Source organism: Mesorhizobium sp. ORM8.1 (genome assembly GCF_053005525.2).
This window is the reverse complement of sequence record NZ_CM132600.1, coordinates 7,330,904-7,388,574: the sequence shown is the minus strand read 5'-3', so window position 1 is coordinate 7,388,574 and position 57,671 is coordinate 7,330,904. Positions and strand designations below refer to the sequence as shown.

Below are 57,671 nucleotides of genomic sequence, written 5' to 3'. Positions count from 1 at the left end.
CTCCCTTGTGTAAGGCACTGGCAGAAGGTCATCCATGAATCCCGTGTCATGTGTCGACCAGGCCAGATGCTCGGAAAAGAGAGCGGGTTCATATCGGGTGATGAGCACCTTGAGGCGGGCGAGATGGTCGCGATCTAGCGGACGATCGCCGCCGATCGACAGGCCGACGCCATGAAGCGACAAGGGGTAGCGCTCCCGAATGGCAGTGAGATAGCGGTGTGGCGGGCCACCCGCACCCATGTAGTTTTCAGCATGGACCTCAAAGAAGCCGAGATCAGGAGCTGTCTCCAGGATGATCCTGTAATGCTCCGGCTTCAGGCCGACGCCCGCTCTGGCGGGGATGGTCGCCGCGCAAAGATTTTGAAGAGAGTGCATGGTCATCATCGGGGCCTGTCCAGGGAGTCAGAAGATTTGAGAGAGTGATGGTCGGCCGGAATGCCGCCCATCACCCCTGACGTTCAGGCCTTGAGGGGCTTGAGACTGCCGTGGCCGCTCGGGGTCGAGATCGTGGTGCAGCTACCTTTGGCGACGAGCTTCCAGGCGTTGCCCTGGTAATCGATCATGCTGGTGCCCGCGCAGGTCGTGCCGGCGCCGGCGTAGCAGTCATTGTGGCCCTTCAGCGCCACGCCGTAGCACTTCTCGAACTTGCCGGTTTTCATCTTGGCCTGGTTCTTGGCTTGGTTTTCCTTCATCATCTTTTCCATGTCGGCCTTGCTCATGCTCATGGCGGCATGTGCTGGCGCGAGCGAGACGACAGCGGTTGCGAACGCCGCGGAAACGACGGCTGAAATCATGCGGTTGGACATCTGTTTCTCCACTGAGTGAAACTGGCCTTCGCCAGACGAGATCCGTGACGGCTCGCTCCATACAAGTTCGCTAGGACGGCCATTTAGGTTACATCGAGCCAGTAAAAATGCGGTCGTAGCCTCGATGTGCGCGACCGATACTCCGGGAGGCGATTTGGCTTTCCAAGAAATCGCAGGGCTCGATCTCTAACTTGCAGACTTCGCGGGTGGGCAGTCGAGTCAGCTGTCGAAGATGGCATCGGGCTATTTCTTTATCCCGCATGCAATCAGCGCTCGCGAGCCACTGTGCCGTCCGTGGCTCGCCGGTCGATTATGGCTGCAAGGCTAAGTGCCCGATCTCTGGAACCTCCGCTGCGAACTCAGCCTGGCACGGTTCGCTGATCCGGAACCAGGCGACTGATCGAGCACGTCCTCGGCGATGTGTTCGTCGAGCATTGTGGCGAGTGGCGCGTTGCTTGTGATGGAGCACTCGACAGCACGCCGAGGAAACTATGCATGGTTTAGATGTGGCGTCCTTGACCGTGGTGAAGCCCTGGATGCCGCCACAAAATCAATGCCACGGCCTGATCGAAAGAAATAGGAGACCATGTCATGCTGATCCGAGCGCTTTCTGCCTTGGAATGCACGAGAATCCTGACGGCCAATCGCGTCGGCCACCTGGCATGCGCAAAGGATGGGCAACCCTATGTCGTGCCCTTCTATTACGCCCATTCGGATGCTCATCTATACGCCTTTTCCATGCCGGGCAAAAAGATCGAATGGATGCGGACCAACCCGCTGGTCTATCCAGGTCGACGAACATGGCCAGGGGCGAGGATGGAGAAGCGTCGTTGCCGATGGCCGCTACGAAGAACTGCCTGACCGCATCGGCCACAAGCTTCAGCGGGATCATGCCTGGTCAGTGTTGAGCACGCACGCCGACTGGTGGGAACCTGGCGCACTCAAGCCCGTCATTCCTCCGACTGCTGATAACGCGCCGCATGTTTTCTTTCGGATCCTGATTGAACAGATGTCCGGACGAGAGGCAAGCGAGTAGTCGTCCCCTTCAATTCGTTGCGAGAAAATGAAATGGGCCGGCGCAATATTGAGCCGGCCCATTTTTTCCTGCCGACGAGTTGCTATCGCGCCATAAGGACCGGCAGCGACGGACCCTCGAGCATCGACTTGGTGACCCCGCCGAAAATCCGCTCGCGCAACCGGGAATGACCATAAGCGCCCATCACCATCAGTTCGGCTGCCACGTCGCCGGCATGCCGGCGAAGCACATCGGCGACCGAATGGTTCGAGCTCGGCAGCCGTTCGACCGTAACCTTGACGCCGTGCCGGGCAAGATAGGCCGCGGCATCCGCGCCGGGTTCCTCGCCATGATGGAATTCATTTTCAATTGGATCGACGATGACAAGGCGCACATCTTCGGCGCCTTTCAGCATATCGAGCGACTCGCGGACGGCGCGCGACGACTCAAGGCGAGCGTCCCATGCAACGAGAATGCGTTTCGGCTTCAGCGTCGGATGCGAGCCCTCGGGAACGAGAAGAATGGGCTTTCCTGATGAGAACAGCGTGCCCTCAATGACTTTATCCTTCAGCGTATGGCTTGCCAGCAGATCCGGTCCCAGAATGGTCAGATCGGCGTAGCGGGCACGCCTTCCGATGACGTCGTCCGCCCAGCCTGTGTCAGGATAGTCGTCGCTGAGATCAGCCGATACGGTACTCTGAGAGAGAAAGCCGGCGACGTCCGAAATTCGTTTCTCAAGCCTTTTCAACTCGGCCTGACGTTCCTCCAGCCAGGCCGGTGAAACGACGGCGGCGTATTCGCCGCCCGAGGGCGGTGCGGCCACTTCGAGCACGAGCACCGAGAGATGGGCGCCGACCTGTTCGCACAAATTGGCGGCGAGCTTCAGATCGCCCTCGCCCTGGTTCGGTCCGGTAACCGTAAGCAGTGTCCTGAAAGTCACGGCGGCAACTCCTGATTTCGATTGAAGGTCAGTCGTGGTTTCAACCATTAGCGAGGGCGGCCGGCGCGTTCATTGCGCTGAATCAAACACCATGACCGCGGGGCATTTGATCCGCATCAACGCACCGCCAAACCAGGGCTGTAGGTTTCAGCCGATCAATCGGGCAAACACACATGAGATTCCTGATCACGGTGGCTCTGGCAGGATTGACCTTCAACGCGGCCGGCGCCCAGGAACTCGGCGACGGCAAGGCCGAATACATGAACTCATGCGCCGTCTGCCATGGTCCCGAAGGCAAAGGAGATGGCCCCCTGGGCGACGAGCTGTTGAAGCGGCCGAGCGACCTGACAGGCCTATCCAGGCGCAATGGCGGCGAATTCCCTTACTGGCGCGTTTATGCCGTGATCGACGGCCGCGCCATGGTGCCGGCGCATGGCGAGCGCGACATGCCTGTATGGGGCAGCCAATTCCTGCCCGCCGACGTGAAGAAATATGGCCCGAACGCCGGCGAAGTCGTCACCAGGGAACGCATCCATGAGTTGGCAGGTTATGTCCAGACATTGCAGCAATGAGCGCAGATCGCGGAAACGAATTTCGCAGGACACACCGGGAAGGCCGGCTATGATCGTCGACGACCAGCAAGGCGCCGTTGCATTTCTACTGGATCCTGCCTGCTATGGCGCGAACGGACCGGTCGAGGCGATCGAGACCCACATTTCACGCATCTTCCTCGTTGGCCAGCGCGCATACAAGATGAAGCGGGCGGCCAAGCTGCCCTATGTCGATTTCTCGACGCCAACCCTGAGGCTGGCCGCTTGCGAGAAAGAGGTGGAACTCAACTCGAAGACCGCACCCGGCCTTTACCTTGGGGTGCGTCACATCACACGCGAAGCCGACGGAAAAATGGTTTTTGACGGCGCGGGGCAAGTGGTCGACGCGGCGATCGAGATGATCCGCTTCGATCAGTCCAAGCTTCTCGACCAAATGGCAACCGCGGGAGAATTGACGCCAACGCTGATGACTGCCGTAGCACGCATGATCGTAGGATATCATCGCGCCGCGCCGGAGGTCCACAATGGCACCGGCTCATTCAATTTGATGGCGTGCTCGACATCAACGAGGCCGGCTTTGGCGCCAGTCATGTTTTTACAAAACAGGAGATCGAGAGGTTCGCCGGAGCCTTCCGCACCGCGCTTGCCCGGCATTCCGGATTGTTGGACCGCCGGGAGGCCGCGGGCAAGATCCGCCGCTGCCATGGCGATCTGCACCTGCGCAACATCTGCCTCTTCGATGGCGAGCCTCGCCTCTTCGATTGCATCGAATTCAATGACCAGATCGCCAGCATCGATGTTCTCTACGACCTTGCCTTCTTGTTGATGGACCTCCGGCATTGCGGCCTCCCCCGGCTCGCCAATCTGGTGATGAACCGTTATCTCGACGAGGCCGACGATGAAGACGGTTTCATCCTGCTGCCCTTCTTCATGGCGGTGCGAGGTGCCGTGCGAGCGCATGTGACCGCGACACAGGTTGAGGAAGGCAGTGCCGACAGCCACAAGCTGATCGCCGAGGCGAGATCCTATTTCGAGCTGGCCCTGACATTTCTGCAGGAGACAGAACCGCGGCTCGTTGTCATCGGCGGCCTCAGTGGTTCCGGCAAGACGACCATTGCGGAGGCGCTCGCTGCCTACGTTGGAGCGCCGCCCGGCGCACGCATTGTCGAAAGCGACCGCATCCGCAAAGCGATGCACGGCGTGGCTGCCGAGACCAGGCTGCCAGACAAGGCCTATCGACCTGAGGTGTCCGAACGGGTCTACAACGAAATGGCATGGCGCGCCGGCCTGATTCTCTCCGAGGGGGCTCGGTTGTCGCTGATGCGGTTTTCGACAGACCAGCCGATCGTGAGCGGATGAAAAGGCAGCGCGCGACCGAGGTATCGCATTCTCCGGTTTTTGGCTGGAGGCGGATCCAACCGTCCTTTGGCAGCGGGTCAATGAACGCAAGGGCGGCCCCTCGGACGCCACGGTTGATATCCTGTCGCGTCAATTGCTGCGAAATGCCACCGCTTCTAGCTGGCAAAAGATCAACGCCGACCGAAAGCTCGCCGACACTGTCGCGGAATTGAGGAGGGCTTCCGAGGTAATGGTTCCAATGCCCTGCGCCCAGCTCCTGACCGGTGCGGCCGGGCTATCGGGCTCAACGCAATTCGAGAGCTGCCTCGACAAGGCCGGGTTCGCTAGGATGGCGCCTTATCGAGAAGCCGAACTCGCGGCACATGGCCAGCATCCTCGTGTTCTCGCCGAGCATTGTCCCTTCAATCCGTCCGATCCCATCGGCCTTCGCATAATCGACGAGCTGCCGAAGCAATTCCCAACCCAGACCATGGCCCTGCAGATCCGTACGCACCAGCAAGGCGTATTCAGCGACAGCGTGGTCGGGATCGCAAGACAGTCGGCTGATACCGGCCAGCGCACCGGAGCTCGTTTCCAGCGCTACGAAAGCCATGTTGCGGTCGTAGTCGAGCTGGGTGAGCCGCTTCAACATCTGGTCGGAGAAGCTCTTGCGCGGCGACAGAAAACGCAGGCGCAGATCATCGGGCGAAATCCTGGCAAGGAATTCGGGATAGAGCCCGATGTCGGCCGGCTTGATCGGGCGGATGTTGTAGTGGGTGTCGCTCGCTGAAAACGTCTTTTCCCAACCCGACGGATAAGGCCTGATGGCAAGTGCCGGGTTCGGCCCCGCCTCTTCCACCCATTCCGGCTCGATCTCGATGCGGGCGTCGAGCCCAACCACGCCCTCGGCGTCGACCAGCAGCGGATTGACGTCCAGCGACACCAGGCATGGAAAGTCGACGATCATCTGCGACAGGCCGTTGAGTGCTGTAATGATTGATTGCCGGTCCGCCGGCTCGCGATCGCGGAACCCGGCGAGCAGTCGGCCAATCCGCGTTTGATCGATCAAGTCACCGGCAAGAACGTCGTCGAGCGGCGGCAATGCGATCGCTGTATCATCCATCACCTCTACGGCGACGCCGCCGGCTCCAAACAGGATGGCCGGCCCGAAGATCGGATCCCGGTTCATGCCCAGGATGAGTTCCTGCGCGTGTTTTCGCACCACCATGGGCTGAACGGCATAGCCTTCAATGTCCACTTGCGGTGCGTGCTTGCGCACGCGCCTCGATCGCGCGTGCGGCCTCGCCGGCGGCAACGGCATCGGTAATGTTGAGCACCACCCCGCCAATGTCCGACTTGTGCGAGATCGCCTTTGACAGGAGTTTGACGACGACCTGTTCACACGTCTTGAGAAGCCCGCTGGCTGCCACTTGCGCTTCGGCAGGAGATCTGACGACGATCGTCTCGGGCACCGGGATGCCGTAGGCGAAAATTGCTGCCTTGGCTTCGGGCTCGGTTAGCATTTGCCGTCCTTCTCGGGCGACGCCCCTGAATATCGCAAGCACGGCTTCTCGGCCGCGTTTGGTGCCTTCGTTGCCGCTGGCCGGTGTGCGCATCAATGCCCGCTGGGCACGCGACCATTCGCTGAGGTATGAAACCGCCGTTGCAGCATCCGCTGGCGTCTCGAAGCTGGCGATGCCGGCATCCCGAAGGACACGTCGCCCTTCGCGCGCCGTGTGTTCGCCAAGCCAGCAGGTCAGGACGGGCTTGCCGTCAATCTTGCCGTCCTGAGCGAGCGCCGCCACCGCGCTTGCCGCGGCAACCGGCGAGCCGAGCCCGGTCGGACAGTTCATGACCAAAATTACGTCGGTCCCGGTATCGGCCGCGACGGCCTCGATCGCGACCCGATAGCGCTCCGGCGGGGCGTCGCCGATAATGTCGACTGGGTTGGCGCGAGACCATGTGCTTGGCAGGACGGCATCCAGGGACCCGATCGTTTCCGGGGACAATTCGGCCAGTTTCCCGTTGCCTTCGATGAGTTGATCGACGGCAAGCACGCCGGCGCCGCCGCCATTGGTGACGATGCCGACGCGGGCTCGTTCTAGCGGAACAAAACGAGCGGTCGTTTCAACCGCATCGAACAACTCAGTGAGGCCTTTGACGCGCAGGATGCCAGCGCGCAGCAACGCCGCATCGACGACGCGGTCGGCACCCGATAGCGCGCCGGTATGGGTCGCGGCCGCTTTGGCCGACTGTTCATGCCGGCCCGATTTTATTGCGATCACCGGCTTGATCCTCGCCGCCGCACGCGCGGCCGAGATAAACTTGCGCGGATTGGGAATCGTTTCGAGATACATCACGATCGCGCGTGTGTGAGCATCCCCGCCAGCATGTCGAGACAATCGCCTACGTCGACATCCGCCATGTCGCCGAGGGACACGATCTGCGAGAAACCGACATTGTTGTCCGCCGCCCAGTCGATCAGCGATGTGGCGATGGCGCCGGATTGCGACAGCAGCGCGATGTGGCCGGGCCTGGCGGCCATATGCGCGAACCGGCATTGAGCCGTAATGGGGAATCATCAGACCGACCGTGTTCGGCCCAATGATGCGGAAGAGCGTGGGCTTGGCCGCATCGAGCATCGCCTGGCGTAGACCGTTCTCGCGCGTAAGGCCGGCAGTGATCACAACCGCCGCCCGCGTTCCCTTGTCAGCAAGCTCGCGCACGATGGCGGGAACGGTCTCCGGCGGCGTCACGATGATACCGAGGTCGGGAACGCCTGGCAGGTCGGCCGACTTCACGTAGCAACGTCGACCGGCGATCCGCGAATATTTGGGGTTAACCGGCCAGATTTCGCCTTCGAAACCGCCACCGACGATGTTGTCGAGCACGACACGGGCGACCGAACCGTCACGCGGCGATGCGCCGAAGATGGCAACCGACTTCGGGGCGAACGCATGTTCGAGATTTCGGATCGTCACCCCTCATGCCCTCCTGTTCGTAGCGATAATCGCTCGTCGATCTTGCCCGTTCGTTGCGTTGGATCAAAGCGTTCTCCGGTTCTCGCTATTAGCTGTTGGCCGAGTTCGACGCGCGCCGTCAGCGCTGGCGATAATTGGCGAGCATCCATCAAATTGAAGGCATCCATGAACGAGCCCACCCTGCGACGCGCATTGCTTGGTCACGGTCGGTGTGATGGGCGCACGGGGTGCGACCGCCTCCTCCGAGGCGGCCGACGTCATCGTGCTGTTCGACAGGCTGCAGTCCGTCGTCGATGCGATCAAGATTGCACGGCGAACGCGAACGATCGCCTTACAAAGCATCGTCGCGGGGCTGGCGCTGTCGGGACTGGCGATGGGCGCGGCAGCGATGGGTCACATCACGCCCGTTGCTGGTGCGCTGCTTCGGGAAGGGATCGATGTGGCGGTGATCCTGAACGCGTTGCGCACCCTTGGCGATGAGCATGTGCGGCGCGCATAGTGGTAGAGAACAAAAGTAGTGAATGGCCATGGCACAGCAAGATCTGGTGGTTTGCAGCAAATGCGGTGGGGTCAACCGCCTGCCGCCCGCCCGCGACGCCATGCGGGCCAAATGCGGAAGGTGCGGGACCAGGTTGTTTTCGGGACACCCGGAAGATGTCGATGCTGCGCGTTTCGATCATCAGATCGCGCGCAGCAGCCTGCCTGTCGTCGTTGACATCTGGGCACCCTGGTGCGGCCCCTGCAAGATGATGGCCCCAGCCTATGAAGCGGCGGCAAGTGAACTGGAACCGCATGTTCGCCTGATCAAACTCAACTCCGACAATGAGGAGGCCGTCGCGGCCAGGCTCGGCATCCGTGGCATCCCGACCATGATCCTGTTCCATGGCGGGCGCGAAATTGCTCGCACTTCAGGCGCAATGACAGCAGGCCAGATCGTCAGGTGGATCCGCGACCGACTGCCGACGGTCGCCGCCTAAGTCGCGGCCTCAATGGATTCGCTCATCACCCGGCTTGACTGGCCTTGGCAATAGGTCTTCTTGTCGGCTTGGAGCGTGGTTGGCAGGAGCGGGATGCGCCCGATCGCAGTCGCACAGCTGGCATCCGGACATTCGGCATATCCGGCCTGCTCGGCGGAGTGCTTGCGGCGCTGACCAGTGCACTAGGCTCGGTATCGGTGCTGGTCGGCGGATTCATCGTCTTTGCGGCAATCTTTGCCTTGTACAAGGCGCGCGGCTGCCCGTGACGAGGATTTCAGTGTCACCAGCGTGATCGCGGGCCTGGGCGTTTTCGCCCTTGGGTCGCTTTCCGTCGCCGGCGATTATCGAGCTGCAGGCGCCGGTGGCGCGGCGTTGGCCGCAATCCTGGCCAGCCGAGAGCTCTTGCACGGCGTTCTGAAGCGGCTGACATGGGTGGAACTCCGTTCGGCTTTGATCCTAGCGGTAATGACGGCGATCGTCTTGCCCTTGCTGCCAAACCGCACGATGGACCCGTGGGGCGGTTTCAATCCTTGGGAGGTGTGGTTCCTAACAGTGCTCATGGCCTCGATATCATTCGCCGGCTATGTGGCTGTTCGCGTTCTGGGAAATACACGTGGTCTGTTGGTCAGTTCGCTCACCGGTGCAATCGTCTCTTCCACAGCGGTAACCTTGGCGCTTGCCCGCAACGCTACAAAAGCAACCAATCGTCTGGGGCTCGCCGGTGCGGCATCGCTGGCTGCAATGGTTTCGGTGCTCCGCGTGTGCGCCGTGGTTCTGATCATAGAGCCAAGCGTGTTCGCTTCGGTCGCTATCGCGGCGATGGCAGCCGCGCTCGCCTTTGCTATCTGCGGCGCATTGCTGATGACGCGCGACAGCGGGACTGGAGAAAGCAGCGCTATTGCGCGCAATCCATTCGAGGTGGGTCCCCTGCCTGCTGTTCGCACTGCTCTTCGCGGTTGTCGCCACTGCAGGCGCTGGATTGGCAGCCCAATTCGGCGGCCGCGGCTTGCTGTTTACTTCGGCGCTGGCAGGCACGTTCGATGTCGACGTCTCGGTGCTCAGTGCCTTGCTGATGGTCAAGCATTCGGTCCCTGTCGAGACTATTGGCAAGGCGGTATTGGCTGCATTGGCGGAGCATCCTTCATTTTGTCGGCATCCGTCCGGTGCGCGAGACCTTGTTCGGCATGGTCGCCGGCGCCAGCGATGCGACCCGCGCGAAGTGGATCCGACAAATGCGAAGTCTCGGCGAGCGGGCAGGATAATCCTCAACTTTTGATCACGGCACCACGACGGCGGCGCCGCTCAATCTGCCTTGCCTCAGATTGTCCAGTGCTTGATTGGCCTGTTCCAGCGGGTAGCCCTTGGTGTGGGTGCGTACCTGCGCGCGCTTGGCAATGGGGAAGAACTCTTCGGCGTCGCGGCGCGTCAGGTTTGCGACGGAGATCAGCTCGCGCTCTCCCCACAACAGATCGTAAGGCATCGCTGGAATGTCGCTCATGTGATTGCCGCCGCACACCACCCGGCCACCTTTGAGCACGGCACGAAGCGCGATCGGGACCAAGTCAGCGACAGGCGCGAAGATGATCGCCGCGTCTAGCTGCTTGGGTGGTGATTCATCCGGTCCACCTGCCCAGGTCGCGCCGAGCGAGCGAATTCCTGTGCTTGCTCGTCACCGGCCCGGGTGAAGCCGAAGATTTCACGACCCTGCCAGCAGGCGATCTGGGCGACGATGTGTGCGGCGGCGCCGAAACCATAGAGTCCGAGCCGCTTGCCGTCCCCCGCCTTCTTCAGCCATCGCCAGCCGATCAGGCCAGTGCAAAGCAACGCCAGGAATATGGGTCGGCCTCCGGGTCCAGATCGAAGGCGAAACGCGCATCAGCTATGACATGGCTGCGAAGCCGCCGTCGCGCGTATAGCCCGTGAAATCTGGCTGATCGCAGAGATTCTCACTCTCTGCGAGGCAGTAGGGACAATGTCCGCAAGTGTGCCCAAGCCAGGGCACGCCAACGCGGCGGTAGCGCTCTACCAACTTGAACCCCAAAGATGCTTGGATCAAGGTTGCATCACAGCGGATCCAGACACCCCCATCCATCAAAAGCGCGTGCATCTCAACGGGAGCCGCAAGACAGAAAATTCGAAAAGCTTTCAGGAACCCCAGGGGCCGCATCAGGACGTTGCGGCCCCGGATGTCGCAGCGAACCTCCGCGATGAAGTGGCCATTATCGTCGGCAAAGGAGCGTCCGAATAGGACTGTCGGCGGCTCCGTCGTGGGAACGAAAAAAGAAGAGAAGCAGAACTTTCGTGTGCGATTTTTGCACACGGCCTCCAGCAACTATCTGATATTGCTCATCTATCTGCCCCATCCATCATAGGTGCAATGGCGAGCGTCGTTTGCATAAGCCTATTCAGTCTTTCTGACGGTCCAGCAGTCAAATACACGACCACGATCTAGCGTATTCTCTTTTATTTTCAATTGGTTCCAGTGAGATGGCCAAAGGTCCCCTGTTAAGGGGGACCATTTCCACGACACAAATCCTCCAAAAAATCAATGGTCCGATTTAACTTTCCACAATTAAGAGTAAACTTTCCGTTGCTCATGTTCTGAGCGGGAGGCGTACAGGCAGTCATGCCTGTTGGGAAGAGGGGCGGGGTTTGGGTATGCCCTCATCATTGACACTTGGCGTCCGCCGGTGGTGGGTAGCCGATGCGCGTAGGACGCATCCCCCTAGAATTGCCTGAGGGGGCAAGGAGCGGAGGATCAGCGGCGGCTCCTCCTAACACCCACTACCCCCTAAACCAAATCGCTACTCCAGTTTCCTTTAACGATGGCGCGTAGCGCTGGCGCTGCCAGCGGATGCGTGCCCATGCGGCCGGTTGCCGGCGTTGGGGCCGATCTTGCGCCTGCCGCATTGAAACCAGGGAGCATTTCCATGGCACTCGATATCACCGGCAACGTCATTGAGGACGAAAACCTCGGACTGACAAATCTTGCGACGGACAACGACGACCCCGCCAATCCCGACGACAACGTCACGCTGACCACCTTTAACAACACTATTTCATCCTCGTTGGCGGACGAACTGACGGCGCTCGGCATCTATCCCGACACGTCGACGGGCAGCGGCACGACCCAGGCGATCGGTATCTCCGGGGACACGATCGTCAGCACGACCGACCAGAATTTGAAGCTCACCAACAGCACCGGCGGGGCGCTGAACGGCGTCGACACCGGCTTCAAGGCCATCGACGGCAACGAGATCTTCCTCTACTCCGACCCGAGCAATCCAGACATCGTGCTCGGCCGTGAGACGAACAGCACCGGCACGGTCGCCTTCGCGCTTCTGTTGCAGCCGACGAGCGGCGGCGCGACGATCTGGGTCGTGCAGTACGAGGCCCTCACCAACACGAATCCCTCAGCGGGCGAGGACGCCAACACCCTCAATCTCTCCAACCGCGTCTACGTCAGCGGATCGTCAAGTTCCATCTCATCGTTCAACATCGGCACCAAGAACCCCGGGCAGAACTACTGGCTGCCGTTTACCAGCAGCAGCGGGACGTCGGCCGTCATCGTGACCGGGCTCGACGCCAGCACCTCCAATCCCAACACCGTCAACACCAGTTCGGGCGGTGACGGCAGCGACAGTCAGTCGATCACTCCCGGCGGAGCCTTGCGCTTTGATTTCGTCAGCAGCTTTACCGGCGGCAACACCAAGGACAAGACGTTCCTCACCGACAGTTCCCTCAACATCGCCACCTATATCGAAGGAACAGGCGCGAGCTTCGACATCAGTCAGGTAACCCCTACCAACAGTCTCATCAACCTCAAGATCATCGCCCAGAACGAATCCGCTGGCACGTTCAACAGCACAGAGACGAGCACTTCCACGAACACGGTCGCGATCGGCGAAATCCAGGTCTTCAACGGGACGACCCTGATCGCGGATTCGGCGCGGACCACCGGCAACAACGGCGTCACCTTCGGCGGCACCACGAGCGCCCCCAACGGCATAGTCAACGGAGTCACCGCGGGCGAGAAGATTCAATTCACCTCCCTGAATGGCGCTCAGTTCGACCAGTTCGTGGTCGAGAACGTCATGCCACCCGGCAACACGCCCGGCTTCGACATTCTCAATGTCACCGAAACGCAGACCCTGACGACCAACGACCACACGGAAGTCGGCTCCCACATCATCTTCGAGGACAGCGTGCCGACGGCGAGCGCCAATACGCAGACGGCGACGGTCGACGAAGATGCGCTCGCCGGCGAAGCCACAGGCGAGACGGGTTTTGGCGGTTCGGCCACCGGCAACGTATCGAACCTGTTCAATGCGGGCGCGGACACCCCGCTGACATACGCGCTTTCCGGCTCCACCTCCGGCTTGCCGGTCTTGACCTCCGGTGGGGTGGCGGTGACCTATTCGGTGGGGACCGCCGGCGGCATCGACACGCTGACCGCCAAGGCTGGAACGACGACCGTGTTCACGTTGGCGCTGACCGAGGCGACGGGGGCCTACACCTTCACGCTTTCGGCGCCGATCGATCAGGAAACACCGCAAAACGGCTCGCCCGAAGGCACCTTCTCCTTCGACGTCAGTGGTCTGATCCACGCGACGGACAACGACGGCAGCACCGCCACTGCAGCCGCGAACGCGCTGAAGCTCACCATCATCGACGACCAGCCGACGGCGAGCGCCAATACGCAGACGGCGACGGTCGACGAAGATGCGCTCGCCGGCGAAGCCACAGGCGAGACGGGTTTTGGCGGTTCGGCCACCGGCAACGTATCGAACCTGTTCAATGCGGGCGCGGACACCCCGCTGACATACGCGCTTTCCGGCTCCACCTCCGGCTTGCCGGTCTTGACCTCCGGTGGGGTGGCGGTGACCTATTCGGTGGGGACCGCCGGCGGCATCGACACGCTGACCGCCAAGGCTGGAACGACGACCGTGTTCACGTTGGCGCTGACCGAGGCGACGGGGGCCTACACCTTCACGCTTTCGGCGCCGATCGATCAGGAAACACCGCAAAACGGCTCGCCCGAAGGCACCTTCTCCTTCGACGTCAGTGGTCTGATCCACGCGACGGACAACGACGGCAGCACCGCCACTGCAGCCGCGAACGCGCTGAAGCTCACCATCACCGACGACCAGCCGACGGCGAGCGCCAATACGCAGACGGCGACGGTCGACGAAGATGCGCTCGCCGGCGAAGCCACAGGCGAGACGGGTTTTGGCGGTTCGGCCACCGGCAACGTATCGAACCTGTTCAATGCGGGCGCGGACACCCCGCTGACATACGCGCTTTCCGGCTCCACCTCCGGCTTGCCGGTCTTGACCTCCGGTGGGGTGGCGGTGACCTATTCGGTGGGGACCGCCGGCGGCATCGACACGCTGACCGCCAAGGCTGGAACGACGACCGTGTTCACGTTGGCGCTGACCGAGGCGACGGGGGCCTACACCTTCACGCTTTCGGCGCCGATCGATCAGGAAACACCGCAAAACGGCTCGCCCGAAGGCACCTTCTCCTTCGACGTCAGTGGTCTGATCCACGCGACGGACAACGACGGCAGCACCGCCACTGCAGCCGCGAACGCGCTGAAGCTCACCATCATCGACGACCAGCCGACGGCGAGCGCCAATACGCAGACGGCGACGGTCGACGAAGATGCGCTCGCCGGCGAAGCCACAGGCGAGACGGGTTTTGGCGGTTCGGCCACCGGCAACGTATCGAACCTGTTCAATGCGGGCGCGGACACCCCGCTGACATACGCGCTTTCCGGCTCCACCTCCGGCTTGCCGGTCTTGACCTCCGGTGGGGTGGCGGTGACCTATTCGGTGGGGACCGCCGGCGGCATCGACACGCTGACCGCCAAGGCTGGAACGACGACCGTGTTCACGTTGGCGCTGACCGAGGCGACGGGGGCCTACACCTTCACGCTTTCGGCGCCGATCGATCAGGAAACACCGCAAAACGGCTCGCCCGAAGGCACCTTCTCCTTCGACGTCAGTGGTCTGATCCACGCGACGGACAAGGACGGCAGCACCGCCACTGTAGCCGGGAACGCGCTGAAGCTCACCATCATCGACGACCAGCCGACGTTCATCGCCAACTCGTCGTCGTCGGGAAATGTCGACGAAGACGCGCTGTCGGCAAACAAACTTCCCGATGCCACCGGTACTAGCACCGGATCGACAGGCTCGGTCAGTTCGTTGTTCGCGGCGGGGGCGGACGTGCCGCTATCGTTCGCGTTGTCGACCGACACATCCAAGCTGCCGGCGCTGAAATCGGGCGGGACATCCATAACCTACTTGGTGCAGAGCAGTGGCGACGTCGACACGCTGACCGCGAGCGCGGGAGCAACGACCGTGTTCACGCTGGCGCTGACCGAGGCAACGGGCGACTGGACCTTCACGCTTTCGGCCCCCGTTGATCAGGCGCCGGGAGCAAACGACTCAAGCCAGACCAAGCTCGACTTCAGTTCGCTGATCCTGGCGACCGATGCCGACGCCAGCACCGCGACAGCCCCGGCCAACGCCTGGGCGGTCACGGTCATCGACGACGTGCCGTTTAACTTCAATCCGGAGGCGGTCGTCAGCGCGGATAACGTAAAAGACGCCGCCGGCTCGACTTTCACCGGGAAGCTGGTCAACACGAACGCGGCCGACGGGACCGTCGATCCAAATTCGTCGCTCACCATCAAGGAACACGCCGGCGGCGACGGCTTCGGTGCCCTGACGTTTACCGGCACGAACGATTCAAAGCTGACAGGCACGCTCGACAGCGGCTCGCCCGCGAATCTGCAAGCGGGCGGGAAAGATATCTACCTGTGGGGATTCGGCACAGGCACGCTGACCGCGACAACCGACTCGACCGGCCAAGGCCTCGGCGGCGTGTCAGGCTCCCCAATTACGGCGGATGAGGTATTCACAATCACCCTCAACCCCGACACCGGCACCTACACGTACAACATGCTCCAGGCGATCAGCAACGGCTCGAACTTCACCTTCAGCGACTTCGCGGACGTGCCTGCCGGCAACTACGCGTGGTTCTCGCTGCCGTTCAACCCGACCACAAAACAGCCGGTCAACCCCGGGAAGTCGGTCGTATTCACCGGACTCAACCCCGGCGTCGACACCGTCAATCCGAGCTCGATCGGCGTCGGCACGGACAAGCAGGCGGTCGCGCCGGGCAAGGCCATCCGCCTCGACTTCGTCGACAACGTCCACTCGATCACCTCCGCGACGGCCCTGAAGTCGCTGAGCACGCTCGGCTATCTCGATCACTACGAGGTCAACAACGCGGGCTTCGCACTGAGCCAGGTCAGTCCGACTGGAAAGACGGTCGACATCCGCCTCGACGCCTACGAAGTCCCGGGGGGACGTCGCTCACCCCCGGGGCGGGGACATTGCCCACCGATGCGAGCGCCACGCATGAGGCAATCACCGAGGTCAAGATCGTGACCGAGGATGCCAACGGCAACATCACCGGCACTCTCGCCGATTTCAATAAGGGCGAACTCCCTGCCGCGGACACGCAAGCCTTCACCACTGGAGGCGTCACGCAGACCGTGACGGCGCACTTCACGCCAACGGGCGACAGCAACGGCGTAGATCTGACAGGCCTGAAGCTGGCACCGGGAGAGTTTATCCTCGTTAGTACCGCTACCGGCTTCGATCGGCTGGAGGCGACCAACATCGGCACTGTTTACGGCAACAAGGACTCGTTCGACATGGGCGCGGTGTCGGTATCGACCTTCAACGCCGGCCAGTCGGTGAACATGGCCTTCAATCTTGCTCTACAGGACTACGACGCGTTCAACAGTGGATTGAACACCAATCTGGCGGAGGCCGGGACAGGCACACTCAACGTCAACCTAACGGCACCCACGGTATAATGGGTCGGGCTTCGACCGAGCCGGGAGACCGGCTCGGCCTTGGGGGTGGAAGTGGACCAAGAGAAGAGCGCCGTGGCCGATATGGCGGCAAAGGCAGACGCAGGGCGCGCACCGACAAAGCCGACCAAGGTCGGGCGCGCACGCAAACGTGACGGTTTACCTCCTCCGAGCCGGAAGTGCGGCTCGGATGTCGGGGCGGCAGTGGTTCGAGCGAAGAACGACATGACCGACGCGACATCAGAGACCAAGCCGCCCGAGGCAGCGCGCGCCCGACCGAGCTGTCCAGGGTCGAATCCGCGCCGTTCACGCCGATCGACTCCGGCCTGGCCGGGCTGGCGGTGATCGCGGGATACTACCGCGTCGCCGCCGACCCGGCGCAGATGCGCCATCAGCTCGCGCTGACGGGGCGCTTCGCCGCGGTTGAGGATATCGTCCGCGGCGCCAACATCCTGGAGCTGCGCTCGCGTATCCTGCGCCATGTCACCGCCAGGCGCCTCGCCGCCGTTCCCTATCCCGCCCTGATCGGCCTCAAGGACGGCACCTTCGGCGTGCTGGCCGCCTCGCCCGCGAAGGGGTTCGCCCGCCTGCTTGATCCGATTGGCCGCATTGCACGGGAACTGCCGATCGAGGACATCCTGGCGCTGTCCTCGGGCGAGGTCGTGCTGGTCACGCGCCGTCTGGGCGGGGCAGGCACAAACCCCAGAACTTTCGGATTCCGCTGGTTCCTGCCCTCGATCCTGCGCTACCGGCGCCCCCTCGCCCAGGTCGCGCTGGCCTCGCTCTTCGTGCAACTGTTCGCGCTCATCACGCCGGTGTTCTTCCAGCTCATCGTCGACAAGGTGCTGGTGCACAAGGGAGTGTCCACGCTCACCGTGCTGATTGTCGGTCTGGTGACGCTGGGACTGTTCGAGACGGTCCTGCAATTCCTGCGCACATATACGCTGAGCCACACCACCAACCGAATGGACGTCGAGCTCGGCCGGCGCCTGTTCCATCACCTCTTCCGCCTGCCCCTCGCCTATTTCGAGACGCGCGCGACCGGCCAGACGGTGGCGCGCGTGCGCGAGCTTGAGACGGTCCGCAACTTCCTGACCGGACAGGGGCTGACCTCGCTGCTCGATCTCGTCTTCACGCTGGTCTTCTTCGTCGTGATGTTCATCTATTCGTCCACGCTGACGCTGGTCGTGCTCGGCACGATCCCGGTCTATCTCCTGATTGCGGTGCTGATCCGCCCGATTCTTCGCGAGCAGATCAACGAGAAGTTCAACCGCGGCGCGCGCTCGCAGCAGTTTCTCGTCGAGTCGATCGTCGGAGCGCCAACCCTGAAGGCGGCAAGCGTCGAGCCGATGATGCAGGCGCAATGGGAGGAGCGGCTCGCGTCCTACGTCCGCACGTCGTTTGACGCCGGCGTCACCGGCGCGCTCGGCCAGAACCTGATCCAGTATGTCAGCAAGGTGACGACGGCGCTTATCCTGCTCTTCGGCGCAGAGGCCGTCATCAACGGCGCGATGACGGTTGGCGAGCTGATCGCCTTCAACATGATCGCTTCCCAGGTCGTGGCGCCAATCCTTCGCCTCTCTCAGTTGTGGCAGGACTTCCAGCAGGTGCAGGTTTCGGTGGCGCGGCTCGGCGACATCCTGAACACGCCGCCGGAGCCCATGCCCCAGAACCTGTTGACGCTGCCGCCACCGCAGGGCGCGATCGAGTTGCACGGCGTGTCGCTGCGCTATCGGCCCGACGCGAACGAAGCCCTGCGCAACGTCACGCTGTCGATCGGCGCGGGCGAAGTCATCGGCTTCGTCGGTGCGTCGGGCTCGGGCAAGTCGACGCTGGTCAAGGTGGTGCAGCGGCTCTATTCGCCGCAGGCCGGGCAGGTAATGCTCGACGGCATCGATATCGCCCAGCTCGACCCGGGATGGCTTCGCCGCCAGATCGGGGTCGTGTTGCAGGAGAACATCCTGTTCAACCGATCGATCCACGAGAATATCGCGCTCGGCGATCCCGCCGTGGCTCGGGCGTGGGTGATCCAAGCGGCCAGGCTCGCCGGCGCCGACGAGTTCATCGCGCAGATGCCGCAGGGCTACGACACGATCATCGAGGAGCGCGGCGCCAATCTCTCGGGCGGACAACGCCAGCGCATCGCCATCGCCCGCGCACTTGCCACCAATCCTCGCATCCTCATCTTCGACGAAGCGACCTCGGCGCTCGATTACGAGAGCGAGCGTATCGTCCAGGAGAACATGCGCGCGATCGTGCGCGGTCGCACGGTGCTGATCATCGCCCATCGCTTGGCAGCGGTGCGCCCATGCACGCGCATCGTGGGAATGGAAAGGGGCGAGATTGTCGAGATCGGAAGCCACGAGGAACTGCTAGCGCGCAAAGGCGGCCTCTACGCCCGGCTCTGGGCGCTGCAGTCGGATCAGGCGAGGGCCGGGGCATGAATGAAAGAACCTTGCCGCCGCTCCCTCCGGCGTCGCCGCACCCGGTCAACCTACCCGCCCCGGCCATCTCCGGCCGCGATCGCGAATTCCTGCCCGCGGCGATCGAAATCCTGGAAACGCCTGCGCCGCCGCTGCCCGTCATCACGATGCTGACGATATGCGCCTTCTTCGCGGCTGCGCTCGCCTGGTCGTTCTACGGACGGCTCGACGTGCACGCGGTTGCGCCCGGCAAAATCGACACGGCCGGCCACGCCAAGGTGATACAGCCGCTCGACCCCGGCAAGATCGCCGCAATTCACGTCGAGAACGGGCAACGCGTAAAGGCGGGAGACCTGCTGCTGGAGCTGGATCCCGCGGAGTCGGCCGCGGAAGAGAACGCACAGAACGATGAGCTAAATGCGGATCTGGCCGAAATGGCGCGACGGCGCTTTGCCATCGCGACGGCGCGCTCTGTACTTGATGGTCCTGCGAAATCAGACGCGACGGACGTGGGCGATGTCATTGCCGAACAGTTGGCGCAAGCCGGCGCTGACCCCGAGCCGCAAATTGCCTGGGGCGCCGAGCTGCCTGAGGCGGTCCGCTTGCGCGAGGCTTCGGTGCTGACAGCCGACCTCAGCCAGCTCACCGGTGCCTTGCAGAGTCTCGACAAGCAGATCTTGCAGAAGCAGGCGACACGTCAGCGCCTCGATATGAGCATAGCGTTCCAGAACAAGCTGATCGAAACGCTGACCCAGCTCGTCGGCACCCGCCAGGCGGCGCTCGATCGGCAGGTCGGCAGCAAGGTCAATCTCTACGACTCCACGCAGCAGCTGGAAAAATCGCAATCGTCGCTCGCCTCCGACGAAGGTGAGCTGATTGAGACCGATGCCGCCCTGAAGGAGCTTGGGAGCGAGAAGATCATGACGCTCTCGCGATTCGTGGCCGACAACGAGAACAAGCTCGCGGACGCCGAGCGCAAGGCGGACGAGGCCAAGCAGGCGGTCGCCAAGGCCGACGCTCGCCTCGCTCGCACCAAGCTCTATTCACCGGCCGACGGTATTGCGCAGCAGATCGCCGTGACCACGGTCGGCCAAGTCGTGACCACCGGGCAGCAGCTCCTGGTCGTAGCGCCGACGGATGGGGCGCTGCAGGTTGAGGCGCTCGTCGCCAACCTCGACATCGGCTTTGTCAAGCCCGGCCAGAGCGCGGCGATCAAGGTCGATGCTTTCCCCTTCACGCGTTTTGGCGTGTTGCATGGCAAAGTCGCCCGCATCGCCTCCGAAGCGGTCGAGGAGCAGGAGGCCAAGCGTGGCCTCGCCAACGCAGCTGCCTCCGCCAACGCTACCAACGCCGCGCCCACAAGTCAGACAGGACAGCCCCAGAGCTTCGTCTTCCCGGTCACCATCGCGATCGAGGAACAGGCAATGAACATAAACGGGGAGATGATCCCCCTGACTTCGGGCATGACGGTGACCGTGGAAATCAAAACCGACAGCCGCCGCGTTATCGATTACCTGCTCTCGCCACTCGCGAAGGTGGCCTCGGAGGCATTCAGGGAAAGATGACGCAATGGCACGAGCCGTCTGTTCGAGGCTGTATTCACGATTGAACAGGTTGCGGCACAAGGACTGGAAAATGCTGAAACGGTATACGCACCTTAAGCCCGAGGCGCTCCACGCAGTGCTGGCGAACCGTGCTGCCTAACGTGATACCATCGGGCTAGAGTCTCCATTCCGATGGCGACTCGCTGCGAGAGCGACAGTGAGCGCGCCGCCGTCGTGTCCGTTGAAACCTAGGACAAAATCCGTGCTGTTCTCGTGGCAGAGGCTGTGGAATTCACGAACGGCATCATCCGGGCGTCCGATTGCGGCGACTACGTTTGGCGAACGCGAAGAGGACGGCGCGGTGCGCACCTTCACGACGCTGAACCCCGGCCGCGTCGACCGCTCGCCATGCGGAGCGGTCAGTTCAGGCAATATGGCGGCGCTGCATGCCAGAGGCGTGCTTCGGGTCGGTGAGGCGTGCCGGTCGCGATCCATCATCGGCGGCGAGTTTCTCTCGCTGAAGTCATCGGCCTGACTAGCATTGACGGACGGATGCTGTGCTTCCCAGGATCACGGGCCAGGCACGGGTCTACGGCCGCTAGGAACTGCGCCCGGATGACGACGACCCATTCGCCTCGGGATTTGCGCTTTCCGACACCTGGGGAACGCAGGTCGGTTTGCTGGATTAGTGGGTTTTGGTTCTTTGAGCGCGCGAACTTGAAATCCTGCCAACGTCGCTTTGCCAATGGTGCTGCTGATCGTCAGCAAGAGGATCCTTTCGTATACAGCAATATTAGTAGTCGCTAACTTTAACGCGCTAGCCTACAAACAGGAAGGCGCAAAAGCCACAATGGAGGAAGAGATGCCTTATGGGATCGTTCACCACTTTGCAGGTGGAACAAAGTCACAATACGATGCGTCGGTCGCCGCTGTGCATCCGGCGGGCGGCGGTCTGCCGAAGGGCCAGACCTTTCATGCCGCCGGGCCGTCGGCGGGAGGTTGGACAATCGTTGCCGTCCACGACTCCAAGGAGAGCTGGGAGAAGTTTCGCGACGGGGTCTTGAAGCCCACGATGAGCAAGGGCATCAAAGGCGGCTTCACCTCGCCGCCCCAAGAGACGGCGTTCGAAGTCCAGAGCCTACACAAGAGCTAGGACAAGACCGGCGGCGCGGTCGCGCCTCGCTCCGTTCGGCCGTTTCGTGCGTCTGACTTGAACAGGCCCGGTTGGGTGGCAAGGGCAACCCTCTATTTGCCCTTGCCACTTGGAAGAGCAGCGATCGACGCCGCCGAGTCAGCCTGCTTTGCTGAGTTGAAGTTCGTCGGCAAGCACGCCTTCGTTGGGATCGATCGGCCCCAGATTCTTCACGACCCGGAAACGACCGCTCTGTGCCTGTGCGATATACATGTTCATGCGAACATGGTGCTGGCCAGGGACCATTTCGGCCGGGCCACCCGGTCCCTCGCTGATCCGGGCGTGATCGAGCGCCCGGATGACCGCATCGCGCTCGACCGTGCCGGCTTCATTGACAGCCGCTTCCCACATCTTGATCGCCCGGTAGTGGCCGGTGCATCCGCTGCCTGCAGTCAACATCGCGCTCCCAGGGAATCGGTCCTGGTAGCGACGCAAGAGCCCGCGGCCAAACGGGTCGTCGAGCTCCTGATAGTAGTCGAGGCAGCTGTAGAGGCCCTCGATCTGCTCGAACGGCACCAGATTGAAGAAGTTCTCGTCGAAGTAGGTGCAGATGATCTTGCCGCCGCGCTTGCCGAAACCGGCCTTGTGCAATTCGTCGAGGAACGGCGTCAGGCCGGGCGGAACGAGGGTGTTGAATACCGCCTCGGCGCCGCTCGCCATGATCTGCTGCACCGTTTGCCCAAAATTGGTGGTATCGAGCGGGAGATATTCCTCTCCGACGATCTCGCCGCCATTCGCTCGCACAACCTGGCTCGCCGCCTTGTTCAGCAGATGGGGCCAGATGTAGTCGGCCGATGGCAGGTAGAACTTCTTCGCCCCGGTGTTCTTCATGAACCATGGGATCAGAGGTTCGACCTGTTGCGCGGGCACCGGACCGGTGCAGAAGATGAGCGGATCGCTTTCCTGTCCCTCATACTGCTCGGTGTAGATGTAGAGCGTCCTGCCGCGCGCGACCGCTTCGCTCTTGATGGCCTGGCGGGTCGAGCTGTAGATGCCGCCGACGACCAGATCGACTTTGTCGGCGTCTATCAGTTTCGCAGTCCTTGCCTTGGCGACGCTGTCGTTGGTCTCGCCATCCTCGATGACAAGCTCCAGCGGCCGGCCGAGCAAACCGCCTTTTGCATTGATGTCGTCGACGAGCATGGTGGTGAGGTTTGCGTTGGCGATGCCCATGAACGACAACGGGCCGGTCAATTCGGCGACAAGGCCGATCTTGATGGGTTTCGGATGCATTTGATTTCTCCAAATCTCTGGGTTCGTCGGGCGGGCGCCGCCGCCGGGCGGCTGGCGGCGCGCGGTGCGGGACCTCAGGCCTCGTAGTGGCCGAGCAGCAGTGCCGCCTGCGGCTTGCCGACATGGCCGGCTTCCTGCAGAATCGCGGGCACCTCCGGATCCGACACGAAATTCTTCCAACCCTCGGCGTCCCAGTCGAAGATCGCCCAGACGCGGTCGGGCTCGCTGGGGTCGCGGAAGACGGTTGCGCCGTTCGAGCCGTGCAGCCGGCGCTTGTCGGCGCCCTTGGTCGAAAAGATACGAATGAAGCGGTCGACGTCCGCCACCTTGGTTGTTGCGAGAAGCATCTGATTTCCTCCTGTCGGTCGCGGCCACCATCGGTCCGTCGACAGGATCACGATGCGCGCCCCGGAGCGGGCGCACATGGGGTGTATTCCCTATGCCTGCGTCTCACCCGGCCGGACAAGGCCATGCTCGACCGCGTAGAGTGCCGCGGCGGCGCGGGTGGTCACGCCGATTTTGGCGTAGACGCTCTGGATATGGTGGTCCGCGGTCTTGGGCGAGATATCGAGCTTGCGCGCCGCTTCCTTCGCGATAAGGCCGGCGGCGATCAGGCGCAGCACCTCGATCTCGCGCGGCGTCATTCCGGCCAGCGGCCGGGGCGGCGCCCGGCGCGAAGGTTGTCCGGCGAAGGACAGCACGGCCTCGGCGGCGTCGGGGCAGATGCAGCCCTCGCGAACGTCGGCGCGCAACTTCGCCGCCGCCGCCTCGTTCGACAACGCCTTCCGGTGCGGGCGTTCCTCTCGCGACGTCTGGAAGGCTTCGGCGGCGGCCAGGATCCTCGCCGCCGGGGACAGGTCGGAGCCGCCCACCCTGCGGTGATAGCCCGAGCCATCCAGGCGTTCGTGATGGCGAAGCACGAGGGCGGCCATCGCATCGCCCTCGCGGCCGAACGAGGTCAGCGCCCGCTCGCCATAATAGGCGTGCAACTGCGCCGCGTCGCGCTCACGGACCGACAGCGGACCGTTGCGCATCCAGGTCGCCACCGGCACCACGAGTTCGCCAATGTCATGAATGCAGCCCGACCAGCGCAGCGCACGGAGGTCGGCAGCCGGCAATCCCATCCGCCCGCCCGCTCCCTCGGCCAGTTCCGCCACCATGCGTGAATGGCCGTAGGTAAACGGCATACGCATGTCGATCATATCGGCGATAGCGAGGAACGCTTCGTCGCAGGCTGCCTCGTCAAGCGTCACCGGTGGATCGGGCTCGAGCGCCAGGATCGTCTCGCGGTCGACCGTTACGCCGATGCCTTGCATAAGCTGCGACGCGTTGGCCGAGACGAGTTGGGCCAGAGCCGCCTCGTATGGGCCATCGCCGCGGCTTGCGATGATTTCGGCCATCCCGTCGATGCCGACGGCATCGCTAAGCGCAATCACATCCTGCGCCAATGTAATCAGGCGCACGGCCGGCAGCACATCCTCGCCGCTCAACCCGCGCGGCAGACCCTTGCCGTCCCAGCGTTCGTAGATCTGCCCGAGATTTCGCCGAATCTCCTCGGAAAGGCCCAGCCGCTCGCCGATCCGCTGCGCGACCTCGCAATGCGCGGTGAGCACCGGGCGGGCCACCGTGATCGCCTGCGACATGGCGGCCTCGATCGCCCTGGCCTGCGCGTCGGGCTCAAGGTCGTAGTAGAGCCGCTTGAAAGCTTGCACGAAGACCCTGCCCAGTTCCGCACGGTTGCCCATGTCGAGCCCGACAAGGTCCTGGCGGAGCGCAATTTCGTCACCGAAGGTTGCCGACAGAAGATCCGTGTCGGCATTGCAGCCGACATAGCGGAGCATCGACTGGTGGTAGGCGTTGCGCCGATCCTGCTCGGGGATTCCCGCAAGATCGGCGATCCGCATCGCAAGCACGCAGGATTTCAGTGCGAAGTCGCGAGAATGGCCCGTGGCGAGGTCCGACGCATAAGCCAGGACCATCATGAAATCCGCCCGGCGTATCGAGATGTCTGTCATCGCCCCACCTCCTGTGCGTATGTTAGTCCGGCGCGCCGTCAAAGCCTAAGAGAAAAGATTTCACCGAGAACTGGGTTTCTATCGAGCGTCTCGTAGCCAGATGGAAGCGCCTTTCCCTCCCCGATGCGCCGTGCAGTCTTCCGCGCTCTGCGACAGGGTCTGCCGGCTGCATGAAGGCAGCACTGGAACCGTCGTGGCGCACTTTTCCATTGGACTGACGGAGCATCGTCACAGGCAATCCGGCGCCGTCCGGCCGTCTCGCGATCGGCGCGGCCGCAGGTAAGACAACGTGCGTTCCGTCGTTCCTGATCTGCATCGGTCCTCATCCGACGGAGCGGATTTCTTGTGTCAGGCGGCGCCCGTTGGCGTACCGGCGCCATGCGTTTCAACTGTCGGTCTTTTGACTCATCGATGCGCTCCGAGCAGCCTGCGGGCCTTCATGGGTCACGCATGTCGACAGTTGGTTTCGGAGTTCTCTGGAGGCGGAGGAACACTGCCGCTGGCACCAGCATGGGATCGGCGCAAAAGGGGACTCAAAATCAGGCCGTCGGCCGCTCACGCGGCGGACTGCCACCAAAATCTTGGCCCTCGTGGACGGTAACCTGGTGCGCTTTATCCTGCTGCCCGGCCAGCGCCACGACAGCATCGGTGTCGAGCCGATCCTGCATGCGCAGCGAGCAGTTTCAACCACCACGCTATTCCACGAAAATTCCGCGCCACGCACGACCGTACGGTATCATCAGTGGCAGAGCGCAAAATGGGCCGGTACAACCGGCCCATCTGCAATCATTCCTCCTCAACGGGTGCCGGGATCTCATCCGGTTGGATTTGCGGCCCAACCCGGTCGGCAACCAGCATCGAAAGCATCATCTCGACAAGGCCGTTGGCGGCCCCCTTCTCGCCACCGGTGGCGCCGATCTGGATCTGCGGTACGAGCGGTATCCTGCCGTTTTCAATCGCCTCGGCGAAGCGCATGAGAACCTGTGAGTTGAGCTGATAGTCGGGGCCGCCGAAGGCCGCGACCTTCTTTTCGGTAGCCTCGGCCTCCGCCAGACCGATGGCGCGGACCCTCTCGGCATCCGCAAAACCGGTCGCCTTGATGCGTTCGGCATCGGCAAGCGCGATAGCCTTGATCATGTCGGCCTCGCCATGGCCGCCGAGGCGCACCTTCTCGGCTTCTGCCTTGGCAGTGACCTGAATGGTTTCAGCCTGCTGGCGGGTGCGGGCGAGTTGCGCCTTGCCCTCGTTCTCGCTGATCTCGATGGTAAGCGCCGACGTCGTGATCTTGGCTTGCTGTTCGGCGAGCGCCTCCTTCTCGCGCAACGTGCGTTCCTGGATCGCCGCCTTCTCCTGCAATTTATAAGTCTCGACCTTTTCGACTGCGATCTGGCGCTCGCGCAGCTGGATCAGGATCTGCTCTATGCTGTTTTGGCCATTGGCGGCGCGCGGCGTACCAATCAACACTTCCTGCAGCTCGAGGCTGTAGGAATTGAATTTCTCGCGCATCTCCTCGCCCGACTTGCGCTGAATATCGCTACGCTCCTGCAAAAGCTGGATCAGCGTCTTTGTCTGGGCGATGTTCTTGAAGTAGGCAGAAACCATCGGATCGAGCGTTTGTTCGACCAGCCGCTTGATGTCACCGAAGCGCTGCACCACGAGCGGCGCCTTCATGTAGTCGATATGCACGACCACGGAGAGCGGCAGCACAGGCTCGAACGCATCCTTGGTGATCAGTGACACTTCAGACAGGTTCTCGTCCAGCCTGTGTTCGCCAAACTGCTCCTTCGTCCATTTGAGCACGAAGTTGGTGGTCGGCACGATGATGATCTTGCCGGCATAGGTATTGAACGCATACTTGCCTGGCAGCAGCGGCGTTGACCAGACACCGCGTGCGCCGATTTCGACCAGCTCGCCGTGACGGTATGCCTGCCCGGATATATCCGTGCCGTGGCGGCCGTTGTAGGAGACGACGACACCCACCGTGCCAACGTCGATGATCGTCTTCTCGACCAGTTCGACGGTCGCGAAAATGCGATTGAGGAAGTAGCTACCGTCGGCCAGCACCTGCAGCTGCCGGCCACGGTAGCCGCCGGCATTGAGAAACTTCTCCGGGTCCTGAAAATTGTTGTGGAAGTTCGGGTCGTTCGGATCGTTGGCAACCGTCGGTGCGATGATCTCGCCGTCCGGCAGGGCCGGACCATCATGGATGGTGACGATACCGATCATGTCCTCGGCATTGTGGATGACGACTGGCTCAAAGCCGCCCCGCTCCGAGATCATGTCGGACATATTGGCAAAAAGGTTGTGTTCCGACGAACTCAGGTTAACGGCATAGATCGACTGGGCGGTGAGCACGATGAATTGCGCGAGATTGATGGCATAGGTGCCTTCACGCAAGATCTTGCGTTGCGGTCCTTTCTGTCCACCTTTTTCGAGAAAGCCGCGCACATCCTGGAAATCATCGGCGTCGGTATTGGAAGCAAGTGTCTGCGTCGGAGGCAGCGGCTTGCCATCACGGGCAAAGACATAGCCGATCTGACCCTGCGGGATGGTGACAAGATTGGCGCGATGCATCGAATATTGGAACGGCATGAAGAAATGCAGGCCACCGCGCACGACTTCCGGCTGGTAGCCTGCCTCACGGTTGAGCGCGATGAAGCCGTTGCTGACGGAGCCGCGAAAGCTCCAAAGTTTTTCCAGGATGCCGAGCCTGTCGTTTGGGATGTAGCGGATCACGCCGCTCCACCGTAACAGGATTGCCAGCACGATGACCGGCACGGCTATCTCGATCGCCGTCCATTTCATCGGCTCGAGATATTGCAGGGCTTCCATTTCTTCTCTCCTTTGGGCGCGCGGGTTCGTTCACCCGACGGCCACCCGGTTGGTGTTGATTGATGAAGCGGGGAAATTGCGCAGTGACACTGCTCGACGCACTAAGGGCGTGTCGAAAATTGGGCTGCTCAATTGTAGGAAAAATGACCGCGCGTCCCGAGTCCCCAGTGAAGGGAGGCGTAGCCGTGAGTTATCTCACATCCGTGTTGCCTTGATAGACATTACGACCAATGAAGTAGGGATAGCGTCAATAGGTTTAAAGATACTTCACGCGAAAATCGTATAAGTATTTCCAATATGCTTTATTTCGAAAGCGTGGTGGTTGGCTTTTACAAATTGGCAATAGCGCGAAATGGCGCTCTCGACGGGTTCGAACCGTCGGCCCTCGATCCGACCCGATCGGCATCTGGAAACCGACAACAACCAGAGTGCTGCGCCGTCGCCGACGCAGCATCCTGACTTCGCGAGGGTTGTGTCGCCTACCGCCGCAGCGCGTGGACGTTTTCTGTTGTACCGCCGCCAAGCGGTAGCGCCATGTCGTCATCGAGCAACCTGGTGATGCGGGCAAAGCCGACAAAGGCTTTCCGCGCTTCCTCGGCCGACATCTTGCCCGATAGCGCCGCCGAGCAGCAATTCAGGGCGCACTGATAGACAGGGCCGCGCCTTCCCGTTGGCCACTTCCGCAAGAACACCATCGCTTCGGAGACGCTATCGACTTCCTCCACAGGATGTCCCTGCCCACGCGCAATCCGCACTGGGGTAAAGAAATGCAAGCGATCCATGACTAAACCTCCCGGTCGACCGCAGGGCGATCGAACCTTATCAAACGCACGTCTCGCAGAATCGGTTCCAAACAATTTTGGTTGCCGACGGAAAGAGTTCGAAACCCATAGGTTTGCGCCTGGGCGGCAGAAGGAACCATGGCGACTCAGCTCGGCTCAGGCTTAGTGCCGGCGGATAACGGCGATTCTCATTGAATGTCTTTAAGTCGAAAGCCGGCAAATGGCGTGCTTGCCCGTTCCCCTGCGTCAGGCTTACCCTCCACGGTTAACACGTGAGGGCGCGTTTTTGCAAAAGGGGAACGCTTGCAATGACCATACAAGGCGCATCGCCAGGCCTCTACAATGATGATCTGGCTCCGGCAACGGTCCGAAATTGGGGGCCTTTCTCGATCTTCAACGTCTGGACATCGGACGTCCACAGCCTCTGGGGCTACTATCTCGCCGCCAGCCTGTTTCTGTTCTGCGGCGGCTTCGTCAATTTCATCGTCGCCATCGGCATCGGCTCGCTGATCATCTATGCGCTGATGAACATGGTCGGCTATGCCGGCGTGAAGACCGGCGTGCCCTACCCCGTGCTTGCCCGCGCTTCTTTCGGCATCTGGGGCGCCAACATCCCGGCGCTGGTCCGCGCCGTCGTCGCCTGCTTCTGGTACGGCGCCCAGACGGCCGCCGCATCCGGCGCGATCGTCGCGCTTTTGACGCGTCTGCCATGGTTCAACGAATTCAACCAGACCTCGCATCTTCTCGGCCATTCCACGCTGGAAGTGATCTGCTTCGTCGTCATCTGGGCGCTGCAGCTGCTGATCATCCAGAAGGGCATGGAGACCGTACGCCGCTTCCAGGATTGGGCCGGCCCGGCTGTCTGGGTGATGATGCTGCTCCTCGCCATCTACCTCTGCATCAAATCGGGGACCTTCGCCTTCACCAGCGATATTCCGATGGACGTGCTGCGCGAAAAGACCGCCGATGCCGGCATTCCGGGCGATCCTGGATCCTGGACGGCACTCTTCGCGGTGGCGGCGATCTGGGTGACCTATTTCTCGGCGCTCTATCTCAACTTCTGTGACTTTGCCCGCTACGCGCCCGACCAGGCCGCCCTGCGTAAGGGGCAACATCTGGGGCCTGCCGGTCAACCTGATCCTGTTCTCGTTGGTCGCCGGCGTCACTACGATTGCCGCCTATGACGTCTATCACGAGGTGCTGCTGCACCCCGACCAGATCTCGGCCAAATTCGACAGCTGGTTCCTGGCAGCGCTCGCCGCGCTGACCTTCGCGGTGGCAACGCTCGGCATCAACGTGGTCGCCAATTTCGTCTCGCCCGCCTTCGACTTCTCCAACGTCTTCCCACGCCAGATCGACTTCAAGAAGGGCGGCTACATCGCGGCGGTGATCGCGCTGGTGCTCTATCCTTTCGCGCCGTGGGAAGGCAGTGCCGCGCATTTCGTCAACATCATAGGCGCGACGATGGGGCCGATCTTCGGTGTCATGATGGTCGACTACTACCTGATCCGCAAACGCGAGGTCGACGTCGAGGCGCTGTATCGCGAAGACGGCGAGTTCCGCTTCCAGGGCGGCTGGCACGTCAACGCCTTCATCGCCGCCGGCATCGGCGCGATCTTCTCCTCGATCCTGCCCAACTTCACCAACTGGCTGCCCGCATGGTGGGGCGTCTATGGCTGGTTCTTCGGCGTGGCGATCGCCGGTGCCGTCTACTATGTGCTGCGCGCGGCGGCGCTGGGCGCGGGCGCGAAGACCGCGAAGGCCTGAGAAAAGGGGAGTACGGGAGTAGGCAAGTAAGGAGTAGGGAACAGAGCTTCCCCTATTCCCCTATTCCCCTATTCCCCTATTCCCCTATTCCCCTATTCCCCTATTCCCCTATTCCCCTATTCCCCTATTCCCCTATTCCCCTACCATCTCAGCCAACCTGCGCACCGTGTTCCAGTTGCGCGCGGTGCCGATGCCGAGACGCTTGTGGTTCATTGCCGCGAGCAGCCGCGAGCTTGGCCGCTCGCGTGAAAAGACGACCCAGATATCGCCGTCGACGGAAGACACCTTCTCGTCCTCGGCGGCACAGGTCTGCAACGCCGCCACGCCCTCCACGGGCGCAGCTTTGCGCATCACCCGCACCACCACCTGGTCGCCTGCCTCGGCCGAGTCAGCCGGGAACGGATTGCCGGCGGCGAGCTTCAGCCAGTCCTCGGCGGCGCGCACGATGATGTCGATATGGCGGCCGAAGGTTTTTTCGAAGGCTGTTTCCAGTCGCTGTTCCAACCTGGCGATATCGGTTGCCCGCGCCTCGAAGACCAGATTGCCGGTCGCCACCAGCGTGCGCGGGTTCTTCAGCCCGAGGTCTTCGGCCATCGCCTTGAGATCGGCCATGAGCAGCCTGCGCCCATCACCGATGCCGATGCTGTAGAGCAGTGCAACATAGGTCCGCATGGCCGGCCGCCTGCCGTCAGACCAGCCGCGACTGTTCCACCGCCGCCTCGATAAAGCTGGCGAACAGCGGATGCGGCTCGAGCGGGCGGCTCTTCAACTCGGGATGATACTGAACGCCGATGAACCAGGGATGGTCCGGGTATTCGACCGTCTCGGGCAGCACGCCGTCGGGCGACATGCCGGCAAAGACCAGCCCGCAATCCTCAAGGCGTTGCTTGTAGTCGATATTGACCTCGTAGCGATGCCTGTGGCGCTCGGAAATCTGCGTATCGCCATAGATCTCGGCGATCTTGGACCCCTTGGCGAGCTCGGCCTGGTAGGCGCCGAGCCGCATCGTGCCGCCGAGGTCGCCGGTCACCCTGCGCTTCTCCAGCATGTTGCCCTTCAGCCATTCGGTCATCAGGCCGACCACGGGCTCGGGGGTCGGGCCGAACTCGCTCGAGGAGGCATGCTCGACGCCGGCCAGCGACCGCGCCGCCTCGATGCAGGCCATCTGCATGCCGAAGCAGATGCCGAAATAAGGCACTTTGCGCTCGCGCGCGAACTTCGCCGCCAGGATCTTGCCTTCCGAGCCACGCTCGCCAAAACCGCCGGGAACGAGAATGCCATGCACCTTTTCGAGCCATGGCGTCGGGTCTTCCTTCTCGAAAATCTCCGATTCGATCCAGTCGAGCTTGACCTTGACGCGGTTGGCGAGACCGCCATGCGAAAGCGCCTCGATCAGCGATTTATAGGCGTCCTTGAGGCCGGTGTACTTGCCGACGATGGCAATCGTCACTTCGCCTTCGGGATTGTGGATGTGGTTGGAAAGCGCTTGCCAGGGCTCCATGCGCGGCTTCGGCGCCGGGTCGATGCCGAAAGCAGCCAGCACTTCCGAATCGAGCCCTTCGTGGTGGTAGGCCAAAGGCACGTCATAGATATGCGGCACGTCGAGCGCCTGGATCACGGCGCTTTCGCGCACGTTGCAGAACAGCGAAAGTTTGCGCCGCTCTTCCTTCGGGATCGGCCGGTCGGCGCGCACCAGAAGGATATCCGGTGCAATGCCGATGCCGCGCAATTCCTTGACCGAATGCTGCGTCGGCTTGGTCTTCAATTCGCCGGCGGTCGGGATGTAAGGCATCAGCGTCAGATGCACATAGACGGCGTTGTTGCGCGGCAGGTCGTTGCCGAGCTGGCGAATCGCCTCGAGGAACGGCATCGCTTCGATGTCGCCGACCGTGCCGCCGATCTCGCACAGCACGAAATCATAGTCGTCATTGCCGTCGAGGACGAAATGCTTGATCTCGTCGGTGACGTGCGGGATCACCTGCACGGTGGCGCCGAGATAGTCGCCACGCCGCTCGCGTTCGATGATGTTCTTGTAAATGCGCCCGGTGGTGATGTTGTCCTGCTGGTTGGCAGAGCGCCCGGTGAAGCGCTCATAATGGCCGAGATCGAGATCGGTCTCGGCGCCATCGTCGGTGACGAACACTTCGCCGTGCTGGTACGGCGACATCGTACCGGGGTCGACATTCAGGTAAGGATCGAGCTTTTTGATGCGTGCGCGATAGCCTCGCGCCTGCAGGAGAGCCCCAAGGGCCGCCGCGGCAATGCCTTTTCCAAGTGAGGAAACCACGCCGCCTGTGATGAATACATATCGCGCCATGGGAGTTATCGCTTAACGCGGGCTGATTGATTCCGCCAGAGAAAAAACCGCCGCGAAGGCTTTTTCCCAAAATGGCGCCGGTGCTCTTGAAGAGCCAGTGCGAAGCATGTCGCCCAAAGTGCAAAGCGGTTTTGGGACGACGACACGCGTCAAAACGAATACTCAAAACAAAAGGGCCGGCGATGCCGGCCCTTTCGGCAGTTTGATCGAGCTTGTCAGATGATAACGACCTTGGTGCCGACCCTGACGCGGCTGTAGAGGTCCATGACGTGCTCGTTCATCATACGGAAGCAGCCATTGGAAGCACTGGTGCCGATCGACTGCGGCGCGATGGTGCCGTGGATACGCAGATGCGTGTCCTTCTTGCCGTCATAGAGATAGATGGCGCGCGCGCCGAGCGGGTTCTGGCCACCGCCGGGCATGCCGTCCTTGTACTGGCCATAGTGCTTCGGTTCGCGCTTCTGCATGTCGAGCGTCGGGATCCAGCGCGGCCATTCCTGCTTGTCGCCAACGGCAACCGTGCCCTTGAACTGCAGGCCTTCGCGGCCGACCGCGATGGCATAGCGGCGCGCCGTTGAATAGGTCTCGACAAGGTAGAGACGACGAGCGCTGGTGTCGATGACGATGGTGCCCGGCTCGTAGCCGGTGAAGGTGACGTCTTGCGGAACGAATTCAGGCTTCACCTTGAACGGCCGCTTGGCGTCCTTCCTGGCAAGAACCGAATCGAGCGCGCGCGTCTCAGGCAGATAGTCAATCGAAGTCGCGTTGGCCTTGCCGCCGAACAGACCGTCGAACAGCCCGCCGCTGCTTGCCTGCTTCTGCGTTGGGTTTTCGCTGCGCAACTCGCCATTGTTGCCGCTGGCGGTGACGTTCATAGCCTCCGCCGGGATCGGCTCCTCAGTCTGGACAGGCGGCGCCACGGGGTCGAGCGACGCGATCTTGGTCGTCTTCTTTACCGGCTTGGCATCGGCGACTTCAGCCGGAGCGGTCGTGCCCTTCTTGGCAAGCCATTCCTGGCGCGCCGCGTCGGCCTTGGCCTTGGCGGCATCGCGCATCGCCATTTTGCGGGCTTCGAGCGCTTTGGTCTTGGCGTTCTCCATGGCGGCCGCGATCTTGGCCTCGATCTTGCTGATCTGCGCAAGATCGTCCGAAGTCGGGTTTTTCTTTCTCTTGAGGAGCTTCAGCTGCGAAGCGTCGCTCTTGGCGGCGACAGGAATTGCGTCGGTCTTCTCGAGCGACGGGGAAGAAACCATGTTTGCCGGTCCGGCAATGGCCGCGGAGCCCATGCCGAGGACGGCACAGAATCCCAGAATGATGAAGCTGCGAAGCTGCATGGCGAAGATCCGATTCCTGACTGCAAGTTGCCCACGGCGTCGCCCGGCGTCCCCCAAGGACGCCGAAAAGTGCCGCGCGCAATCTATAATCGATTAGCCGCTTCGCCCTCAAGCTTACCCAGGCGCTACGCCCGGTTGAATCTTCGTGATCGGGCACGCATTTGCCGCGACTGTGTTCAAAGAACCACAGATCGCGGCCTGGAAGCTTGCGTGGCTATTGGTTCGGAACCTGCGGAGCGGCTGGCGCCGAGGTACCGTTCGTTGCCGGCGGCGTGGCCGGATTCGCCGTGGCGGGAGCCGGGGTGGTCGTATTTGCCGGAGCAGGCGCCGGAGCCGGGGTGTTGCCGCCATTGGCAAGCGGCGTGGTGGTCGCCGCACCACTTGACGGAGCAGCGGGAGCCGTCGTGCCGGCTGGAGCCGCGGGCTTCGTGCCCACCGGTCCATTGGAGCCCGGCAGCTGGTTGAGCACGCCATTACCCGAGGTCGACGTCGCAGGGCGGTCAAGAATGTCGATCGGTTTTTCGCCGTAGCGGGCCAGGATCGACAGCGCGAGCGATGTCACGAAGAAGGCGGCCGCCAGGATGGCGGTGGCGCGGGTCAGGGCGTTCGCCGCACCCCGCGCGGTCATGAAACCGGAGCCGCCGCCAATGCCGAGACCGCCGCCTTCGGAGCGCTGCAGCAGCACCACGCCGACAAGGGCGAGCACGACCATAAGGTGGATGACGATCAGTACGGTTTCCATAATTTATCCTGGCGAGGCCTTGCGCGACCGCGCAAATGACCGGTGATTTGGAGGCGGCTCCTTACAATGCTTTGGCGGCATTTCCAAGCCCGTGGCCGGGAATATGGGGAGCAACGCTGCCATTGCAAAGATTTCCGCCCGTCCCCAGGCCGCCGAAGCGAGCCGCCGCGGTTACGCCATGTGCATATAGGCTTCCGCAACGGCGAGGAAGTCCGCCGCCTTCAGGCTGGCGCCGCCGACCAGCGCGCCGTCGACATTCGCGACACCGAGCAGCTCGACCGCGTTTGATGGCTTGACCGACCCGCCGTAGAGAATGCGCATCTTGGCCGCGGCATCGCCGAGCAAGCCTGTCAGCTTGCCGCGGATATGGGCATGCGCCTGCGCGACGTCGGCGGCGGTCGGCGTCAGACCGGTGCCGATGGCCCAGACCGGCTCATAGGCAATGATGGTGTTCGCCGCGGTGGCCGTTGCCGGGACTGAGCCGTCGACCTGGCGCGACAGGACGTCAAGCGTCGTGCCGGCCTCGCGTTCGGCCCGCGTCTCGCCGATGCACACGATCGCCACCAGCCCTGCCCGCCAGGCCGCCGTGGCCTTGGCGTTGACGATCGCATCGTGCTCGCCGAATTGCTCGCGCCGTTCGGAGTGGCCGACGATGACATGACTCGCGCCGGCATCTTTCAGCATCTCGGCGGAAATCTCGCCGGTGAAAGCGCCGCTCTCTTTGGGATGGCAATCCTCGCCGCCGGCCCGCACCGGCGTGCGCGACAGGATCTCGGCGGCGCGCTGAAGCAGGGTCGCGGGCACGCACACCACCGCTTCGGTTTCCGCATCCAGCCCGCTCATGAAACCGTTGCCGATGGACCTCAGCTCATTCAGCGAGGCGCTGGTGCCGTTCATTTTCCAGTTGCCGGCAACGAGCGGGCGGATTCCGGGGGTCATGGGGCGTATTCTCCAAGCGACATTAAGCAGCGCCCTCACTACCAAAATCAGGTCACAAAGCAATCGACAGTGGGCTGGAAGGGCGCTATTGCGCTTGTTTCAGACTCGGCGCATGCGAAAATGCGCAAAAATCGGAAGTATGCATGCTTGGTATATTGAGAAGCGCGGCAGGTACCTGGGTCGCGAAGGCGTTATTGTCCTTGCTGGTGGTGAGTTTCCTCGCCTGGGGCGCCACCACGCGCATGGTGGGCGGCGTGCTGGGCAGTCATCACGCGGTGATCACGGCCGGCGGCACGGAGGTTTCGATCAACGAATACCGCCTCGCCTATGATCGCCAGCTCAGCATGCTGTCGCAGCAATATGGCCAGCGCGTCACCCAGGAGCAGGCCAAGCTGCTCGGCGTCGACAACCAAGTGCTGTCGCAGCTTGTGTCAGGCGCTGTGCTCGACGAGCAGGCGCGCAAGCTTGGCCTCGGCCTTTCCAAGGATCGGCTGGCCGAGCTGACCCGCGAGGATCCCGCCTTCAAGGGCCCCGGCGGCCAGTTCGACCGCAGGACCTTCGAGTATCTTCTGCGTCAGCTCAACATGCGGCCTGAGGATTATCTCAAGAACCGTTCGCAAGTGGCGGTGCGCCAGCAGATCGTCGAGGCGATCTCGGATGGTATGAAGGTGCCGCAAACCTTCCTGAAGGCGGTTTCGCTTTACCGCGGCGAGGACCGCACAATCGACTATCTCGTGCTGCCGAAGACGCTGGTGCAGCCGATCGAGGCCCCATCCGACAGCGCCTTGAACGCTTATTTCGACGCCAACAAGAAGGCCTATGCCGCGCCGGAATACCGCAAGTTTTCCTATGCCCGGCTGGAGCCGCAGGACATCATGGATCCGTCCGCGGTGACCGACAGCCAGGTTAGCGACGACTACAAGAAGAACATCGCGCGCTACACGACGCCTGAGATGCGCACCATCGAGCAATTGGTGTTCAAGACCCCGGACGCGGCCAAGGCCGCCTATGATTCGCTGAAGGCCGGCGCCACTTTCGACAAGCTCATCACCGCCGAAGGCAAGACGCAGGCCGACACGCTGCTTGGCACGCTGTCCAAGGACAAGGTCGCCGACAAGGCGGTGGCCGACGCCGCCTTCTCGCTCAACGTCAACGAGGTCAGCCCGGTCGTCCAGGGCGCCTTCGGTCCTGTGCTGTTGCGCGTTACCGAGATCAAGCCACAGGTGGTGAAGCCGCTTGCCGAAGTCTCAGCCCAGATCCGCAAGGACCTCGCCTTGGGCGAAGCAAGCCGCATCCTGCTCGACGTCCACGACAGCTACGAAGACACCCGAGCCTCGGGCGCATCGCTTGCCCAGGCGGCCGACAAGCTGAAGCTCAAGGTGGTCACCATGGACGCCATCGACCGCACCGGCCTGCGGCCGGACGGCACGATCGTCAACGACCTGCCGGAATCGGCCGACCTCATCAAATCGGTCTTCGCGGCCGAGCCGAACACCGAGAACGAAGGCCTGACCACGGCCAACAACGGCTTCGTCTTCTACGAAGTACAGTCGGTTACGCCGGCGCGCGACCGCACGCTAGCCGAAGTTCGTCAGAAAGTCGTCGCCGACTGGACGGCCGCCGAGACCGACAAGCGGCTCGACGCGAAGGCGCAGGAACTGGAAAAACGCCTCAAGGCCGGCGCCACGCTCGACGTTATCGCCGGCGAGCTCAAGCTCGACAAGCAGACCAAGCGCGGCCTGAAGCGCGAAGCCGACGATGCCGATTTCGGCAAGGAAGGCGCCGCGACGATGTTCGGCGTCGGCGAAGGCGGCACGGGCCTGGTCCCCTCGCCAACCGGCGACGGCCAGATCCTGTTCAAGGTCGCTGAGGTCTTCGAGCCGGCGGGCGCCGATGGCAGCTCAGTTCCGGAGGACGCGCAGAAATCCTTCGGTACCGGCATGTCGGACGATCTGCTCGACCAGTTGGTGGCGCAGCTTCAGTCGCAATACAACGTTCGTGTCGATCCAAACGCCGTTTCGCAAGCCCAGACACGATGAGCGCGCTGAAGACACACATCGCCAAGGTCGCGACCGGCTCAGCACTTTCCTTCGAGGAAGCGCGCGAGGCTTTCGACGTTATCATGTCGGGCGATGCGACGCCCGGCCAGATCGGCGGGTTCCTGATGGCGCTGCGCGTGCGCGGCGAGACGGTGAGCGAGATTTCCGGCGCTGTCGCGACGATGCGGGCCAAGATGCTGCGTGTCGAGGCGCCCCCCGGCGCCATCGATATCGTCGGCACCGGCGGCGACAACTCGCATTCCGTCAACATCTCGACCGGATCCGCCTTTGTGATTGCCGCCGCCGGCGTGCCGGTCGCCAAGCACGGCAATCGCGGCCTGTCCTCGCTGACCGGCGCGGCTGACGTGCTGACGGCACTCGGCGTCAAGGTCGACATTTCACCGGAAACGATCGGCCGTTGCATCCAAGAGGCTGGCGTCGGCTTCATGTTCGCGCCGGCCCATCATCCGGCGATGAAGCATGTCGGTCCGGTCAGGGGCGAGCTTGGCACGCGCACCATCTTCAACCTGCTTGGACCGCTGTCGAACCCGGCCAGCGTCAGCCGCCAAATGGTCGGCGTGTTCCTGCCCGAATGGATCATGCCGGTCGCCGAGACGCTGAAGGCGCTCGGCACCGCCCACGCCTGGGTCGTCCATGGCGACGGCTATGACGAGATCACCACTACGGGCGAAACGCAGGTGGCGGAGCTTGCCGGAGGCGAGATCCGCAGCTTCACCCTCACCCCGGAAGCATTTGGGCTGAAGCGCCATACGAAGAAAGATCTACGCGGCGGCGAAGCGGCCTACAACGCCAAGGCGTTGCGCGATATGTTGAGCGGCGTTGCCGGGGCCTACCGCGACACGGTGCTGATGAACGCCGGCGCTGGGCTGGTCGTGGCCGGCAAGGCGACCACCCTTGCCGACGGTATCGCCGCTGCCACGCAGGCCATCGACAGCGGTCGCGCGGTTATCGTCCTTGAGAAGCTGGTCGAGATTTCGAACGGATAAAACCTTGTCGGATATCCTGCGCAAGATCGAAGCCTACAAGCGCGAAGAGATCGCGGCAGCGAAGAGCAAACTGTCGCTCGCCGAAATCAAGGCGCGGGCGAAAGACGCCGACGCGCCGCGTGGTTTCCTTGCCGCGCTTGAGGCAAAGCGCGGATCGGGCAGCTTCGCGCTGATCGCCGAGATCAAGAAGGCGAGCCCGTCCAAGGGGTTGATCCGGGCTGATTTCGACCCGCCGGCGCTTGCGAAAGCCTATCAGCAAGGTGGTGCGGCCTGCCTTTCGGTGCTGACCGACGCGCCGTCTTTCCAGGGTGCTGCGGAATTCCTCACCAGCGCCCGCAAAGCCGTGTCTTTGCCTGCGCTGCGCAAGGATTTCCTGTTCGACCCCTACCAGGTCTACGAAGCGCGCGCCTGGGGCGCGGATGCTATCCTGATCATCATGGCCAGCGTCAACGATGCCCTAGCGAGCGAGCTCGAAGCCGTGGCGTTCGAACTTGGCATGGATGCGTTGATCGAGGTGCATGACGAGGCGGAGACCGAGCGCGCGATAAAACTGTCGTCGCGGTTGATCGGCATCAACAACCGCAATCTCAGAACATTCGAGACCAATCTCAACACCTCCGAGCGGCTGGCGTCGATGGTGCCGAGCGGCCGCTTGCTGGTCAGCGAGAGCGGTATCTTCACCCATGACGATTGCATCCGGATGCAGAAGACCGGCATCGGCACTTTTCTCGTCGGCGAGAGCCTGATGCGGCAGGACGACGTGGCCGCCGCAACGAAAGTGCTGCTCACAGGCAAGGCAGCGGCCGAGGCCGTTTGACGATGGCCGCCCTCACCCATCTCGGCGCCAAGGGCGAGGCCAATATGGTCGATGTCGGCGACAAGGCCGAGACGACCCGCACGGCGATCGCCGAAGGCTTTGTCTCGATGCAGCCGGAAACGCTGGACATGATCCTGGCCGGCGACGCCAAGAAGGGCGACGTGCTCGGCACCGCCCGCATTGCCGGCATCATGGCCGCCAAGCGGGCGCATGAGCTGATCCCACTCTGCCATCCGCTGCTTTTGACCAAAGTTGCCGTCGAGATCGAGCCAGACCATGCGCTTCCCGGTCTCAAGATCACCGCGCTTGCCCGCGTCACCGGCAAGACAGGTGTGGAGATGGAAGCATTGACGGCCGCTTCGGTCGCCTGCCTCACCATCTACGACATGGCCAAGGCCGTGGATCGCGCCATGGTGATTTCCGGCATCCGGCTGGTCGAGAAGACCGGCGGCAAGTCCGGCGACTACAAGGCGAAGAGCTGAATGGCGTTGGTTCCGGTAGACGAGGCTCTTCAGCGCCTGCTCGACGGCGCAGCGCCATTGCCGGGCGAAAGCGTTGCGCTGGCCGATGCCGCAGGACGGGTTCTGGCGGAACCGGTGGTGGCGCTGCGCACCCAGCCGCCCTTCAATGCCTCGGCCATGGATGGCTATGCCACGCGCTCGGCCGATGTCGCCTCCGTGCCGGCGCGTCTGTCCGTGGTCGGCATGGCACCTGCCGGACGCGGCTTTACCGGTGCTGTCGGCAAGGGCCAGGCCGTGCGCATCTTCACCGGAGCGCCGCTGCCGGATGGCGCCGACACCATCGTCATCCAGGAGAATGTCCGCGACCTCGGCGATGGCCAGATCGAAGTGGCCGAGCCGACCGCCGAAGGACGCAATATCCGTCGCCGCGGCCTCGACTTCGCTCAAGGCGATGTCCTGCTCGCAAAAGGCCGTGTGCTCGATCCGGCCGCCCTGTCGCTCTCTGCATCGGCCAATCATCCGAACCTCACCGTCGTGCGCCGGCCGCTGGTCGCGATCATCGCCACCGGCGACGAATTGCTGCCGCCGGGCAGCGAACTTGGTCCTGACCAGATCATCTCGTCCAATGCCTATGGTGTCGTCGCCACCGCGCGCTCGGTCGGCGCTCAGGCGCTCGATCTCGGCATTGCCGCTGACCGTCCGGAGGCGATTGCCGCGCTGGTGAAAAAAGCCGTCGAGGCCGGCGCCGACGTCATCGTCACGCTGGGCGGCGCCTCGGTCGGCGACCATGACCTGATCCATGACGTGCTGACCGGCGAAGGCATGCAGCTCGATTTCTGGAAGATCGCCATGCGCCCCGGCAAACCATTGATGTTTGGCCGGCTTGGCAATGTCCGTTGCATCGGCCTGCCCGGCAATCCGGTGGCGAGCATCGTCTGCTCGCAGCTTTTCCTGAAGCCGCTTCTGGCGCGGCTCGGCGGCCGCGACAACAGCCAAGACTTGCGCACCGCGAAGCTGGGCAGCGCTATGCAGGCGAATGATCTCCGGCAGGATTATGTGCGCGCGGTGGTGCGCGAGGATGCCGGCCAACTGGTGGCGACGCCCTTCGGCATCCAGGATTCCTCGATGCTGCGGATGTTGGCCGACGCCAACGGCCTGATCGTGCGCGAACCCTTCGCGCCCGCCGCGCAAGCCGGCGCCGCATGCAACGTGCTGATGCTGCGCTGAGCCCCTTACTCGTCGACCAATGTTCGCGTCATTGGATGGTCGAGGTCCACGAGACCATCCACGATATTGAAATGATGCCGGTCGGGCTCGACCACCAAGCTCGTGGCGGCGCCAAGTCCGGTCCAGATGTTGGCGAGCAAAGCGCTTTGGCGCAGGAACTCGGAACGCTCGCCGCCGCCGACCCAGCACGCAACGCGCGCTCCTGGCAGAGGCCGCAGCAGCGCCGGGCTTTCTCTCAGCGCTTCCTGCTCGTCGATCGCCAGTGTCGCATTCATCTGCGTGCGCATGAGCGGGCGAAGATCGTGCAGGCCTGAAATCGAAACGACGTTGCGTATGCGCCGCGTCACATCGGGCGACAGCGGCGTGGTCGTGGTGATCATGCGGCAGGCGAGATGGCCGCCGGCTGAATGTCCGGTCAGCATCAGCGGACCCTCGACCATCGCCGCCGCAGTGCGAACCGCGACCGCCATTTCATCGACGATGCCGCTGATCCTGATCTCGGGACATTGGGTGTAGGAGGGCATGGCGACGGCAAAATCGCGGCTGACGGCCCCGTTGGCGAGATGCGACCAGGAGTCCTTGCCCGACTCCATCCAGTAGCCGCCATGGATGAACACCACGAGGCCCTTTGGCGTGGCGCTGGGGAGAAAGAGATCAAGCCGATTGCGCGGCGCCTGGCCGTAGACGATGTCGAGCCGTGCCCTGCCCTCCCCAAGGAGCTTCTCGCGAAACGCCTGTGCCGGGCCATCCCAGGCCGCCGGCCAGCGGTCGCCGCCTGCGATGTTCGCCCCATTGGTGTAGGCATCGTCCCAATCCGCGATGCGATGCTCGACCACCGGCCCCTCCCAAGACACGCAGCTTTCCCTCAGCAATGGCGAGCAGCGACCACAACGTCAATGCTTCGGAGCAAAACATTTTAGGCTTGAAACAAATTTCTGCTGGTGCAATCCTGCGTGACGAACAGCCGACAATGGGAGGTCTGCTGCACGGGCCGGAGCCTGCATTCCCTCGCCGCATGGGTGGCGTTGCTGGACAGACGCGGACCGCAACATCGACCGCCTTGCAAGCAGGAAGGATAGCGGCAGCATGCTCGGACCTTCGGCGCACACCGATACTTTCACGCGCGATCACCTGCCGCCGCCGCACCAATGGCCGGACTTCCTTCTCGACGGCTTCGACTATCCCGAACGCCTCAATGCCGGCGTCGAACTGACCGACCGGCTGGTCCAACTGGGCTTCGGCGATCGTACCGCGTTGATCGGCAACGGCCGCCGCCGCACCTACAAGGAACTGTCCGACTGGACGAACAGGCTGGCCCATGCGCTGGTCGAAAATTATGGCGTCAAGCCCGGCAACCGGGTGCTGATCCGTTCAGCGAACAACCCCGCCATGGTCGCCTGCTGGCTGGCCGCCACCAAGGTTGGTGCCGTGGTCGTCAACACCATGCCGATGCTGCGCGCCGGCGAACTTGCCAAGATCGTCGACAAGGCGGAAATCGGCATCGCGCTTTGCGATACGCGGCTGATGGACGATATGACCGCCTGCGCCAAGGACAGCGCCTTCCTCAAACAGGTCATCGGCTTCGACGGCACCGCCAACCACGATGCGGAACTCGACCGCGCCGCCCTCGACAAGTCCGTCACCTTCACGGCCGTCGACACCGGACGCGACGACGTAGCGCTTCTCGGCTTCACCTCGGGGACAACGGGCGTGCCCAAGGCGACCATGCATTTTCATCGCGACCTGTTGATCATCGCCGACGCCTATGCCCGCGAGGTTCTCCAGGTGACGCCCGACGACATATTTGTCGGTTCGCCGCCGCTGGCCTTCACCTTTGGCCTCGGCGGGCTCGCCATTTTCCCGCTGCGCTTCGGCGCGGCGGCGACGCTGCTGGAGCAGGCGACGCCGCCCAACATGATCCACATCATCGAGACCTACAGGGCAACCATCTCCTTCACCGCACCGACCGCCTACCGCGCCATGTTGAAAGCCATGGACGAAGGAGCCGATTTGTCGTCGCTGCGCGTCGCGGTTTCGGCTGGCGAGACGCTGCCCGCTCCTGTCTTCGAAGAATGGACGCGCAAGACCGGCAAGCCGATCCTCGACGGCATCGGGGCGACCGAGATGTTGCACATTTTCATCTCCAACCGCTTCGACGATAGGAAGCCGGCTTCGACCGGCAAGCCGGTGGGCGGCTATGAGGCGCGCATCGTAGACGACGCGATGCGCGAATTGCCGCGCGGCACGATTGGCAGGCTCGCGGTGCGTGGCCCGACAGGCTGCCGCTATATGGCCGATAGCCGCCAGGCAGACTATGTCCGCGACGGCTGGAACCTGACCGGCGACACCTTCGTCCACGACGAGGACGGCTTCTTCCACTTCGCCGCCCGCTCCGACGACATGATCGTCAGCGCCGGCTACAACATTGCCGGACCCGAGGTCGAAGCAGCACTTCTGTCGCACCCCGACGTCACGGAATGCGCCGTCATCGGCGCCGAGGACGCCGAACGCGGCCAGATTGTCGAGGCGCATGTCGTGCTGGCAACCGGCGTGGCGCCGGACGCCGCGACCGTCAAACGCCTGCAGGATCATGTCAAGGCAACGATCGCGCCATACAAATACCCGCGCTCCGTCAAGTTCATCGCGGCCTTGCCCAAGACCCAGACCGGCAAGATCCAGCGTTTTCGCCTGCGCTCCGAGAAGGCTCGTTGAGCGGACCGCTTCAGGTGACGGCGGTTTTCACCGCAAAGCGCGCGTCCTGCCAGGCGCCGGTGCCCAGGATGTCTTCCAGCACCTCGACCGCGTCCCAGACATCGCGATAGCCGACATAGAGCGGCGTGAAGCCGAAGCGAATGGTGGACGGCGCGCGGAAATCGCCGATCACGCCACGTTCGATCAAGGCGCGCATGACCTGGTAGCCATGCGGATGGGCGAACGAAACCTGGCTGCCGCGTTGGGCGCCGTCGCGCGGGCTTTCCAGCTCGAGGCCGTAGGCGCCGCATTTGGCTTCGACCAACCGGATGAACAGATCCGTCAATGCGACGCTCTTATCGCGCACGGCGTTCATGTCGACCTCGTCCCAGAGATTGAGCGCGCCTTTCAGCGCCCGCATCGACAGCACCGGCTGCGTTCCGCACAGGAACCGGCGGATGCCCGTACCGGCGGCATAGCCCTGCTCGAACGCGAAAGGCCTTGCATGACCCCACCAGCCGTTGAGCGGTTGATGGACCTCGCGATGGTGACGGTTCGCGGCATAGATGAAGGCCGGCGCGCCCGGCCCGCCATTGAGGTATTTGTACGTGCAGCCGATGGCGAAATCGGCATTCGAGCCATCGAGGTCCACCGGCAGCGCACCGGCGGTGTGACAGAGATCCCAGACGATCAACGCACCAGCCTGGTGGGCCTTGCGCGTCAGGGCCGCCATGTCGCGCAACCGTCCGGACTTGTAGTTGACGTGGTTGACCAGGATGACCGCAACTTGGCTGTCGATCAGTTCCTCGATCGTCGGGGCGTCGACGCCTTCCAGCCGCAGCACCGTGCCGGGGCGTGTCGAGGCCGCGCCTTCCGCCATGTAGAGGTCGGTTGGAAAGCTGTCGCCCTCGGCAACAATGACCGACCGTTCAGGCCGCATCGCCAGCGCTGCATGCAAAACCTTGTAGATGTTGATCGAAGTCGTATCGCAGACGACGGTCTGGCCAGGTGCCGCGCCGATCAAGCGCCCGAGCTGGTCGCCCAATTCGACCGGCATGTCGAACCAGCCGGCGGTGTTCCAGGCGCGGATCAGATCCTGCGCCCATTCACGCCTGGCGGCGTTCTCGATCTCGGTGAAGACATCGGGTGAAGCAGCGCCCAGCGAATTGCCGTCGAGATAAATGACCCCCTCCGGCAGCACGAAGCGATCGCGCATGGCGCGCAACGGATCGGCGGCGTCCATCGCCTCGACAGACGCCAGATCAGGAATTCCCGTCATAGTGCAATCGCCTCCCGTTTGGACCCGACGCAGCGCATGACGCCGCCGGCCAGCCATGCGCGGTTTGTCTCACCGCCGTCCACGATCCGGCAAGACCCTTTTGTCCTTGTCCGCTGGTCCATCGATGCCAGCGATAGACCGCAGCATTGCCAAAGTTGGCATTTTGAGTTCGTTTCGTTCACGGTGCCGCATGTAAACTGGGGTGCAGAGCTCATCCCGCCCTGCGCATCCGCGATGCTGATGCCCTATCTCTTATGAACGATGGGGTTGTAAAATGGAACGGAATCAAGACCTAAGGCTCAGCCGGCCGTCGCGGCGGCGCCCAAGCGGGCGCAACATGGTTTCGACTGTCCTAACAAATTCACTAAACTTTAAACGGTTGCGGAACACAACTGGAACAGATAGTGTTTGTTCTGGGTTTGTTTTTCTGATTCTGGTTTCAGAACCCGTGGGGGTCGCCGATGCTGACGCGCAAACAACATGAACTCCTGATGTTCATCCACGAACGTCTGAAGGAGAGCGGCATTCCTCCGTCCTTCGACGAAATGAAGGAAGCGCTCGACCTTGCATCGAAGTCCGGCATCCATCGGCTGATCACGGCGCTGGAAGAACGCGGCTTCATTCGCCGGCTGCCCAACCGGGCGCGCGCGCTTGAAGTGCTGCGGCTGCCCGATTCGATCGCGCCCGGCCTCAATGCCGCGAGGAAGTTTTCGCCAAGCGTCATCCAGGGTGGCCAGGGTCAAGGCAATCTCGGCCGGCAGATCAAGCCTGCTGCATCGTCGCGCGCGCCGTCGCCCAGCAATGACGACGATGCGATCTCGGCCGTGTCGATCCCTGTGATGGGCCGTATCGCCGCCGGTGTACCGATCGACGCCATCCAGCACCGGACGCATTCGATCTCGGTGCCGCCGGACATGATCATGGGCGGCGAGCATTACGCGCTCGAGGTCAAGGGCGATTCGATGATCGAGGCCGGCATCTTCGATGGCGACACCGTCATCATCCGCAACGCCGATACGGCGAGCCCGGGCGAGATCGTGGTGGCGCTGGTCGACGACGAGGAAGCGACGCTCAAGCGCTTCCGCCGCAAAGGCGCCTCGATCGCGCTCGAAGCCGCCAACCCGGCCTATGAGACGCGCATCTTCGGGCCTGACCGCGTCAAGGTGCAGGGCAAGCTGGTCGGACTGATCAGGCGCTACTGAGCCGGTTGGGCGGGCTTCGCATCCGTCCTCTCCGGCTTTTTGTACGGCGGTAGCCCCTCGCCTCGCGGGTGTATTTCCGCTGCTCGTGCCAGGGCCGGTACGGCTGCTCGACGGCGTAGCGAATGACTGGCCGCGCCGTTGCCGACTGCGTGTCGAAGAAGACGGCCGCGCTGCCGTCACGCGCGAGCTGTCGCTTGGTGACGACGAGAATGCGCGGATCCCAGCAAGGATTGTAGGCGGTGGCGTCGTTGATGACGATAAGGTCGGCGAAGCCGCAGGCTGGGCGGGCGCTGTCGCGTGTCTCGGCGAGCGCCACGATCGCGCCGGACGGATGCCTGCCGATGCACAGGTCGCCAGTGCAGTAGAAGGGCGAGCCCGGTGGCAAATCGACTGGATCGGCGACGTCCAACGCGCCTTTGGCGAACATCTCCGGCGGCACGATTGCCCCGGCCTGCAGTGCTCGCTTCCAATTGTCGGTGGTGAATTCGTTGGAGCGTTCACGGTTGATGGCAAGCTCGCCGCCACCGATCGGCATCGCTACCAGATGCGCGTCCTCCGAAATGAGAAGGTCAGGCGTGCGGACGTGCGGAATCGCCAACAAGGCGGCGAGCGCGAAAGGCACGGCCGCGAACCTGAGCCAGGTGGTCGCCATGGTGGCGATGACAAGCGCGATGGTCGCCAACAGCACCGACTGGATCGAGATCAAGCCGACGGCGTCGACCGGCGAGCGCTCGGAAAGCCACGCCGAAATCGCCACCATCGCCGTCAGGCCCTTGCCCATCACATAGAGGAATGGACCGTCGAGACCGAAGGGCATGGCCAATGCGCTGAGCACCGCAAACGGCATCACGATCAGCGAGACGATCGGCATGACCGCGAGGTTCGCAACCACGCTGAGCGGCGATACGCGCTGGAAGTGCCAGATGGCAAACAACACCGTCGCACTGCCGGCGATCAGCGATGTCATCGCCGCGCCGCCGACACCAACAGCCAGTTTTCTCGACCAGAAACCCAGGAATGAAAGCTTTGCCGGCGGCGCCCGTATTTTGCCGGCGCGGTAGTCCGCCCAGCCGGCATAGACGCCGACGAGCGCCGCGGTTGCGGCAAACGACATCTGGAAGCTCGGGCCGACCACCTCGTGCGGCGACACCAGGATGACGGCGATCGCCGAGATCGCCAGATTGCGCATGGTCAGCGCCGCGCGGTCGAAGAGCACCGCAACCAGCATCACCGCCAGCATGATGAAGCTACGCTCGGCCGCGACCACGATGCCGGAAATGACGAGGTATGCGGCGATCGAGAGCAGCGCTATTGCCGCGGCGTATTTCTTGACGGGCCGGCGTGACGAAAAATCCGGAAACAGCGCGAAGGCGCCGCGCAAGAGCACCATGATCGTGCCGGCGACCAGCGCCATGTGCAGGCCCGAGATCGAGATGATGTGATAGATGCCGGTGCGCCGCATGGACTCGTTGATCTCTTCGGGAATGCCGGCGCGCACGCCGACAATCAACGCGGCGGCGATCTCGCCTTCTGAGCCGCCGATATTGCTCCGGATGTGGTCGGCAATCCCTTCCCGCGCGTTCTCGATGGCCAGGGCGATGCCGGCGCCAAACGGCGCTTCGGCTGTTGCTGAAACCAATTTTGGATCGCCCAGGAAAAATCCGCTGCCGCCGATGCCGGTAAAATAGCTGTCGAAGGAAAAGTCGTAGCTGTCCGGCCGCACCGGCCCTGTCGGTGGCAAGAGCTTGGCGTAGCCGGTCAAGATCGATCCTGCTCGCATATCAGGCGGGATCCGACGCGCAGACAACCTGACGCGGTCCGGCACGTAGCGCAGCGTCGGATGCTCGGTCGACATGACGTCGATGGTCAGCCTGACGCGGCCATTGGCCGTCGGCTCGGCGATGACCAGGCGGCCGGTCAGCCGGGTCTGGATTTCGGAGCCGAGCATCGGCGTTGCCGCGCGCCATGTCTCGACCTTGGCGGCCAGAAAGCCCAGGGCGCAGAACAGCGTGGCCATGAAGATGAGATGCGTTCTCGGCCAGGAACGGAAACCGACCGCGCACACGGCCATCAAGGCCACCGTCGCAAGCGGCCTGTAGAGATCGGGCTCGGTGCTGAGCGAGAAGTAATAGATGACGCCGGCGGCCAGGAACACCGGCACCAGCAGGAAGCCGATGCCGCGATCGAGTTCCGTGGTCGCGGCAGTGCCGACGCCTTGCCGCAATGCCGGAAGCGAAAAACGGCGAAGCTGCTTGCGCAGCGTGATGATCGATGCCGGCAAAACCTTGCGTGGCGCGTCGCGGTTTTGCGGTAAGATTTCAGTCGGGGTAGGTGGAGGCGCCGGGAGTAAAACCGGCGCCGCTTCGGCGGCGCTGACGTCGGCAAACAGCAGGCGCTCGCTAACGCCAACTGCCGTCCCCTCGCCCTCTCCCTCGCCCCGGCCACGTCCAGCCATCGGGTCTGCCCCTTGCGCCCAAGACCGCCTATGCTACATGAACCCGCATCGCGCGAAAGTCCGCGCGAAAAATGCCTGTTTTCAGCGCCGCTTCGAGAGTTCCATGTCCGACAAGGTCGTCACCCGCTTTGCCCCCTCGCCGACAGGCTATCTGCATATCGGCGGCGCGCGCACGGCGCTGTTCAACTGGCTCTATGCCAAGCATACCGGCGGCACGATGCTGCTGCGCATCGAGGACACCGATCGTGAGCGCTCCACGGAGGCGGCAACGGCTGCGATCCTCGACGGGCTCACGTGGCTCGGACTTTCCTGGGACGGCGAGGCCGTCTCGCAGTTCGAGCGCGCGCCGCGCCATCGCGAGGTGGCCGAGGAGCTCGTGCGCCTGGGCAAGGCCTATTACGCCTATGAGACGCCCGCCGAGCTCGAGGCGATGCGCGAGGCGGCACGCGCCAAGAGCCTGCCGCCGCGCTACAATGGCGCGTGGCGCGATCGCGATCCGTCCGAGGCGCCGGCCGGGGTGAAAGGCGCCATCCGCATCAAGGCGCCGACCGAGGGCGAGACCGTGGTTGACGACCGCGTGCAGGGCGAGGTTCGCTTCCCCAACAAGGATCTCGACGATTTCATCATCCTGCGTTCGGACGGTGTCCCGACCTATATGCATGCCGTCGTCGTCGACGACCACGACATGGGCGTCACCCACATCATCCGCGGCGACGACCATCTGACCAATGCCGCGCGCCAGACCGTGATCTACAACGCTATGGGCTGGGACGTGCCGTCGATGTCGCACATCCCGCTGATCCACGGCGCAGATGGCGCCAAACTGTCGAAGCGGCATGGCGCGCTCGGCGTCGAAGCTTACCGCGCCATGGGTTACCTGCCCGAGGCGCTGCTCAACTATCTGGCCCGGCTCGGCTGGAGCCATGGCGACGACGAGGTGATGTCGATCAAGGACATGATCGCCTGGTTCGATATCGGCGACGTCAATAAGGGCGCGGCGCGCTTCGACTTCGCCAAGCTCGACGCGCTGAATGGCGTCCACATGCGCAAGATGGACGATCATGCGCTGTTCGATATCTTCGTCGCCACCTTGCCTTATCTCGAAGGCGGCCCGGCGTTGGCGGCAAAGCTCGATGACAAGCGCAAGGCGCAGCTGCTTGCCGCCATGCCCGGCCTCAAGGAGCGGGCAAAAACCCTGGTCGAGCTGGTCGACGGCGCGTCATTCCTTTTCGTGGAACGGCCCTTGCCGCTGGACGAGAAGGCGGCCGGCTTGCTCAATGCCGATGCGCGCGCCATCCTGGGCGGCGCCCATGCGGCGCTGGCGACGGTTTCCGGCGGCTGGAGCGCGGCTTCGGCCGAGGCCGCGATCCGCGACTTCGCGCAGGCCGGCGGTCACAAGCTCGGCGCCGTGGCGCAGCCGCTTCGGGCGGCGCTGACCGGCCGCAGCACATCGCCCGGCGTGTTCGACGTGCTTGCCGTGCTGGGTCGCGAGGAAAGCCTGGCGCGGATTGGCGATCAAATCGATTAGGTGTGAACTGGCCCAAGAAGATTGGCATTGAAAGGTGCGTTTCGCAGTGCAACATTAGGCCTTGGCCCAATCTGGCACGCACCTCCTAAAATGCGGTGGCGAGTTCGCGCATTCCGGTGACTTCACGTGTCGTTGGCAGGATTTGCCTTGCCGGCATGAGGATACAAAAGGAGTTTGAGAATGAGCGAAGCTGCGAAAAAGCTGGACACGGGCGGCAAGGCGCACCCGTCGACTGCCACGCTCGATTTGGACGGCAAGACGCACGAGTTCAAGGTGCGAAGCGGGACGGTCGGGCCTGATGTCATCGACATCGGCGCGCTCTACAGCACCACCGGCGCCTTCACCTACGATCCGGGTTTCACGTCGACGGCAAGCTGCGAGTCGGCGATCACCTTCATCGACGGCGATGCCGGCATCCTCCTGCACCGCGGCTTTCCGATCGATCAGCTGGCCGAGCATGGCGACTTCCTCGAAGTCTGCTATCTCCTGCTTTATGGCGAGCTGCCGACCAAGGCGCAGAAGGACGACTTCGACTATCGCGTGACGCGCCACACCATGGTGCATGAGCAGATGTCGCGCTTCTTCACCGGCTTCCGCCGCGACGCGCATCCGATGGCGGTGATGTGCGGCGTGGTCGGCGCGCTGTCGGCCTTCTATCACGACTCGACCGACATCTCAGACCCGTATCAGCGCATGATCGCCTCGATGCGCCTGATCGCCAAGATGCCGACGATCGCCGCGATGGCCTATAAATACCACATCGGCCAGCCCTTCATTTACCCGAAGAACGATCTCGGCTTCGCCGCCAACTTCCTGCATATGTGCTTTGCCGTGCCGTGCGAGGAGTACAAGATCAATCCGGTCCTGGCGCGCGCCATGGACCGCATCTTCATCCTGCACGCCGATCACGAGCAGAACGCCTCGACCTCGACCGTTCGCCTCGCCGGCTCGTCGGGCGCCAATCCCTTCGCCTGCATCGCCGCCGGCATTGCCTGCCTGTGGGGACCGGCGCATGGCGGCGCCAACGAAGCGGCGCTGAACATGCTGGGCGAGATCGGCCATGTCGATCACATTCCGGAGTTCATTGCCCGCGCCAAGGACAAGAACGATCCGTTCCGCCTGATGGGCTTCGGCCACCGCGTCTACAAGAATTACGATCCTCGTGCGAAAATCATGCAGAAGACCGCGCATGAGGTGCTGGGCGAGCTCGGCATCAAGGACGATCCGCTGCTCGACATCGCGATGGAACTGGAAAAGATCGCACTGACCGACGAGTACTTCATCGAAAAGAAGCTCTACCCGAACGTCGACTTCTATTCCGGCATCACGCTGAAGGCGCTGGGCTTCCCCACCACCATGTTCACCGTGCTGTTCGCGGTTGCGCGCACCGTCGGCTGGATCGCACAGTGGAAGGAAATGATCGAGGATCCGCACCAAAAGATCGGCCGCCCGCGCCAGCTCTACACCGGCGCCACCGAACGCGATTACGTGCCGATAGCGAAGCGGTGATTTGAGCGAATAGCGAAATAGCGAGTAGCGAATAGGGAAACAGGCACCAAGCTGTTATTCGCTACTCGCTACTCCCTATTCGCTCTTTTGATGCATCCCATCACCACCTCGGCGGCAATTTCGCCGGACGGTCTTTGGGTCGCCATGCGGCGGGCGATGTCGGCAAAGCCGGCCTTCTGCCAGGCGCGCATGCCGGTGTCGGCGAACAATGCTTCCAGCTGCCGCGCCAGATTCTCCGGCCGGACATACTGGTCGTAAAACTCTGGAACCACCGCGCGGTCGGAAATCAGGTTGGGCAGCAGCGCCGACCATGCGGTCACCAGTTTGTGCAGAATCTGGCGCGCGATCGGATCGAGCTTGTAGCTGGAAATCATCGGCACGCCGGCGAGCGCCAGTTCAAGCGAGACCGTTCCCGAAGCGATCAGCGCCGCGTCGGCCTTGCCGAAGGCCTGCCACTTGCGCTCCGGCTCGGTTATGATTTCCGGTTTCTCGTCCCAGGTCGCGACCGACGCTCTCACCAGGTCGGCAACATGCGGAACCGTCGGCAACAGCACACGCAAGCGATGGCCGCGCTGGTGCAACACAGATACCGTCTTGCCGAACGGTTCCAACAGCCGACGCACCTCGCCTCGGCGCGAGCCCGGCAGCACAAGCAAGGTCTTCACACGATCCTCGGCAAGGTCGCGCGGCAGGCTCTGCGTCTTGGCGGCGGCGAGCACGCCGGGATCCTGGGTCAGGCGGTGGCCGACATAGGTGCCGGGTGGCCCGCCGAGACGGGCAAGCGCCTTCACCTCGAAGGGCAGGATGCACAGGATATGGTCGACATAAGGCTTCATCGCCGCCGCCCTGCCCGGCCGCCATGCCCACACGCTCGGGCAGACATAGTGGACGATCGGGATGGCGGAATTGGCCGCGCGGACCTTTTTTGCCACGCGCAGCGAAAAATCCGGACTGTCGATGGTGATCAGGCAATCCGGCCGCTCGGCCGCGATCGTCGCCGCCGTCTGTCTGATGCGCCGCATGAGCCGCGGCAGGTCGCGCAGCACAGCGCTGAAGCCCATCAATGCGATCTCGCTGCCCTCGAACAGCGGCGTCAGCCCGAGCTGCCGCAGATGCCGGCCGCCAATGCCGACGAGCTGCACCTTGCGGCCGCTCGATCGCTCCAGCGCCCGCACGATATCGGCGCCGAGCAGATCGCCGGATTCCTCGCCGGCAACGATCGCGATCTTGAGCGGCTTGTCACTGGCCATTAGCCGGCTCCATTGGAGGCAGACCGACGATGAACAGGCCAAGCGCATTGGCGCGCGCCAACGTCGCCGGGCCTTCAAGAACGAGCGCATGACCGGCTTCGACCGCGATGCCGGCCAACCCGGCGGCATGCGCGGCTTCGACGGTTTCGGGGCCGATCGAAGGCAGGTCGGCACGCAACTCCTGACCGGGTTTGGCGCATTTGACCAGCACGCCGCGCTCTTTGCCGGCAAGCCTGCCATGGCCGCGCAAATCCCGCGTTCTTTCGAGCAGGCCTCTGGTACCTTCGACGCCTTCCAGCGCGATAGCTCGCCCGCCGATAGCCACCGCCGCCTGACCGATGTCCAGCGCGCCGATGGCCTTGGCAGCTGCTCGTCCGGCCTGGATATCGCGCCAATCGGATTGGCGGGGCGCGGCCAGCGTCAGCGTGCCTTCACTGGCTGCCAGCTCGGGAACAACTTCATGTGCGCCGACCACCGTGACGCCCCGTTTCTCCAAACCTCGCGTCAGCATCTTGAGCAGCCCGTCGTCGCCGCGCGCCAGGGCAACGACCAAAGACGGTATGATCGCCAGCAGGCCAAGGCTCGGGCGTATTTTGGACAGCTGTGGCCGGCGCCTGATCTCGCCGGCAAGCACCAGATGGCTGATGCGCTGGCGCCTGAGCAAGGGAACCAACGAACCGATTTGCTCCAGCGCCAGCCCTTCCTGCGCGTATTCGGCAAAATCCGCCTCGCGGTCGACTTCGCCATCGACCAGGATGATGAAAGGGGCGTGGCCCTGTCGGGCCAAGCCCGCGGCGACCTCCACCGGCAGACTGCCGCCACCGGCGATGATGCCGATCCTGGAGCCGGGCGCGAGTACAAGCCGGGCTTCGGTCGGCTCAGCCCTCGTCATCGCCGTTGTCATCGTCGCCGCCACCCTTGAGCGACGGGACGGCATAGTGCCGCTTGCCGCGGCTGGAGATGAACTCGATGATCTTCACGGCCGTTGGCGATGAAGCGAATTCCACCTTGGCCAGTTCGACATTCTCGCCGACCGTACGGGAACGGTCGAAAATCATCCTGTAGGCCTTGCGCAACAGGTAGATTTCCGAACGCGGCAGACCGGCTCGCTTCAGCCCGATGATGTTCAGGCCGCGCAGGCTGGCGCGGTTGCCGACGGCAATGGCGTAGGGGATGACATCGCCGACAAACGCCGAGCAGCCGCCGAGGAAGGCGTTGTCGCCGACACGCACGAATTGATGAACGGCGCTGAGGCCGCCGATATAGACGTTGTCGCCGATCTCGCAATGTCCGCCCAGCGTGGCACCATTGGCGAAGGTGGCATTCTTGCCGACGACGCAATCATGGGCGATGTGGGCATAGGCCAGGAAATTGCCGTTGTCGCCGATGGTCGTCTCGGCGCGGCTGGTATCGGTGCCGAGATGCATGGTGACGCCTTCGCGGATCGTGCAATTCTCGCCGATCACCAGCGTGGTGCGGCCGCCCTTGTGCTTGGTGTTTTGCGGCGGTCCGCCGAGCGTCGCCATCGGATAGACCTTGGTCGAGGCTCCGATCGTTGTCGCGCCAAGCACCGAAACGTGGCTGACCAGTTCGACGCGGTCGGCTATCACGGCGTCAGCGCTGACGTAGCAGAAGGGTCCGATACGGACGCCTTCGCCGAGTTGCGCGCCTTCCTCGACGACCGAGGAAGGATGAATGGATGTCTGGACTTTCATGAGCATTTCGAACCGTCAGCCGGTAACCATCATAGCCGAGATCTCGGCTTCCGCCGCTTTCGCGCCGTCCACCGTCGCCTCGCAAGCAAATTTGAGCAGGTTGCCGCGCATTTTGATCTTCTTGACGTAGATCTTCAACTGGTCGCCCGGAACGACCGGTTTGCGGAACTTCGCATTGTCGATGGTCAGGAAATAGACCAGGGAAGGCGTTTCCGTCTTGAGGCTGCGGATGCAGATGGCGCCGGCTGTCTGCGCCATGGCCTCGATGATGAGCACCCCCGGCATCACCGGCTGCTCGGGAAAATGGCCCTGGAAGTGCGGCTCGTTCATCGTCACGTTCTTGATGCCGATGGCGGAGTCGTTGCCGTCGATTTCGACGATGCGGTCGATCATCAGGAACGGATAGCGATGCGGCAGGAGCTTCATCAGCCCCATTATGTCGACCGTATCGAGCGTCGTTGCCACCACGTCAGCCATTTCCGTCGCCCTGCTTGCGGGTCTTGGCGAACCTGCGCAGCATCGCGATCTCGCGCAGGGCTTCCGCCATCGGCTGCGCCGGATAACCACCCCAGACCTCGCCTGCCGGCACGTTGTTCATGAACCCACTTCTGGCGGCAAGCTTGGCTCCCGCCCCGATGGTCAAATGGTCGGCGAGGCCGACACCGCCACCCATGGTGACGTTGTCGCCGACGACGACGGAACCGGAGATACCCGAAAGGCCCGCTATAATGCAATTGCGGCCGATGCGAACATTGTGGGCGATCTGAACCAGATTGTCGATCTTGGTCCCCTGGCCGATAACCGTGTCGGACATCGCGCCGCGATCGACGGTCGAATTGGAGCCGATCTCGACATCATCCTGGATGATGACGCGGCCGATCTGCGGCACGCGTTCGGGCCCCTTGGCGCCACCCACGAAGCCGAAGCCGTCCTGGCCGATCCTGGCGCCGCCATGGATGATGACACGGTTGCCGAGAAGCGCGTATTGGATGCTGGCGCCGGGGCCAATGAAGCCGTCCCGGCCGATTCTGCAGGAACGGCCGATCACGGCATGGGGCGCAATCACGGTGCCACTGCCGATCGAAACGTCGGGACCGATCACGGCGCCTGCCTCGACGATCGCCCCATCCTCGATGTGCGCGGACGGATCGACGAACGCATGCGCCGATACGCCCGTCTCCCCGGTCATCGGTCCTGGAGTGGCGGCCTGCGGGAACAGCAGGCGCCCGACCATGGCGAAAGCCTGTTGCGGTCGCGGATGCACCAGCACCGCAACACCTTGCGGCGCCTTGCCGGCAAAATCAGCGGGGCAAAGGACGGCGGCCGCCTTGAGCGCCTGCATCAGGGCAAAATTGCGCTTGCCGTCGACAAAGACGAGCGCGCCGTTGCCGCCTTCATTAGCCGGAGCCAGCGCCTCGATGGCGATTTCGGCCTGCGTGGAATCGACCAGGCTGGCGCCGGTCAGATTCGCGACTTCGCCAGCCGTATACCGGCGTGAAGGCGCGAAGAACACCGGATCGGTCATTCCAGAAGCAATATCCAGCTGGGTCGGGTCAGTCCACTCCGGGCCGTCATCCGGCCCGGAAAATCGCGACAACGAAATTAGAAGCGCGTCGCAATACCGAAGTTGAATTCCTGCACGTTGTCATGCGGCTGTTTCTTGACCGGTATCGCATAGTCGATGCGGATCGGACCGAACGGCGAAGCCCACATCAGGCCGAGACCAACCGAGGCACGCACCTGCATACCCGTAGACGACGGATCGACCAGCGTAGCACCGAGCTTGTTGCCATAGAGGGTTGCCGCATCCGCGAAGACAGCGCCGCGCAGACCGAAGCTCTCCGGAATGGCCGGCAACGGGAACTGCGCTTCGGCGGAGGCATTGAAATAGGTCGAACCGCCGAGATGGTCACCGCTCGGTCCGGGAGCAACCGGGCCGATACCGCCATATTCGAAGCCGCGGATCATACGGTCATTACTCTGGAAATAGTCAAAGATGCGCAGACCGTTGTTGCCATAGCTGGCGATGTAGCCGGCGCCACCCGAAACCAGGCCGACCACGTCCCATTGCTCAGACAAGGTCTGATAGACGCTGGCACGACCGGTGAACTTCGCCCATTTGGCGTCGCCGCCGAGGCCCGCGAATTCGGTCGTGCCCGTCGCGTATATACCCTCATGCGGGTTCTTCATGTCGTCGATGGTGTTGTACACTAGGCCCAGGCTGACCGAAGACTTGACCCACGGGCTCTCTTGAATGCCGTTAAGGACCGCCTGCGAAATGTTACATGGCTGACCGGGAACGTAGATCCCGGCGGAGTTCAAGCAGCTATTGTCGACGGAATACTTTTCTTGCGAGATATTGTACGCCAGCTGGGTCGAGATGCTGTCCGTGATCGGCAGGCCGAAGCGGATCGTCGCACCAGTCGTATCGCTGTCGTAGCTGTTGTTGTACTCGCGGGTCGACTTATAGATGTCGAAGCCCGCCGCGATGCGCCGACCGAGGAAATAAGGTTCGGTGAAGGAAAGGCTGTAGTCGCGCGAATTCTTGCCGCCGCCGGCCGACAGCTTGATATACTGGCCGCGACCGAGGAAGTTGCGCTCGGTGATCGAGCCTTCCACCGACGGTCCAGGCGTGTCGCCGCCGGTCGAATAGCCTGCGCCGACCGAAAACTCACCGGTCGACTTCTCGACAACGGTGACCACGAGCACGACCTGATCCGGAGCGGAGCCTGGAACCGTCGAAATGTCGACGGACGTAAAGTAATCAAGGTTTTCCAGCCGCTTCTTCGCGCGCTGGATGAGAACCTGGTTGAAAGCGTCGCCTTCGCTGACATCGAATTCGCGACGGATGACATAATCGCGCGTACGGTCG

At 62.9% G+C, this 57,671-nt stretch carries 37 protein-coding genes and 10 pseudogenes (2 of these 47 running past the window's edge); 23 read left to right on the top strand and 24 right to left on the bottom strand.

What is annotated here, in order from left to right; all coding sequences use genetic code 11:
- Positions 1-381 carry the beginning of an MNIO family bufferin maturase gene (gene bufB / locus ACVDG8_RS36785; RefSeq protein ID WP_447257189.1) on the bottom strand. Its footprint begins 510 nt before the window's first position, so the window shows 381 of its 891 coding nt (coding positions 1-381); it begins with the start codon at positions 379-381; the stop codon falls past the left edge of the window.
- A gap of 77 nt (positions 382-458) precedes the next feature.
- Complete coding sequence (locus tag ACVDG8_RS36780) at positions 459-806, bottom strand: BufA1 family periplasmic bufferin-type metallophore (protein ID WP_447252854.1); 348 nt, start codon at positions 804-806, stop codon at positions 459-461.
- A gap of 591 nt (positions 807-1,397) precedes the next feature.
- Here ACVDG8_RS36780 and ACVDG8_RS36775 point away from each other — a divergent pair.
- A pseudogene (locus tag ACVDG8_RS36775) lies at positions 1,398-1,842 on the top strand (pyridoxamine 5'-phosphate oxidase family protein).
- Between the two features lie 82 nt (positions 1,843-1,924).
- Here the strand turns inward: ACVDG8_RS36775 and ACVDG8_RS36770 are convergent.
- Positions 1,925-2,761 carry a universal stress protein gene (locus ACVDG8_RS36770; RefSeq protein ID WP_447252853.1) on the bottom strand — a complete coding sequence of 279 codons (837 nt, stop codon included), beginning with the start codon at positions 2,759-2,761 and terminating at the stop codon, positions 1,925-1,927.
- A gap of 173 nt (positions 2,762-2,934) precedes the next feature.
- On the opposite strand from ACVDG8_RS36770, the gene ACVDG8_RS36765 reads away from it, so the two are divergent.
- Together ACVDG8_RS36765 and ACVDG8_RS36760 are read left to right on the top strand one after the other, a co-directional pair.
- Positions 2,935-3,333, top strand: coding sequence for a c-type cytochrome (locus ACVDG8_RS36765; protein ID WP_447252852.1), 399 nt, complete (start codon positions 2,935-2,937; stop codon positions 3,331-3,333).
- A gap of 49 nt (positions 3,334-3,382) precedes the next feature.
- Positions 3,383-4,915 (top strand): annotated as a pseudogene (locus ACVDG8_RS36760) (bifunctional aminoglycoside phosphotransferase/ATP-binding protein); the annotation flags it as partial.
- Between the two features lie 39 nt (positions 4,916-4,954).
- Here ACVDG8_RS36760 and ACVDG8_RS36755 read toward each other — a convergent pair.
- Positions 4,955-7,631: pseudogene (locus ACVDG8_RS36755) on the bottom strand (bifunctional acetate--CoA ligase family protein/GNAT family N-acetyltransferase).
- A gap of 202 nt (positions 7,632-7,833) precedes the next feature.
- Between ACVDG8_RS36755 and ACVDG8_RS36750 the strand changes: the two are divergent.
- From ACVDG8_RS36750 to ACVDG8_RS36740, 3 genes and pseudogenes are all read left to right on the top strand, one after another.
- Positions 7,834-8,130: pseudogene (locus tag ACVDG8_RS36750) on the top strand (heavy metal translocating P-type ATPase); the annotation flags it as partial.
- Positions 8,131-8,158: 28 nt separating this feature from the next.
- Positions 8,159-8,608, top strand: a complete 450-nt coding sequence (gene trxC, locus ACVDG8_RS36745) for a thioredoxin TrxC (RefSeq protein WP_447252851.1) — start codon at positions 8,159-8,161, stop codon at positions 8,606-8,608.
- A gap of 12 nt (positions 8,609-8,620) precedes the next feature.
- Positions 8,621-9,740 (top strand): annotated as a pseudogene (locus ACVDG8_RS36740) (MgtC/SapB family protein); the annotation flags it as partial.
- Positions 9,741-9,884: 144 nt separating this feature from the next.
- Here the strand turns inward: ACVDG8_RS36740 and ACVDG8_RS36735 are convergent.
- Positions 9,885-10,622: pseudogene (locus ACVDG8_RS36735) on the bottom strand (alcohol dehydrogenase catalytic domain-containing protein); the annotation flags it as partial.
- Between the two features lie 916 nt (positions 10,623-11,538).
- Here ACVDG8_RS36735 and ACVDG8_RS36730 point away from each other — a divergent pair.
- The 6 genes and pseudogenes from ACVDG8_RS36730 to ACVDG8_RS36705 all read left to right on the top strand — a co-directional run bounded on the left by ACVDG8_RS36730 (position 11,539) and on the right by ACVDG8_RS36705 (position 21,619).
- A complete protein-coding gene (locus ACVDG8_RS36730; protein ID WP_455707466.1) occupies positions 11,539-16,068 on the top strand; it encodes a beta strand repeat-containing protein in 4,530 nt (1,509 codons plus the stop codon).
- Positions 16,014-16,502: a hypothetical protein gene (locus tag ACVDG8_RS36725; protein ID WP_447252848.1), complete on the top strand. Its 489-nt coding sequence runs from the start codon at positions 16,014-16,016 to the stop codon at positions 16,500-16,502. Before ACVDG8_RS36730 ends, ACVDG8_RS36725 begins: the two co-directional genes overlap by 55 nt.
- 278 nt (positions 16,503-16,780) lie before the next feature.
- Positions 16,781-18,943 (top strand): type I secretion system permease/ATPase, encoded by a 2,163-nt coding sequence (locus ACVDG8_RS36720; protein ID WP_455707878.1) that lies wholly within the window; start codon positions 16,781-16,783, stop codon positions 18,941-18,943.
- Positions 18,940-20,487 (top strand): HlyD family type I secretion periplasmic adaptor subunit, encoded by a 1,548-nt coding sequence (locus ACVDG8_RS36715; RefSeq protein WP_447252846.1) that lies wholly within the window; start codon positions 18,940-18,942, stop codon positions 20,485-20,487. Before ACVDG8_RS36720 ends, ACVDG8_RS36715 begins: the two co-directional genes overlap by 4 nt.
- A gap of 298 nt (positions 20,488-20,785) precedes the next feature.
- Positions 20,786-21,155, top strand: a pseudogene (locus ACVDG8_RS36710) (proline racemase family protein); the annotation flags it as partial.
- A gap of 56 nt (positions 21,156-21,211) precedes the next feature.
- The gene (locus tag ACVDG8_RS36705; RefSeq protein ID WP_455707465.1) at positions 21,212-21,619 is read left to right on the top strand and encodes a hypothetical protein; all 408 of its coding nucleotides are present in this window, start codon (positions 21,212-21,214) and stop codon (positions 21,617-21,619) included.
- Between the two features lie 138 nt (positions 21,620-21,757).
- Here the strand turns inward: ACVDG8_RS36705 and ACVDG8_RS36700 are convergent, their stop codons facing one another.
- The 3 genes from ACVDG8_RS36700 to ACVDG8_RS36690 form a co-directional block, all read right to left on the bottom strand.
- Positions 21,758-22,891 carry a substrate-binding protein gene (locus ACVDG8_RS36700; protein WP_447252844.1) on the bottom strand — a complete coding sequence of 378 codons (1,134 nt, stop codon included), beginning with the start codon at positions 22,889-22,891 and terminating at the stop codon, positions 21,758-21,760.
- Positions 22,892-22,965: 74 nt separating this feature from the next.
- Positions 22,966-23,238 carry a hypothetical protein gene (locus ACVDG8_RS36695; RefSeq protein WP_091581466.1) on the bottom strand — a complete coding sequence of 91 codons (273 nt, stop codon included), beginning with the start codon at positions 23,236-23,238 and terminating at the stop codon, positions 22,966-22,968.
- A 90-nt stretch (positions 23,239-23,328) separates the two neighbouring features.
- Positions 23,329-24,795 (bottom strand): HD domain-containing phosphohydrolase, encoded by a 1,467-nt coding sequence (locus ACVDG8_RS36690; RefSeq protein WP_455707464.1) that lies wholly within the window; start codon positions 24,793-24,795, stop codon positions 23,329-23,331.
- Between the two features lie 608 nt (positions 24,796-25,403).
- Here ACVDG8_RS36690 and ACVDG8_RS36685 point away from each other — a divergent pair.
- Positions 25,404-25,571, top strand: a pseudogene (locus ACVDG8_RS36685) (IS5/IS1182 family transposase); the annotation flags it as partial.
- A 121-nt stretch (positions 25,572-25,692) separates the two neighbouring features.
- Here ACVDG8_RS36685 and ACVDG8_RS36680 read toward each other — a convergent pair.
- Both ACVDG8_RS36680 and ACVDG8_RS36675 read right to left on the bottom strand, forming a co-directional pair.
- A complete protein-coding gene (locus ACVDG8_RS36680) occupies positions 25,693-27,738 on the bottom strand; it encodes an SPFH domain-containing protein (RefSeq protein WP_455707463.1) in 2,046 nt (681 codons plus the stop codon).
- A gap of 479 nt (positions 27,739-28,217) precedes the next feature.
- The gene (locus ACVDG8_RS36675; protein ID WP_447252842.1) at positions 28,218-28,520 is read right to left on the bottom strand and encodes a DUF982 domain-containing protein; all 303 of its coding nucleotides are present in this window, start codon (positions 28,518-28,520) and stop codon (positions 28,218-28,220) included.
- A 308-nt stretch (positions 28,521-28,828) separates the two neighbouring features.
- On the opposite strand from ACVDG8_RS36675, the pseudogene ACVDG8_RS36670 reads away from it, so the two are divergent.
- Positions 28,829-30,287 (top strand): annotated as a pseudogene (locus ACVDG8_RS36670) (NCS1 family nucleobase:cation symporter-1).
- 132 nt (positions 30,288-30,419) lie between these two features.
- On the opposite strand, the gene ACVDG8_RS36665 reads toward ACVDG8_RS36670, so the two are convergent.
- The 5 genes from ACVDG8_RS36665 to tpiA form a co-directional block, all read right to left on the bottom strand.
- Positions 30,420-30,959 carry a DUF1697 domain-containing protein gene (locus tag ACVDG8_RS36665; RefSeq protein WP_447252841.1) on the bottom strand — a complete coding sequence of 180 codons (540 nt, stop codon included), beginning with the start codon at positions 30,957-30,959 and terminating at the stop codon, positions 30,420-30,422.
- A 16-nt stretch (positions 30,960-30,975) separates the two neighbouring features.
- Positions 30,976-32,604 (bottom strand): CTP synthase, encoded by a 1,629-nt coding sequence (locus ACVDG8_RS36660; protein WP_447252840.1) that lies wholly within the window; start codon positions 32,602-32,604, stop codon positions 30,976-30,978.
- Positions 32,605-32,819: 215 nt separating this feature from the next.
- Entirely contained in the window at positions 32,820-33,938 is a 1,119-nt protein-coding gene (locus ACVDG8_RS36655; protein WP_447252839.1) for a L,D-transpeptidase, read from the bottom strand.
- 214 nt (positions 33,939-34,152) lie between these two features.
- A complete protein-coding gene (gene secG / locus ACVDG8_RS36650; protein WP_447252838.1) occupies positions 34,153-34,680 on the bottom strand; it encodes a preprotein translocase subunit SecG in 528 nt (175 codons plus the stop codon).
- A gap of 171 nt (positions 34,681-34,851) precedes the next feature.
- Positions 34,852-35,619 (bottom strand): triose-phosphate isomerase, encoded by a 768-nt coding sequence (gene tpiA / locus ACVDG8_RS36645; RefSeq protein WP_447252837.1) that lies wholly within the window; start codon positions 35,617-35,619, stop codon positions 34,852-34,854.
- Positions 35,620-35,762: 143 nt separating this feature from the next.
- On the opposite strand from tpiA, the gene ACVDG8_RS36640 reads away from it, so the two are divergent.
- Genes ACVDG8_RS36640 through ACVDG8_RS36620 form a run of 5 tightly spaced genes read left to right on the top strand, consistent with a single transcriptional unit; the run spans position 35,763 to position 41,170 of the window.
- Positions 35,763-37,658: a peptidyl-prolyl cis-trans isomerase gene (locus ACVDG8_RS36640; RefSeq protein WP_447252836.1), complete on the top strand. Its 1,896-nt coding sequence runs from the start codon at positions 35,763-35,765 to the stop codon at positions 37,656-37,658.
- Positions 37,655-38,665, top strand: coding sequence for an anthranilate phosphoribosyltransferase (gene trpD / locus ACVDG8_RS36635; RefSeq protein ID WP_447252835.1), 1,011 nt, complete (start codon positions 37,655-37,657; stop codon positions 38,663-38,665). The genes ACVDG8_RS36640 and trpD overlap by 4 nt, the downstream gene beginning before the upstream one ends.
- A 4-nt stretch (positions 38,666-38,669) precedes the next feature.
- The gene (trpC, locus tag ACVDG8_RS36630; RefSeq protein ID WP_447252834.1) at positions 38,670-39,482 is read left to right on the top strand and encodes an indole-3-glycerol phosphate synthase TrpC; all 813 of its coding nucleotides are present in this window, start codon (positions 38,670-38,672) and stop codon (positions 39,480-39,482) included.
- A 2-nt stretch (positions 39,483-39,484) separates the two neighbouring features.
- Positions 39,485-39,964 carry a cyclic pyranopterin monophosphate synthase MoaC gene (gene moaC / locus ACVDG8_RS36625; protein ID WP_447252833.1) on the top strand — a complete coding sequence of 160 codons (480 nt, stop codon included), beginning with the start codon at positions 39,485-39,487 and terminating at the stop codon, positions 39,962-39,964.
- On the top strand, positions 39,965-41,170 hold the full coding sequence (locus tag ACVDG8_RS36620) for a molybdopterin molybdotransferase MoeA (RefSeq protein ID WP_447252832.1): 1,206 nt from the start codon (positions 39,965-39,967) through the stop codon (positions 41,168-41,170).
- Positions 41,171-41,175: 5 nt separating this feature from the next.
- Here the strand turns inward: ACVDG8_RS36620 and ACVDG8_RS36615 are convergent, their stop codons facing one another.
- Positions 41,176-42,006, bottom strand: coding sequence for an alpha/beta hydrolase (locus tag ACVDG8_RS36615; RefSeq protein WP_447257188.1), 831 nt, complete (start codon positions 42,004-42,006; stop codon positions 41,176-41,178).
- 250 nt (positions 42,007-42,256) lie between these two features.
- Here ACVDG8_RS36615 and ACVDG8_RS36610 point away from each other — a divergent pair, with 250 nt between their 5' ends.
- The gene (locus ACVDG8_RS36610) at positions 42,257-43,882 is read left to right on the top strand and encodes an AMP-binding protein (protein ID WP_447252831.1); all 1,626 of its coding nucleotides are present in this window, start codon (positions 42,257-42,259) and stop codon (positions 43,880-43,882) included.
- Positions 43,883-43,892: 10 nt separating this feature from the next.
- On the opposite strand, the gene kynU is transcribed toward ACVDG8_RS36610, so the two are convergent.
- A complete protein-coding gene (kynU, locus tag ACVDG8_RS36605) occupies positions 43,893-45,140 on the bottom strand; it encodes a kynureninase (protein ID WP_447252830.1) in 1,248 nt (415 codons plus the stop codon).
- A 461-nt stretch (positions 45,141-45,601) separates the two neighbouring features.
- On the opposite strand from kynU, the gene lexA reads away from it, so the two are divergent.
- Complete coding sequence (gene lexA / locus ACVDG8_RS36600; RefSeq protein ID WP_447252829.1) at positions 45,602-46,342, top strand: transcriptional repressor LexA; 741 nt, start codon at positions 45,602-45,604, stop codon at positions 46,340-46,342.
- Here the strand turns inward: lexA and ACVDG8_RS36595 are convergent.
- Positions 46,336-48,797 (bottom strand): annotated as a pseudogene (locus ACVDG8_RS36595) (ComEC/Rec2 family competence protein). The gene lexA and the pseudogene ACVDG8_RS36595 sit on opposite strands and share 7 nt — an antisense overlap.
- 103 nt (positions 48,798-48,900) lie before the next feature.
- On the opposite strand from ACVDG8_RS36595, the gene gltX reads away from it, so the two are divergent.
- Both gltX and gltA read left to right on the top strand, forming a co-directional pair.
- Entirely contained in the window at positions 48,901-50,325 is a 1,425-nt protein-coding gene (gene gltX / locus ACVDG8_RS36590) for a glutamate--tRNA ligase (protein ID WP_447252827.1), read from the top strand.
- A 180-nt stretch (positions 50,326-50,505) separates the two neighbouring features.
- Positions 50,506-51,834 (top strand): citrate synthase, encoded by a 1,329-nt coding sequence (gltA, locus tag ACVDG8_RS36585; RefSeq protein ID WP_447252826.1) that lies wholly within the window; start codon positions 50,506-50,508, stop codon positions 51,832-51,834.
- Positions 51,835-51,902: 68 nt separating this feature from the next.
- Here the strand turns inward: gltA and lpxB are convergent, their stop codons facing one another.
- From lpxB to bamA, 6 genes are all read right to left on the bottom strand, one after another.
- The gene (lpxB, locus tag ACVDG8_RS36580; RefSeq protein WP_447252825.1) at positions 51,903-53,084 is read right to left on the bottom strand and encodes a lipid-A-disaccharide synthase; all 1,182 of its coding nucleotides are present in this window, start codon (positions 53,082-53,084) and stop codon (positions 51,903-51,905) included.
- On the bottom strand, positions 53,074-53,988 hold the full coding sequence (locus ACVDG8_RS36575) for an LpxI family protein (protein ID WP_447252824.1): 915 nt from the start codon (positions 53,986-53,988) through the stop codon (positions 53,074-53,076). Before ACVDG8_RS36575 ends, lpxB begins: the two co-directional genes overlap by 11 nt.
- Positions 53,963-54,799, bottom strand: a complete 837-nt coding sequence (lpxA, locus tag ACVDG8_RS36570; protein ID WP_447252823.1) for an acyl-ACP--UDP-N-acetylglucosamine O-acyltransferase — start codon at positions 54,797-54,799, stop codon at positions 53,963-53,965. Before lpxA ends, ACVDG8_RS36575 begins: the two co-directional genes overlap by 26 nt.
- Before the next feature lie 15 nt (positions 54,800-54,814).
- A complete protein-coding gene (fabZ, locus tag ACVDG8_RS36565; protein WP_447252822.1) occupies positions 54,815-55,276 on the bottom strand; it encodes a 3-hydroxyacyl-ACP dehydratase FabZ in 462 nt (153 codons plus the stop codon).
- Positions 55,269-56,324, bottom strand: coding sequence for a UDP-3-O-(3-hydroxymyristoyl)glucosamine N-acyltransferase (lpxD, locus tag ACVDG8_RS36560; RefSeq protein ID WP_447252821.1), 1,056 nt, complete (start codon positions 56,322-56,324; stop codon positions 55,269-55,271). Before lpxD ends, fabZ begins: the two co-directional genes overlap by 8 nt.
- Positions 56,325-56,401: 77 nt before the next feature.
- Positions 56,402-57,671 carry the 3' portion of an outer membrane protein assembly factor BamA gene (gene bamA / locus ACVDG8_RS36555; RefSeq protein ID WP_455707462.1) on the bottom strand. The gene runs 1,109 nt beyond the window's last position, so only the last 1,270 of its 2,379 coding nucleotides appear in the window; its start codon lies off the right edge, out of view — the gene reads right to left on this strand; its stop codon occupies positions 56,402-56,404.

Coding starts and splice junctions, on each gene's coding strand:
- ACVDG8_RS36780 (WP_447252854.1), bottom strand. CDS start 806: ATGTCCAACCGCATGATTTCAGCCGTCGTTTCCGCGGCGTTCGCAACC.
- ACVDG8_RS36765 (WP_447252852.1), top strand. CDS start 2,935: ATGAGATTCCTGATCACGGTGGCTCTGGCAGGATTGACCTTCAACGCG.
- trxC (WP_447252851.1), top strand. CDS start 8,159: ATGGCACAGCAAGATCTGGTGGTTTGCAGCAAATGCGGTGGGGTCAAC.
- ACVDG8_RS36730 (WP_455707466.1), top strand. CDS start 11,539: ATGGCACTCGATATCACCGGCAACGTCATTGAGGACGAAAACCTCGGA.
- ACVDG8_RS36715 (WP_447252846.1), top strand. CDS start 18,940: ATGAATGAAAGAACCTTGCCGCCGCTCCCTCCGGCGTCGCCGCACCCG.
- ACVDG8_RS36705 (WP_455707465.1), top strand. CDS start 21,212: ATGGTGCTGCTGATCGTCAGCAAGAGGATCCTTTCGTATACAGCAATA.
- ACVDG8_RS36700 (WP_447252844.1), bottom strand. CDS start 22,891: ATGCATCCGAAACCCATCAAGATCGGCCTTGTCGCCGAATTGACCGGC.
- ACVDG8_RS36695 (WP_091581466.1), bottom strand. CDS start 23,238: ATGCTTCTCGCAACAACCAAGGTGGCGGACGTCGACCGCTTCATTCGT.
- ACVDG8_RS36690 (WP_455707464.1), bottom strand. CDS start 24,795: ATGCGGATCGCCGATCTTGCGGGAATCCCCGAGCAGGATCGGCGCAAC.
- ACVDG8_RS36680 (WP_455707463.1), bottom strand. CDS start 27,738: ATGGAAGCCCTGCAATATCTCGAGCCGATGAAATGGACGGCGATCGAG.
- ACVDG8_RS36675 (WP_447252842.1), bottom strand. CDS start 28,520: ATGGATCGCTTGCATTTCTTTACCCCAGTGCGGATTGCGCGTGGGCAG.
- ACVDG8_RS36665 (WP_447252841.1), bottom strand. CDS start 30,959: ATGCGGACCTATGTTGCACTGCTCTACAGCATCGGCATCGGTGATGGG.
- ACVDG8_RS36660 (WP_447252840.1), bottom strand. CDS start 32,604: ATGGCGCGATATGTATTCATCACAGGCGGCGTGGTTTCCTCACTTGGA.
- ACVDG8_RS36655 (WP_447252839.1), bottom strand. CDS start 33,938: ATGCAGCTTCGCAGCTTCATCATTCTGGGATTCTGTGCCGTCCTCGGC.
- secG (WP_447252838.1), bottom strand. CDS start 34,680: ATGGAAACCGTACTGATCGTCATCCACCTTATGGTCGTGCTCGCCCTT.
- tpiA (WP_447252837.1), bottom strand. CDS start 35,619: ATGACCCCCGGAATCCGCCCGCTCGTTGCCGGCAACTGGAAAATGAAC.
- ACVDG8_RS36640 (WP_447252836.1), top strand. CDS start 35,763: ATGCTTGGTATATTGAGAAGCGCGGCAGGTACCTGGGTCGCGAAGGCG.
- trpD (WP_447252835.1), top strand. CDS start 37,655: ATGAGCGCGCTGAAGACACACATCGCCAAGGTCGCGACCGGCTCAGCA.
- moaC (WP_447252833.1), top strand. CDS start 39,485: ATGGCCGCCCTCACCCATCTCGGCGCCAAGGGCGAGGCCAATATGGTC.
- ACVDG8_RS36620 (WP_447252832.1), top strand. CDS start 39,965: ATGGCGTTGGTTCCGGTAGACGAGGCTCTTCAGCGCCTGCTCGACGGC.
- ACVDG8_RS36610 (WP_447252831.1), top strand. CDS start 42,257: ATGCTCGGACCTTCGGCGCACACCGATACTTTCACGCGCGATCACCTG.
- kynU (WP_447252830.1), bottom strand. CDS start 45,140: ATGACGGGAATTCCTGATCTGGCGTCTGTCGAGGCGATGGACGCCGCC.
- lexA (WP_447252829.1), top strand. CDS start 45,602: ATGCTGACGCGCAAACAACATGAACTCCTGATGTTCATCCACGAACGT.
- gltX (WP_447252827.1), top strand. CDS start 48,901: ATGTCCGACAAGGTCGTCACCCGCTTTGCCCCCTCGCCGACAGGCTAT.
- gltA (WP_447252826.1), top strand. CDS start 50,506: ATGAGCGAAGCTGCGAAAAAGCTGGACACGGGCGGCAAGGCGCACCCG.
- lpxB (WP_447252825.1), bottom strand. CDS start 53,084: ATGGCCAGTGACAAGCCGCTCAAGATCGCGATCGTTGCCGGCGAGGAA.
- ACVDG8_RS36575 (WP_447252824.1), bottom strand. CDS start 53,988: ATGACAACGGCGATGACGAGGGCTGAGCCGACCGAAGCCCGGCTTGTA.
- lpxA (WP_447252823.1), bottom strand. CDS start 54,799: ATGAAAGTCCAGACATCCATTCATCCTTCCTCGGTCGTCGAGGAAGGC.
- fabZ (WP_447252822.1), bottom strand. CDS start 55,276: ATGGCTGACGTGGTGGCAACGACGCTCGATACGGTCGACATAATGGGG.
- lpxD (WP_447252821.1), bottom strand. CDS start 56,324: ATGACCGATCCGGTGTTCTTCGCGCCTTCACGCCGGTATACGGCTGGC.